Below are 56,189 nucleotides of genomic sequence, written 5' to 3'. Positions count from 1 at the left end.
GACCGGAGTCCGACACGGTGCGGATGGTTCGAGTACGGTCCCGGACTGGTGGTTCATCGTCAGAGTGCCATCACCGCGGCTGCGACGGGTGCCGATCCACCAAGATGTGCATATATCTGTCGCTCGAAGCGGTGAACTCTGCGACGCGAGACCGTATTCGGGCGGCTCGTAGGGAGTAAGGAGTAGCGCCATGCAGCACGGCCCCGCGGTGCGCCGGCGGAAACTGGGCGCCGAACTGCGTGCGCTGCGCGCGAGTGCGGGGCTCACCAGCGGTGAGGCCGCCCGGCTCGTGGGCTGGCACCAGTCGAAGGTGAGCCGCATCGAGACCGGTGCCAGCGGGGTGAAACCGGCCGATGTGCGGTTACTTCTCGACGCCTACCGCGTCGGGGACGCGAATCTGCGGGAGCTGCTGATGGTATTGGCGGGCTCCGAGGAGAGCGGCGGCCGGCACCACTGGTGGCACGCGTACCGGGGTGTCCTGCCGCCGACGTACCGGGACTTCATCAGTCTGGAGGCCCAGGCGAGCGCGATGCGCACGCTGGAGACCTCGGTCGTGCCCGGGCTGCTGCAGACGCCCGAGTACGCCCGCGCGGTGACCCGGGCCGCGGTCGACGGCCTCGACGACGAACGTCTCGACGCACTGGTCAAGGTACGGCTGGCCCGGCAGGACATCCTTCGCGCCCAGCCGCCTCTGGAGTTGAGCGCCGTCCTGGACGAGGCGGTGCTGCGGCGGGAGGTGGGCGGCCCCGAGGTGATGGCCCGGCAGCTGAGGAGACTTCTGGAGGCGGCGCGGCTGCCCCAAGTGCGGCTGCAGGTACTGCCGTTCACTGCCGGGGCGCATGTGGGTATCACCGGGCCTTTCGTAATCTTCTCATTTTCGCGCACTTCTGATCTGGACGTGGTTGTTCTCGACCACTTGACGAGTAGCCTCTACCTCGAACGGAAAGAAGACCTCCAGGCCTACACCGAGGCCTTCAACACCCTTCAGGCCCACGCCCTTTCGCCCGAGGAGTCGTTGGATTACCTCGCCGGGATGGGTGACGGCGCGTAAGGAGGCACCATGTCCGCACTGCCTCGGAACGTAACCACCGCTACGGAACTGCCCGAAGTGCGCTGGCTGCGCAGCAGCTACAGCACCGGGGCGAACAACTGCGTCGAGACGGCGAGGCCGTCGGCCGGGCCCTGTGCCGGGCTGCTCGCCGTACGCGACTCCAAGAATCCGGAGGGACCCGCGCTGCTCTTCTCCCCCGAGAGCTGGGCGGGCTTCACAGCCGCGTTCTGACCGTCGGTCCACCGGGAGCACGGCCGTGTCACGCCGACTCATGGTCGTGTTTCACCGATCACCCGCACAGCGCGTTCGATCTGCTCCTCGGAGAGGTCCGCGCGGGCGGTCAGCCTGAGCCGTGAGATGCCGTCGGGCACGGACGGGGGCCGGAAGCAGCCCACGAAGAGCCCGGCGGCACGGCAGTCGGCCGCCCACTGAACGGCCTCCTCCGGGGAGGGCGCGCGCACCGAGACCACCGCGGCGTCCGGAGGTACCGCTTCCAGACCCGCGGCGGTCAGGCGTGCGTGCAGTCCGGTCGCCACCTCGCGCGCGCGTGCGGCCCGCTCGGGCTCACGGCCGAGCAGCCGCAGGGCAGCGAGGGCGGCTCCCGCCGACGCGGGTGCCAGACCGGTGTCGAAGATGAACGTCCGTGCCGCGTTGACCAGGTGTGCGACGACCCGTGCGGGGCCGAGGACGGCACCACCCTGGCTGCCGAGCGACTTGGACAGCGTGACCGTGACGACCACGTCGTCGGCGCCCGCGAGTCCCGCCGCCTGCGGGGCGCCGCGGCCGCCGGTACCGAGCACACCCAGGCCGTGGGCGTCGTCGACGACCAGGCCCGCGCCGTGCTCCCGGCATGCCTCGGCGAGGCCGGCCAGGGGCGCCGCGTCGCCGTCCACCGAGAAGACCGTGTCGGACACGGCGATGGCCGGGCCGTCGTGCGTGCCGAGCGCCTTGCGCACCGCGTCCGGGTCGGCGTGCGCGACGACCTGGGCCGTGCCGCGGGCCAGCCGGCAGCCGTCGATGAGCGAGGCGTGGTTGCCCGCGTCGGAGACGATCAGCGAGCCGTGCGGCGCGAGCGCGGTGACGGCGGCCAGGTTCGCGGCGTATCCGGAGGAGAAGACGAGCGCGGCCTCGAAGCCGCAGAATTCGGCCAGTTCGCGCTCGAGTTCGGTGTGCAGCTCGGTGGTTCCGGTGACGAGCCGGGATCCGGTGGCGCCACCGCCCCAGGTCCGCGCGGCCGCCCCGGCCCCTTCCACGACCTCGGGATGGCGGGCCAGGCCCAGGTAGTCGTTGCTCGCGAGATCCAGCAACGGCGAGTCGGCCGGACGCGGCCGCAGGGTCCGTACGAGTCCGGCCCGCCGGCGCGCCGCCGCCTGCTCGTCGATCCAGCCGAACGCCATGGGTCCTCCGGGGCTTTTGTAGACAACGGACAGACCCTAGCGGCAGGAAACGCTACCTACGGTGTGGCAATACCCACACGTCACAGCGGGTGTGTTGTGCGATCCCTACCTTGGCCCGGAGCGGGTTCGTAGGACAGGATCGGCTCTCATGGACCTGCTGAACACGCTGGTGGACAAGGGGCTTCGGCGCGAGCTGCCGACCCGCGAGGAGGCGCTGGCCGTGCTGGCCACCTCCGACGACGACCTGCTCGACGTGGTGGCCGCGGCCGGAAAGGTGCGCCGGCACTGGTTCGGGCGCCGGGTGAAACTCAACTATCTCGTCAACCTGAAGTCCGGGCTGTGCCCCGAGGACTGCTCGTACTGCTCGCAGCGGCTCGGCTCCGAGGCCGGCATCCTGAAGTACACCTGGCTGAAGCCGGAGCAGGCCTCCCAGGCCGCGGCGGCCGGTCTGGCGGGCGGTGCCAAGCGGGTCTGCCTGGTGGCCTCCGGGCGCGGTCCGACCGACCGTGACGTGGACCGGGTCGCGGGCACCATCAAGGCGATCAAGGACCAGAACGAGGGCGTCGAGGTGTGCGCCTGCCTGGGTCTGCTCTCCGACGGCCAGGCCGAGCGGCTGCGCGAGGCCGGCGCGGACGCCTACAACCACAACCTCAACACCTCCGAGTCGACCTACGGCGACATCACGACCACGCACACCTACGCCGACCGGGTCGACACCGTGAACAAGGCGCACGCGGCCGGGCTCTCCGCCTGCTCGGGCCTGATCGCCGGCATGGGCGAGAGCGACGAGGACCTGGTCGACGTCGTCTACTCGCTGCGCGAGCTGGACCCCGACTCCGTTCCGGTGAACTTCCTGATCCCGGTCGAGGGCACCCCGCTGGCCAAGGAGTGGAACCTCACCCCGCAGCGCTGCCTGCGCATTCTGGCGATGGTCCGCTTCGTCTGCCCGGACGTCGAGGTCCGCATCGCCGGCGGCCGTGAGGTCCATCTGCGCACGATGCAGCCCCTCGCCCTCAACCTCGCCAACTCGATCTTCCTGGGCGACTACCTCACCACCGAGGGCCAGGCCGGCAAGGCCGACCTGGAGATGATCGCGGACGCCGGGTTCGAGGTGGAGGGCGCGGGCGAGGTGACGCTGCCGGAGCACCGGGTGAACGGCGGTTGCCAGGAGAGCGCGGACTGCGGGTCGCACGAGAGCGCCGGCTGCGGGTCGCACGCGGGCGGCGGGGCCTGCGGTACGGCCGCCTCGGCCGCGCCGACGGTGAGCGAACCCCGTACGGATCTGGTCGCCGTACGCCGCCGAGGTGCCGGAACGGATCTCGCGCCCAATGCCTGATCTGCCCGGTCTGCCGGTGCCGGAACTGCTGGCGCTCGACCGGCGGCACGTGTGGCATCCGTACGGTCCGATGCCCGGCCGGGTCGACCCGCTCGTCGTGGAGTCGGCGAGCGGGGTGCGGCTGAAGCTCGCCGAGGGCCCGGAGCTGGTCGACGGGATGTCCTCCTGGTGGTCGGCGATCCACGGCTACAACCACCCGGTGCTGAACGAGGCCGCGCGCGAGCAGCTCGGGCGGATGAGCCATGTGATGTTCGGCGGGCTCACCCACGAGCCCGCCGTCCGGCTCGCGAAGCTCCTTGTCGACATGTCTCCCGACGGCCTCGAGCATGTCTTCCTCACCGACTCGGGGTCGGTGTCGGTCGAGGTCGCGGTGAAGATGTGTCTGCAGTACTGGCGCTCGCTGGGCCGTCCGGGCAAGCGGCGTCTGCTGACCTGGCGCGGCGGCTACCACGGCGACACCTGGCAGCCCATGTCGGTGTGCGACCCCGAGGGCGGGATGCACGAGCTGTGGTCCGGGGTGCTGCCCCGCCAGGTGTTCGTGGACTCACCTCCGGTCGAGTACGAGGAGTCGTACGCCGACGAGCTGCGCGCGGCGGTCGAGCGGCACGCGGACGAGCTGGCCGCGGTGATCGTGGAGCCGGTGGTGCAGGGTGCGGGCGGGATGCGGTTCCACTCACCCGCGTATCTGCGGGTGCTGCGCGAGGCGTGCGACGCGCACGACGTGCTGCTGGTGTTCGACGAGATCGCCACCGGGTTCGGCCGTACGGGCGCCCTGTTCGCCGCGGATCACGCCGCGGTCACGCCGGACGTGATGTGCGTGGGCAAGGCGCTGACCGGCGGTTACCTCACGATGGCGGCGACCCTGTGCACGCCTCGCGTGGCCGACGGCATCTCGCGGGGCGAGGTCCCGGTGCTCGCGCACGGCCCCACCTTCATGGGCAACCCGCTGGCCGCGTCGGTGGCCTGCGCGTCGATCGGGCTGCTGCTCGGGCAGGACTGGCTCGCCGAGGTCAAGCGGATCGAGGCGGGGTTGCGGGAGGGGCTGGCGCCGGCTCGTGAGCTGCCGGGTGTGAAGGACGTACGGGTTCTCGGCGCCATCGGGGTCGTACAGCTGGACCACGAGGTCGACATGAAGGCCGCGACGGAGGCCGCCGTGCGCGAGGGCGTATGGCTGCGGCCGTTCCGCGACCTCGTCTACACGATGCCGCCGTACGTCACGGGTGACGAGGACGTGGCACGGATCGCGCGTGCGGTGTGTGCCGCCGCGCTGGAGGGATGACATGCCGGTACTGGTGATCACGGGCACGGGCACGGAGGTCGGCAAGACCGTCACCACGGCCGCGGTGGCCGCCGCCGCGCTCGCCGCCGGACGGACGGTCGCCGTCCTGAAGGCCGCGCAGACGGGCGTACGGCCGGACGAGCCCGGGGACGCCGAGGAGGTGGCGCGGCTCGCGGGTGCCGTGACGAAGGCCGAAGTCGCCCGCTATCCCGAGCCGTTGGCGCCGGCGACGGCCGCGCGGCGGGCCGCTCTCGAGCCGGTGCGCCCGCATCAGGTCGCCGAGGCCGCCGCCAAGCTGGCCGTCGAGCACGACCTGGTCCTGGTGGAGGGGGCGGGCGGGCTGCTCGTCCGCTTCGACGACGAGGGCGGGACGCTGGCCGACGCGGCGGAGCTCCTGCGGGCACCGGTCCTGGTGGTGGCGGCGGCGGGCCTGGGCACGCTCAACACCACGGAGTTGACGGCCCGTGAACTTGGGCGCCGCCGACTGGAGTTGGCGGGTGTGGTGATCGGCAGCTGGCCGGACTCCCCCGATCTCGCCTCGCGCTGCAACCTCGCGGATCTGCCGGACGTGTCCGGGGCTCCGCTGCTCGGGGCGCTGCCGGCCGGGGCAGGTGGGCTGGCGCCCGCCGACTTCCGTGCCGCGGCGCCGGGTTGGCTGGCACCGCGGCTGGACGGGACGTGGGACGCGGCGGCGTTCGGGGTGCCCGACTTCGCCCGGTGAGCCTCAGCAGGGGTGCGACGGGGTCCCGCGGGGGACAATGGCGGTGAGGTCAGTCCTGTCCTGCGAGGGAGGCTGCCATGGCGCCGCGGCTCGCCGGTTCCGGCAAGGTGTCCCGGGACCCCGTCCACCATCCGCTGTTCGCCCGGTACTACGCCCGGGTCAGTGTCACCGCCGAGAGCAGATGGGGCATGGCCGGGGTGCGTGAGCGGCTGCTCGCCGGGCTGTCGGGGCGGGTGATCGAGATCGGCGCGGGCAACGGCCTGAACTTCTCGCACTATCCCGGCGCGGTCTCCGAGGTGGTGGCAATCGAACCGGAGCGCCGGCTGCGGCGGTTGGCGGTGAAGGCCGCCCTGCGCGCGGAGGTGCCGGTCGACGTGGTGCCCGGGGCCGCGGAGGCGCTGCCCGTCAAGAGCGAGGCCTTCGACGCCGTGGTGATCTCGCTGGTGTTGTGCAGTGTGCGCGATGTCCGGCGGGCGCTCGGCGAGGTGCGCCGGGTGCTGCGGCCCGGCGGGGTGGTGCGGTTCTTCGAGCACGGCAGGGGTGGCGGCCCGGCGATGCGCTTCACCCAGCGCGCCCTGGACCGCACGGTGTGGCCCCCGCTCAACGGCGGCTGTCATCTGGCCCGCGACCCGGTCGCGGCCCTGCGGGAGGCCGGCTTCGAACTCGGCCCGTACCGGCGGGTGTTGATGCCGGAGAAGGGGCCGACGATGCCTACGTCCTTCTGTGTGCTGGGCACCGCCTGGCGGCCGCCGCTTGAAGAGCCCTGATCACAGGGTCCACCTGCGCAGCTCGCGCGCGATGTCGTGCACCGAGGCGTCGCCCTTCTTGGCCACCTTGGCGAGGTCCCGGACGAGTTCGGGCGAGGTGACGACCCGCAGTCCGCTCGCGACGAGATAGGCGTACCCGACCGCGCAGGCGAACAGCACGTTGGTGCGCTCCAACGCCGGGACGTGGATGAGGAGTTGCAGCAGTGCGGCGGCGCGCAGATGCGGGCTGTCGTAGACGGGGATGTCGAAGATCTCGGCCTGGTGGCGTGCCACGGCGGCGACCAGGGCGCCCCAGTCGGCGACCTGGGGATCGCCCGGGGTCTTCTGCTCGGCGAGCATCAGGAGCCAGGCGAGATCGATGTGCAGATCGCTCAACGAGTCTCGTGGTCCTTGCCGAACTCCTCCGCGAACACGGATTCGTACTGCTTCATGAAGTCGGCCGCGGCCTCCACGAAGGCCTGGCCCGCCTCGCCGGTGTCCTTCATGACCAGTTCCTCGATGTAGCGGTTGACGCTCACGCCGCGGGCGAGGGCACGTTCTCGGGCGGCGCGGGCGGTGCCCTCGTCCACCCGCACGTTCAACTGAGTCTTCGCCATACCTCGAAGCTAGCGCCGAAGTGCTAGCAACGGCAAGGGGTGCCCGCGACGGGTGGAGAATGTCCCTTACATCGATATCGGGGGCCCGACCTGCGGTGGAGACCGCCTCGGCCCCACGGGGGATATCCGGTGTGGGGTGGGTCACATTACCCTCGGCCGGATAGGGACCGCCCGGTCCGCGAGCGACGTCACGAGCGAGGAGAGAGTCTTGTCCACAGCTGCTGCGGAGCACGCCCCGGCCGACACGATCGCGGCCCGCGCCCGCGGTCTGACGAAGGCCTACGGCTCGGGCGAGACGGCCGTGCTCGCCCTGGACTCGGTGGACGTCGACATCGCGCGGGGCCGCTTCACCGCGGTCATGGGGCCCTCGGGCTCCGGGAAGTCGACCCTGATGCACTGTCTGGCGGGACTCGACACCGTCTCGGCCGGCCAGGTGTGGCTCGGCGACACCGAGATCACGGGACTCAAGGAGCGTGAGCTGACCCGGCTGCGCCGGGACCGGATCGGGTTCATGTTCCAGTCGTTCAACCTGATCCCGACGCTGAACGCGGCCGAGAACATCACCCTGCCCATGGACATCGCCGGCAAGAAGCCCGACGAGAAGTGGCTGGACCAGGTCATCGACACGCTGGGCCTGCGGGATCGCCTCAAGCACCGGCCCTCGCAGCTCTCGGGCGGTCAGCAGCAGCGCGTCGCCTGCGCCCGTGCGCTCGCCTCCCGGCCCGAGCTGATCTTCGCGGACGAACCGACCGGCAACCTCGACTCACGGGCGGGCCTTGAGGTCCTCGGGTTCCTGCGCGAGGCCGTCGACCAGCTCGGGCAGACCGTCGTCATGGTCACCCACGACCCGGGCGCCGCCACCCACTCCGACCTGGTGCTCTTCCTCGGGGACGGACGGATCGTGGACCGGATGGAGCGGCCCACCGCGGAGGCCGTGCTGGAACGCATGAAGCGGTTCGACGTGATCCGCGGCCAGTACGACGGCGACCGCGACACCGAGCCCGGGCCCAAGGCCGGTCCCGACGCCGGTCCCGACACCGGTCCCGACGAGGGATGACCCCGTGCTGAAGGCGACCCTCCGCAGTTTCCTCGCCCACAAGGGACGGCTGCTGCTCTCCGCGCTGGCCGTGGTCCTGTCCGTGGCGTTCGTCTCGGGCAGCCTGATCTTCTCCGACACCCTGAGCCACACCTTCGACCGGCTCTTCGCCTCGACCGCGCCCGACCTCACGATCAGCCCGAAGAAAGATCTGAAGGAGGCCATCCCGTCGGGCACGACGGCCACCCTGCCGGCCTCGCTCGCGGACCGGGTCGCCCGCGTCGACGGGGTCGGCGCCGCACGCTTCGACGCGGAGGACGACGGGATCACCGTCGCCGACTCCGAGAACGAGTCGGTGGGCTCGACCACCGGCGCCCCCACCATCGGCACCGACTGGAACCCGACCTCGCGCAGCCCGGTCAAGCTCACCTCCGGCCATGCCCCGCACGGCCCGTCCGAGGCACTGCTCGACTCGGAGACCGCCGACCGCAAGGACCTGCGCATCGGCGACCCGCTGACCGTGATCGCGGGGCCCGGCTCGTTCAAGGTGCGGATCGTCGGGATCGTCACCTTCACCACCACCAACCCCGGCGCCACACTGCTCTACCTCGACCCGCCGACCGCGCAGGCGAAGCTGCTCGGCTCCTCCGAGGCCGCCACCAGCATCTCGGTCGACGCCGCCGAGGGCGTGACCAACGACCGGCTCAAGCAGCGCGTGGCCGCCGCGCTCGGCACGGGCACCTACGAGTACCGGACCGCCGAGGAGCAGGCGAAGTCGGACGTCGACCAACTGGGCGGATTCCTCGACGTCATCAAGTACGTCATGCTCGGCTTCGCGGGTATCGCCGTCCTGGTCGGCATCTTCCTGATCGTCAACACCTTCTCCATGCTGATCGCCCAGCGCACCCGTGAACTGGGCCTGTTGCGCGCGCTCGGCGCCGACCGGCGCCAGGTCCGCCGCTCGGTGCTCACCGAGGCCACGCTGCTCGGCCTGGTCGGCTCCACGGTCGGGCTGGGCACGGGCATCGGGCTCGCCGTCGGTCTCATCGCGCTGATGAACGCCTTCGGCATGAACATCCGGACGAGCGAGATGGTCATCGGCTGGGCCACCCCCGTGGCGGCGTACGTCGTCGGCGTGGGCGTCACCTTCGTCGCGGCCTATCTCCCGGCCCGCCGCGCGGCGGGCGTCTCCCCCATGGCGGCCCTCTCGGACGCCGAGATCGCCGGGATCGGACGGCCGCTCAAGGTCCGCGCCATCGTGGGCGGCCTGGTGGGCGCGGCGGGCACGGCCGCGCTCGTCGGCTGCACCCTGTCGTCCAGGACCGCCTCCGCGGCCTCCCTCCTCGGCCTCGGCGTCGTCCTGACACTCCTGGCCACCGTCATCGCCGGGCCACTGCTGGTGCGTCCCGTGATCCGGGTGCTGGGCGGCGCCTTCCCGGCCCTCTTCGGCCCGGTCGGGCGGATGAGCCAGCGCAACGCCCTGCGCAACCCCCGCCGCACCGGCGCCACCGCGGCCGCCCTGATGGTCGGCCTCGCCCTGGTCGGCGGAATGTCCGTGGCCAGCGCCTCCATGTCCAAGTCCTTCGACGACCAGATCGACAAGACCCTGGGCGCCGACTTCGTCGTGCAGAACGGCAACTTCCTGCCGTTCCCGCAGGAGGTCACGGACGCGGTGCGCAGGACCGACGGGGCCGGGCTCGTCGTACGGTCGAGGTTCGCACCCATCGCCGTACGGCTGCCCGACGGCAAGCGCGTCGAGACCACCGCCGCCGGGTACGACCCGCAGCTCGACGAGGTCGCCCACATCACCTACGCGCAGGGCGACACCGCGGCCGCGCTCGCCTCCGGACACCTGGCCATGGACCTGGACTTCGCGCGCGACCACGACGTGAGGGTCGGCAGCAGGGTTCCCGTCGAGTTCCAGGGCGGGCGCCGGACCGAGCTGACCGTGGGCGCCCTCACCGACCAGGACTCGGCCGACGGGTTCGGGACGCAGGGCGGCATCTACTTCGGCCTGGACACGCTGGAGCGGTTCACGCCGGGCGGCCAGGACTCCGCGCTGTACGTCAACGCCGCCTCCGGCACCGGCAGCGACCGGCTGCGCGCGGGCCTGGAGAAGACCCTCGACCCGTATCCGCAGGTCCAGGTGCGCGACCTCGCCGACTACAAGGACCTGGTCCACGACCAGATCGCGGTCCTGCTCTATCTCGTGTACGCGCTGCTCGGGCTCGCGATCGTCATCGCGGTGCTCGGCGTGGTCAACACCCTCGCCCTGTCGGTCGTGGAGCGCACCCGGGAGATCGGGCTGCTGCGTGCCATCGGGCTCGCCCGGCGGCAGCTTCGGCGGATGATCCGGCTCGAGTCGGTGGTCATCGCGGTGTTCGGCGCGGTCCTGGGGCTCGCGCTCGGGCTGGTGTGGGGGGTGTGCACCCAGCAGGTGCTGGCCCTGCAGGGCCTCAACGCGCTGGCGATCCCCTGGGGCACGATCGTCGCGGTCGTCGTCGGCTCGGCGGTGGTGGGCATCGTGGCGGCGCTGCTGCCTGCGTTGCGTGCATCGCGCATGAACGTACTGGCGGCGATCGCGCACGAGTGATGCAATCGCGGGGCAGACAACTCAAGTCGCTTGTCGCTGAGGAGAGTTCATGCCCCGCCCCGATCAGCCCCGCCCCTTTCGCTTCGCCGTCAACCTGACCGCCGCCGCCACCGACGCCGACTGGCGTGCCAAGTGCCGACGGGCCGAGGAACTCGGTTACGACGTGATCCTGGTCCCCGACCATCTCGGCAAGGTCGCGCCCTTCCCCGCGCTGGTCGCTGCGGCGGCGGTCACCGAGCGGCCGCGGCTCGGCACGTTCGTCCTCAACGCGGGGTTCTGGAACCCGGCACTGCTCGCCCGTGAGGTGGCCACGGTGGACGCCCTGACCGGCGGCCGCCTCGAACTGGGCCTGGGCACCGGCTATGTGCAGTCCGAGCACGACAGGGCGGGGCTGCCCTTCGGCTCGCCCGGTGAGCGGGTGGACCATCTGCGGCGCACGGTCGAGGAGTTGGAGCGGTTGCTGTCCTCGCCGGACCATGTGCCGCAGCCGGTGCAGCGGCCCCGGGTGCCCCTGCTGATCGGCGGCACAGGCAACCGGATGCTGGAGCTGTCCGCCGAGCACGCCGACATCGCGGCCTTCACCGGGGCGACCCTGGTGCCGGGGAACACGACCGGCAAGCTGGCCCCGACCACCGCCGGGCAACTCGACGAGCGTGTCGCGCGCTATCGGCGACTGGCCGAGGGACGCAAGGAACCGGCCGAACTGAACCTGCTCATCCAGACGGTGGTCGTCACCGACGACCGCGAGGCCGTCGCCACCCCGTTCCTGCACCGGCTGCCGGACCTGACCCTCCAGGAGGCGCTGGAGCTGCCCATCATGCTGATCGGCACGGTCGAGGAGATCGTCGCGCAGGTGCGGGCACAGCGCGAGCGGTACGGCTTCACCTATCTGACGGTGCTGGAGGCGTCCATGGAGGCGTTCGCACCGGTGATGGCGGAGCTGCGCGGCGGCCGGTAGCCGTCCGCATCGTGGAATTTCCCGTCCGGTGGGAAACGGGGGTGATGGGATCGCCCTATGACCGATCTGCGGATACGGGCCGCGACGCCCGACGACCTCGACACCCTGCTGGCCTTCTGGAAGCGGGCCGCCGAGGGCACGAGCATCAGTGACGACCGGGACGGTGTGGAGCGGCTGGTCACGCGGGACCCCGAGGCGCTGATCCTCGCCGAACTCGACGGCGAACTCGTCGGCACGGTGATCGCCGGCTTCGACGGCTGGCGGTGCCATCTGTACCGGCTCGCGGTGCACCCGGAGCGCCGGCGGCGCGGGATCGGGACTGCACTGCTCGCGGCCGCGGAGGAGCGGTTCGTACGGCTCGGGGGGCGGCGCGGGGACGCGATGGTGCTGGTGCGCAACGAGACGGCACAGCACGCATGGCGTGCGGCGGGGTATGCGCCCGAGGAGAAGTGGCGGCGCTGGGTGAAACCCCTCGCCGGGTAGGACGGGCGATCCTGGGGACCCTGTCCGATCATGGGACGGAGGTGACCCGATGACCGAAGTGCTCCTCCTGCTGCTGGCGATCCTGCTCTCGCTGGCCTGCGGTGCCTTCGTGGCGGCGGAGTTCTCGCTGACCACGGTGGAGCGCGGACAGCTGGAACGCGCGGCGGAGCGGGGTGAGCGGGGCGCGTCCGGCGCCCTGAAGGCCGTACGGAATCTGACGTTCCAGCTGTCCGGGGCGCAGCTCGGGATCACCGTGACCAACCTGGTCGTCGGTATGCTCGCGGAACCGTCGATCGCCGCGCTGATCGCGGGGCCCCTGGAGTCGCTCGGGATCTCGCCGTCCACGTCCCGGTCGCTGGCCCTGGTACTGGGCACCGCGCTGTCGACCGTCTTCCTGATGGTCGTCGGCGAGCTGGTGCCCAAGAACTGGGCGATCTCCTCGCCGTTGGCCATGGCCAAGCGGGTGGGCACCGCGCAGAGCTGGTTCAGCGCGGCCTTCCGTCCCTTCATCACGCACCTCAACAACATGGCCAACCGGGTGGTGCGCCGCTTCGGGCTGGAGCCCGCCGAGGAGCTGGCCTCGGCGCGCGGTCCGCAGGAGCTGGCCGCGCTGGCCCGGCACTCGGCCCGGGCAGGCGCGCTGGAGGCGGACACCGCCGAGCTGTTCGTGCGGACGCTCAACCTCGCCGACCTCACCGCGGAGAACGTGATGACCCCGCGGGTGCAGGTGATCGCCCTGGACGTCCAGGCGACCTGCGAGGACGTGGCGAACGCGACGCGCGCGACCGGGCTGTCGCGGTTCCCCGTCTACCGCGGCAGCCTCGACTCGGTCGTGGGCATCGCACACATCAAGGACATCCTGGCGGTACCGGCCGAACGCCGGCCCCGCGCCTCGGTCGCCGAGCTGCTGCGCGAGCCGCTGCTGGTGCCCGAGTCGCTCACCGTGGACCGGCTCCTGGACCGGCTCTCCGGCAAGCGCACGATGGCGGTCGTCATCGACGAGTACGGCGGTACGGCGGGCGTGGCCACGCTGGAGGACATCGTCGAGGAGGTCGTCGGCGAGGTGCGCGACGAGCACGACCCGCACGAGACGCCCGACCTGGACCCCGCGGGCACCGACGAGGAGGGCAGGGAGCTCTTCCGGGCCGACGGCTCGCTGCGTGTGGACCAGCTGGCGCGCGTGGGCCTGCGGACCCCCGAGGGACCGTACGAAACGCTGGCCGGGCTCCTGGCGACGGAACTCGGCCGGATCCCGGCCGTCGGCGACTCGGTGGAGGTCACCGGCTGGCAACTCGACGTCCTGGACGCACAGGGCCGCCGCGCGGCACGAGTACTGCTGCACGCGCCGTTGTCCGCGGAAGGGGCCGAGTGATGACGGCCGTCCGGTCGACACGGGCGCCGACACGGACGGTGGCACCCCACACAAAGCTCGCCGTCCAGGCACCCCAAGAGGAGGCACGAGCCGAACCCGCCGCCCCGGCACCGCAAGAGACGCCCCAAGCCAGAACCACCGCCCCGCCGCCTCACCAGAGAAGGATTCAGCGATGACCGCCGTCCAGTTGCTCATCGGTCTGGCGACGCTTGTCGTGAATGCCTTCTTCGTGGGGGCCGAGTTCGCGCTGATCTCCGTGCGGCGCAGTCAGATCGAGCCCTATGCCGATCAGGGGGACCGGCGTGCGAAGGGCGTGCTGTGGGGGCTGGAGCACGTGTCCGCGCTGATGGCGGCCGCGCAGCTCGGGATCACGTTGTGCACGCTGGTGCTGGGTGTGGTCGCGGAGCCCGCGATCGCGCATCTGCTGGAGCCGGTGTTCCACGCGGTGGGCGTGCCGGAGGGCGCGGGGCACGCCGTGTCCTTCGTCATCGCGCTGACCCTGGCGACCTATCTGCACATGCTGCTCGGTGAGATGGTCCCGAAGAACATCGCGCTCGCGGAGCCGGTGCGCAGTGCCCTGCTGCTCGGGCCCCCGCTGGTCGCCCTGGCGCGCGGACTGCGCCCGGTGATCTTCGCGGTCAACGCCTTCGCGAACGCCCTGCTGAAGCTGCTGCGCGTGGAGACCAAGGACGAGGTCACGGCCACCTTCTCGGACGCCGAGCTGGCACGGATCGTGCGGGACTCCGGCGAGGCGGGACTGATCGACGAGCGCGCGCGGGAGCGGCTGCACGACGCGCTGGAGCTCGGCCGGCGGCCGGTACGGGACGTGGTGCTGCCCCTGGAAGGGGTGGTCTACGCGCGCGTGGGCGTCACCCCCGAGCAGTTGGAGGCACTCTCGAACGAGTCCGGGTTCTCACGGTTCCCCGTGGTCGACGAGGGGCGCCGGATCGTCGGCTACCTCCACGTCAAGGACGCCCTGGACGCCTCACCGCGGGATCTGCCGTTCCCGGTGCGGGACATGCGGCCGATCGCACGGATCCGGGAGAGCACACCGCTGGACGACGTGCTGACGGCGATGCGGCGCAGCCGGACGCATCTGGCCGCGGTGCTCGGCGCCGACGGCCGGCTGGCCGGACTGGTGACGATGGAGGACGTGCTGCGGGAGCTGTTCGGGCGGCAGTCGTGACAACCCGAACCCACCGACCGGCAGGTATGTGACCGCGATACCATTTCTTCCGCCATGCAGACGAATCCCACTTACTCCAGCCTGGTCGCGGTCGGCGACTCCTTCACCGAGGGCATGTCGGACCTGCTTCCGGACGGCTCCTACCGGGGCTGGGCCGACCTCCTGGCCGGCCGGATGGCCGCCGTGACGCCCGGTTTCCGGTACGCCAACCTCGCCGTGCGCGGCAAGCTGATCCAGCAGATCGTCGACGAGCAGGTCGACGTGGCGGCGGCGATGCAGGCGGACGTGATCACGCTGGTGGGTGGCCTCAACGACACCCTGCGGCCCAAGTGCGACATGGTCCGGGTGCGCGACCTGCTGACGGAGGCCGTGGAGCGGCTGGCCCCCTCCTGCAAGCAGCTCGTCCTGATGCGCAGTCCCGGCCGCCAGGGGCCGGTTCTGGAGCGCTTCCGGCCGCGCATGGAGGAACTGTTCACGGTCGTCGACGAGCTCGGCGCCCGGCACGGCGCGGTGGTCGTCGACCTGTACGGCGCTCCCTCGCTCTCCGACCCGCGCCTGTGGGACGTGGACCGGCTGCACCTGTCGGCCGAGGGCCACCGCCGCGTCGCCGAGGCCGTGTGGCAGACCCTCGGCTACGACCCCGAGGACACGGAGTGGCGTACGCCGATCCCGGCAACGGTCCCCCCGAGGTGGCTCGCCCGGCGCATCGCGGACGCGCGCTTCGCCCGGCAGCATCTGCTGCCGTGGATCGGACGGCGCCTGACGGGCCGCTCCTCGGGTGACGGCCTGCCGCCGAAGCGGCCCGACCTGCTGCCGTACGAGCACTAGTACGGGCACTGGGACGTCGTGCACACGCGCGTGGTCAACGTCAGGGGCCGTATCCACGAGTACGGCCGGCGCCTCGAACACGCGCCCGCCGACCTCGTCTACGTCGGCCGCCGCTGGACCATGGGCGGCTGGGACCTGCCGAAGCACCCGCTGTACAACCCCTTCGCCTACGACACCCCCACGCGCCGCAGGGACGGCACGCGGGCCGAGGTGATGGCGAAGTACCGGGCGTATCTGCTGGAGCGGCCGGATCTGCTCGCTCTGCTGCCCGGTCTTCGCGGCAGGGCCCTGGCCTGCTGGTGCGCGCCCGAACCGTGCCATGCCGAGGTCCTGGCGGAGCTCGCGGAAGCGCTCTCGTAGGTTCCGACGAACGGGGCCCGGGCGCTGACCTGCACGAATCGCCAGTAGAATCCGCAGGCGGATTCTACTGATCAATCCGAATGCCCAGGTCGGAGGGTCTTTACTGCTCCCTGCGGGGGCTCGCGTCTCACATTCCTGTCACCGTTCGACGGCTCGATGGCAGGAGCGTTGTTGCCCGGTGCGTTCGGCAATTAGCCAGTGGTCCTCCCCATGGCCACCCTCTGGTGACACAGGCCGCGATGAACGTCGTCATGGACTTCGAGGACACCGGCTGCCGGGCACGGTTCCTCATCCGGGACCGCGACGGCAAGTTCCCCGCCCTGTTCGACACGGTCCTCAAGGGCGCGCGGATCGACGTCGTGCTGACCGGCGTCCGGATGCCGCGCATGAACGCGCTCACGGAACGCCGGGTACAAACCTGCCGGCACGAGCTGCTGGACCGCACCCTGATCTGGAACCAGCACCATCTGCTTCACGTCCTGCGCGAGTTCGAGCAGCACGACAACTCCCACCGGCCCCACCAAGGCATCGCAGACGCCCGCCCGCTGCACCCCCTGCCTCCGCCGATCACCGACTCGGACGCCTTCACCCACTTGACGTACGACGGCGCGACCGCCTCGGCGGCACCCTCCACGAGTACCAGCATGCGGCCTGACCTGCACAGACGAGATTCTCGGACGGGACAGGGAACAGTTCACCGAACGCGACCGCACCGGGCAGCGGGCACGGAGCTCGAACTGCGTGAGGATCAGGCGGCCTTGAGGCGCGCCGCGATCGTCAGTGCGCGCTGCGCCGGCCAGCGGTCATGGCCCGTTCCAGGTCGCATGCCGTCGTGGGCAGGGCCAAGAAAGTCCCGTGACTGACGCGGGCGTTGCCCTTTCACCTTGTCCTTGGCGTTCCCAGGCCTCGCCTGCGCCGTTCAGGCTGATGCAGGTGCCGGGAAGTGCGTTCGCGGAACTCGGCGAGGGTCTGCTCCACACCGGCGATGGTCAGACGCCAGAAATCCCAGCCGTCGATCTTGTTGCTGCCGGTCGCGGCCCTGGCGGCGGTGGTCGGGGTGCGCCAGGGGCGGCCCCGGACGTTGATCTGGCCCTCGCGGTTCAGGACCGCCTGTGGACCTTCTGCCCGTGAGGGTGATGCCGGCCTTCAGGTCGTCCGGGTCCAGATGTTCCAGCAGGTCTTGCAGGTCGACTCGGGAGCATGCCGGGTCGACGGCGGGTGTGGGCGTCGCTGCGGCTGTGGTGGGCACGACGGCGGGCCGGTCGCAGGCGCGCTGCAGGGCCAGGGCGGCTGCCGAGCTGTACGGCGCCTTGGGCCCCACCTTGTCGTCGATCAGAGGCTGGATGGCGGGATCGTCCCCGTAGCGGGCGCGCATGCCGACACCTCCCGCACGAGGCGGCTGCGGAGAACAAGGTCGTAAAGATTGCTGGATATTTGGCGCGTTCATGTGGAGATACGGCGTGGGCGGGTGGTTGATGCGAGGGAGGCAGAGGCGGGTTTCGCTGCTGTCGTAGGGTCGGTGGTCGAGGACTGGGCGCTGGGACCGGTTCCGTCGCGAAGGACAGGAGCTGAGCGATGGCAGGTGTCCCTGAGGCTTCGCCGGGTGAGCCGCGGCTGAGGCGGGTGCCGCCGGACTGGGTGGAGGCGGCGCGGATGGAGGCGGTGCGCCGCTACGACATCCTCGACACCCCGCCCGACGGGGCGTTCGACCGGGTCGCGGCGATGGCCGCCCGCCTGTTCGATGTCCCGGTGGCCAGCGTGACGATCGTCGATGCCGATCGGATCTGGTTCAAGGCCGTCCACGGCCTGGAAGGGGTCGCGGAGATCGGCCGGGACCCGGGATTGTGCGGGTCGGCGATCCTGCGCGATGACGCGCTGGTGATCCCCGACACCCTCACCGATCCGACCGCCTGCACCAATCCGCTGGTCACGGGCCCTCTGGGGGTGCGGTTCTACGCGGCGGCGCCGATCATCACCGCCGACGGCCACCGGCTGGGCACGGTCAACGTCCTGGACACCAAACCGCGTCTGATCACCGAGGCCGACACCGAAACCCTGGCCGACCTGGCCGCGGTGGTCCTGGACGCCATGGAGCTGCGACTGTCGGGTCTGCGGCTGCTGCGCGAGGAACAGGAACGCCGCAAGACGCAGGAGGAGGCGCGCACGCGTGCCGAGCGGGACACGGAGGCGATCACCGCGTTCGCCACCACCCTCCAGCGCACCCTGTTGCCTCCCGTGCTGCCGCCGATTCCGGGGCTGGAGCTGGCTTGCCATTATCAGACCGACTCGCCCCGGGACGTCGGCGGTGACTTCTACGACGTCTTCTCCCTGGGCGGACAGCGGTGGGCGTTCTTCCTCGGGGACGTGTGCGGCAAGGGCGCCGAAGCCGCCGCAGTGACCTCGCTGACCCGCTACACGCTGCGCGCAGCCGCCCAGCACCACGACGACCCCACCGAAGTCCTCGACGCCCTCAACAGCGCCCTGCTGCTCGATCCCTCGATGGGCAGCCGGTTCTGCACCTGTGTCTTCGGCACCCTGCAACCCGCCCGGGGCGGCGGTTTCACCGTGAGCGTGGCCACGGGAGGTCATCCCCCCGCCCTCCACATACAGCACGGCGATGACGGCGCGATGGTGGTGAACGGGGTACGCCCCAAGGGCGGCATGCTCGTGGGCGCACTGGAAGGCGCCCGGTTCGCCTCCCACACCTTCCACCTCGCCCCGGGCGAGGGCCTGCTGCTCTACACCGACGGGCTCACCGAGGGCCGCCTGCCGGACGGGACCATGCTGGGTGAGGAAGGCGTGGCCGCCTTCCTCACCACCCGCACCACCCCGGACGCCGGCCGCCTGATCGAGGACACCATCGCCCTCATCGCCGGCCTGCCCACCGGTCCCGGTGACGACGTCGCCCTGCTCGCGCTGTCCGTACCCCTGGCACCGGCCACTGAGCAGACGGCCGCCGTATCGACGGCCGGTACTCTGGCCACGCCCGTCGCCGGCGCCGCCCGCGCCGACCAGGAGCGCTGACCCGTGACCGACGACCTCACCCTCACCACCACCCACACCGACGGACACCTGGCGGCCCTCTGCGTCGGCGGAGCCATCGACACACAGACCGCTCCCGCCTTGCGCAAAGAAGCACTGGACCTCATCGCCCAAGGACACCCGCACCTGATCCTGGACCTGACCGGGACCACCTTCTGCGACTCCTCCGGCTTCAACGCCCTGATCGGCATCATGCGCTGCGCGATGGCCGCAAACGGCTCGCTGACCCTGGCCGCAGTCCCCGACCGCCTGTCCCGAATGCTCGATCTCACCGGCCTGAGCACCCTCATGCCGTCCTACCCCAGCACCGAGGCCGCGATGAACGCCCGCCTCCCCACCACGCCCGAGCCCGCCTGACCCGTCCAATCCAGCCGCCCGATCCAACTTCGCTGACAAACCGTCCACGTTCAACGGCAGAGGACAGCCGCGCAGAGCTCGGAGACGATCTCGAAAGAGGTGTAACGGACCAGGTCAAGGTTGTGGCCAGGGTTTGCGGTTGACCGTTGACCACTTCCTCAGCCGCGCCGGACTGAGCCGGGGCCTGCCCACACTCGGTCTGCGTCTGCGCCGCCTCGACGTCGCGAGACCCCTGAGCGACGCCCCTTCAGCTTTGTGACCCATGCCACATGCCCTTCCTGTCAGCAATCGGGGCGCTGTTCCGCTCAAGTCACCGAGAGCAGCGAACAGACAGGAGCGACACATGAAGCACCGCATCGTCGTCCTCGGTGCCGGTTATGCCGGGGCCTACGTGGCCGGGACCCTGGCCCGCCGGCTGTCCCCGCAGGACGCCGGGATCACCGTGGTCAACGCCGAGCCGGACTTCGTCCAGCGGCTGCGGCTGCACCAACTCGCAGCCGGCCAGGCGATCGACGCTCCGGAACTCGCCGACGTCTTCGCGGGCACGGGGATACGGCTGCGCTTGGCCCGTGTCACCGCCGTCGACCCCGAGCGCCAGGTCGTCGCCGTGGCCGACGCCGACGGCGGCGGCGAACTCGGCTACGACACGCTCCTCTACGCGCTCGGCAGCCACGCCGCCGACCACGGTGTTCCCGGAGTGGCCGAGCACGCCTTCGACGTCAGCAGTCGTCCGGCGGCGCTGCGCCTGCGCGAGCGCCTGGACAGCCTGAGCAGGAGGGACGAGGACGGGAGTGTGCTGGTCGTCGGCGACGGGTTGACCGGCATCGAGACCGCCGCCGAGATCGCCGAATCCAGGCCCGGTCTGTCGGTAGCGCTGATCGCGCGCGGCGAGCTGGGCGCCCCGCTCTCCGCCGGAGCCCGCAGCCACCTGCGCCGGGCCTGCGACCGGCTGGGCATCACCGTCCTGGAGCACATCAGCGTCGAAACCGTCGAAGCGACGCGGGTGCTGTGCTCCGACGGCATGGCCCTGGCGTCCGACGCGACCGTGTGGACGGCCGGGTTCGCGGTCAGCCCCATCGCCGCCGCCGGCGGGCTGGTGGTCACCGAGAACGGTCGGATCGTCGTCGATCGCACCATGCGGTCGGTCTCGCACCCGAACGTCTACGCCGTCGGCGACAGTGCCTACGCCATCGGCGACAACGGCCGCCCGCTGCCGATGTCCTGCGCCTCGGCCGGCTACACCGGCATGCAGGCCACGGCCGCGATCGTGGGGCGCTTGACCGGCCGCAAGATCCCGGACACCAAGCTGGAGTACTTGGGCAACCACATCAGCCTCGGGCGGCGGGACGGGATCCTGCAGATGGTCGATGACCAAGGGCAGGCGAAGCCGAAGTATGTGGGCGGCCGGAAGGCCGCGCGGATCAAGGCGGGCATCCTCAAGATGTCGCTGTGGACCACCTCGCACCCGACCTTCGGCCTGCCCAAGCGCAAGCACCACCTGGCCGCCGTACCGGATGCATCAGCCGAGAGGATGGTCGCGTAGCCGCCTGATGAGGATGGTCCGCGTGGACAGCACCGCCACTGATCGCTTTGACACCAGCCGGTTCGAGGCCAGCCGGAACCGGCTGGCCTCGCTGGCGTACCGGCTGCTGGGCTCCGCCGCCGATGCCGAAGACGCCGTGCAGGACGCGTTCTTGCACTGGCAGGCCGCCGACCGGCAGCTGATCAAAGTGCCGGAAGCATGGCTGACCAAGGTCGTCACCAACTTGTGCCTCGACCGGCTCCGCTCGGCACAGGCCCGCCGCGAACGCACCGTCGGCGCCTGGCTGCCCGAACCGCTCCTGGACGGCGACCCGATGCTCGGGCCGGCCGACACTTTCGAGCAGCGCGAATCGGTCTCCCTGGCCGTGCTGACTCTCATGGAACGCTTGTCACCGCTTGAGCGGGCCGTCTACGTCCTCCGCGAAGCGTTCTCCCACCGCCACGCCGAGATCGCCGAGATCCTCGACATCACCGAGTCCGCGAGCCAGCAGCACCTCCACCGGGCCCGGCACCGCATCACTGCCGGGCGCCCCAGCGGCGGCGAAGCCGACCCGGCATCCGCCCGCAGGATCGTCGAGGAATTCCTCGCCGCTGCCTCCTCGGGCCGCACCGAACGCCTGGTGGCGCTGCTCACCGCCGACGCGACCGCGATCGCCGACTCCAACGCCGCCGGCCCGGCCAAGACGCTGCTGCAGTACGACACTCCGCAGCGCATCGCCGCCATCGCACGAGCCGGTTTCAGACCCACACCCGCGAAACGGCGACTCGCCGGCGGCACGCCCGCCGTCCACTACGCGCTCGTCAACGGCGGGCCCGCCATCCTCTTCGTGCTCGGCGATCAGGTCATAGGCGCCGTGACGTTCGACGTCACCGACGGCAGGATCTCAATCGTGCGCGGCATCGCCGCCCCCACCCGCCTCGTCCGCCTGACCGAAGTCTGGCGGCACCGCGGACCGGACATCCCACTCATCACCCAGTGGTGACCCAACACCGACCGCGGCCAGGCACAGTGCCCAGGTTTCCTAGGTGGTCACTGACCCCCTGTAGACAAGGGTGCGAGTAGTTGCGGTACAGAAGGTGCCGCCGCGATTGATCTTGCTGGAGCCGGCCCACCTCATCGGCGCTTCGAACTGACGGGGCACGGCACCAGCGCGCAGCTCGCGCAGGTCCGGGATGTGGTTGTAGAGGGTGCCCGGCGCGACGCCCAGCAGCTTGGCGACCGAGGTGATCGAGCGGCTGGGGTCGGACAGTAGATCGCATGCGGCGCGGATGACTTCCTCGGCGGCGACGCTCGGGCGCCCGCCGACCCGGCCGCACTCGCGGGCGGCCGCCAGGCCCTCGTTGGTGCCGACGACGATGAGCTCGCGGATGAACTCGGCGAGGGCTGCGAAGACGTGGAACTGGGTTTCTGTGACCCGCCCGCCGCGGTCCCGGGCTCCGAGGTGGTCGGCCATACCGCGGTTCCCCCGGCCTGGGCGGAGTGGGTGGAGCGGTGGCACGCCACCACGACCATGACCGTGTGCAGGAGCAGGGTCTGGCTGGGTGACACGATGTTGTCGGCGCTGCCCTGCGCCAGCATGAAGGCGGGATCCGCGCTGTCAATATAAGTGACCGGATTGGCGGCCTTGGCGGCGGCAGGGTCGTCGGCGATGGTCTTGCCGCTGTTCTTGCCGTTGACGAACTGTGCCTCGGTGATCGTGGCGGTCCGGTGCTCCTTCTGGGCCGCCTCGTCGAAGTCGGCGGCGACCTTGGGTAGGTCGGACAGGCCGTACTCGTCGACGACAGCTTGCACGTCACTGCTCTGGTCGAGGTCGGCACCCTTGTCGAACTCCTTCACCCCGTTGGTGGTGCCGACCATCGCCGCGAGCCAGCGTCCGGCGGACTGACCCCCACGGCTACGTTCGCGGCGTCGTAGCCGTACGCGTGTGCGCGCAGGAACCGGATCGCGGACTTGGCGTCGACGACCGCGTCGGAACAGATGCCGTCCTCCAGGCCCCGATAGACGATGCTCGCCACCGCGTACCCCTGCTGCGCGAGGTACGTCTGCACGCCGGTCGCGCCGCCGCCCTTCATGGGGGTGTGGAAGCCGCCGCCGGGAATGTTAACGACCAGCGGCTTGTCGCCGCTGCCCTGCGGGATCAGCAGGTCGACGGGGTCACTCCTTGGCGGATGTTCCACACCCTGCGCCATCAGGACCCGGTCTCCGCCGACTTCCCCATCAACGTCCACGCCCGTCTCACAGACCCCACGGAAGAGCGCAGGTCGGAGTGCATCCGACCTGCGCTCTCCGGACTCTATGGACGTTTCAGAGCCCCCACGGACGGCAGGTAAACTCCGTACACGTGACTTCCGCTCCCGCCAAGCCCCGCATCCCCAACGTCCTCGCCGGACGCTACGCCTCCGCCGAGCTCGCCACGCTCTGGTCGCCCGAGCAGAAGGTGAAGCTCGAGCGTCAGCTCTGGCTCGCCGTGCTGCGGGCCCAGAAGGACCTCGGGATCGAGGTGCCCGAGGAGGCCCTCGCCGACTACGAGCGGGTCCTGGACACCGTCGACCTGGCCTCCATCGCCGAGCGCGAGAAGGTCACGCGGCACGACGTGAAGGCGCGGATCGAGGAGTTCAACGACCTCGCCGGGCACGAGCAGGTCCACAAGGGCATGACCTCCCGGGACCTCACGGAGAACGTCGAGCAGCTCCAGATCCGGCTCTCCCTGGAACTGATCCGCGACCGCAGCGTGGCCGTCCTGGCGCGCCTGGGCAAGCTGGCCGGCGAGTACGGCGAGCTGGTCATGGCCGGCCGCTCCCACAACGTGGCCGCGCAGGCCACCACCCTCGGCAAGCGTTTCGCGACCGCGGCGGACGAGCTGTTCGTGGCGTACGGCCGGGTCGAGGAGCTACTGGCCCGCTACCCGCTGCGCGGCATCAAGGGCCCGGTCGGCACCGCGCAGGACATGCTGGACCTGCTGGGCGGGGACGCGTCGAAGCTGGCGGAGCTGGAGCAGCGCATCGCCTCTCACCTGGGCTTCTCGCAGGCGTTCACCTCGGTCGGCCAGGTCTACCCGCGCTCGCTGGACTACGAGGTCGTCACCGCGCTGGTGCAGGTGGCCGCGGCCCCGTCCTCGCTGGCGAAGACGATCCGGCTGATGGCCGGGCACGAGCTGGTGACCGAGGGGTTCAAGCCGGGCCAGGTCGGCTCCTCCGCGATGCCGCACAAGATGAACACGCGGTCCTGTGAGCGCGTCAACGGCCTGATGGTCATCCTGCGCGGCTACGCCTCGATGACCGGCGAGCTGGCGGGCGACCAGTGGAACGAGGGCGACGTGTCCTGCTCGGTGGTGCGCCGGGTCGCGCTGCCGGACGCGTTCTTCGCGCTCGACGGTCTCCTGGAGACCTTCCTCACCGTGCTCGACGAGTTCGGCGCGTTCCCGGCCGTCGTCGCGCGCGAGCTGGACCGCTACCTGCCCTTCCTCGCCACCACCAAGGTGCTGATGGGCGCGGTGCGCGCGGGCGTCGGCCGTGAGGTCGCGCACGAGGCGATCAAGGAGAACGCCGTGGCCTCCGCTCTCGCGATGCGCGAGCAGGGCGCCGAGCGCAACGAACTCCTCGACAAGCTGGCCGCGGACGAGCGCATTCCGCTCGACCGGGCCGGACTGGATGCGCTGATGGCCGACAAGCTGTCCTTCACGGGCGCCGCGGCCGACCAGGTCGCCGTCGTCGTGGGCCGGATCGAGGAGATCGTCAAGCAGCACCCGGCGGCCGCGGGCTACGCGCCGGGGGCGATCCTCTGACCCGGTTCACCCCGGCGGACCTGGAGGCCGCCCGCGACCGGCTCGTGCCGGATGTCGTCGCGGACGGCCTCCGCGTGCTGTTCTGCGGCATCAACCCCGGGCTGATGACGGCGGCGACGGGCCATCACTTCGCCCGCCCCGGCAACCGGTTCTGGCCGGTGCTCCATCTGTCCGGCTTCACGCCGAGGCTCCTGAAGCCGTCGGAGCAGCAGGAGTTGCTGTCGTACGGGCTCGGGATCACCAATGTCGTGGCCCGGGCGTCCGCGCGGGCGGACGAGCTGAGCGCCGAGGAGTACCGCGAGGGCGGGCGGCTGCTGGCGGAGAAGGTGGCGCGGCTCGGGCCCCGCTGGCTGGCCGTGGTGGGAGTCACCGCCTACCGCGCGGCCTTCGACGACAGGAAGGCCCAGGTCGGCCCGCAGGAGCGGACGATCGGGAACTCGCGTGTATGGGTGCTGCCCAATCCGAGCGGACTCAACGCGCACTGGACCGCGGCGACGATGGCGGAGGAGTTCGCCCGGCTGCGGGTGGCGGCGGAGCGCGGCTAGCGGGTCACACCGGGTCGATGTCCGAGGCCACGGCGAGGACGTGGACCTCGTCGGTCTCGTCCCGGTAGCCCACGGCGAGGGCGATCCAGCGGTCCGAGCCGGGGGGCTGCCACAGGTCCAGGTCGTCCGCCACGGAACTCGTCGTGGCCCAGGGTTCGGGTATCTCGTCGCCGCGCTCGCCGTGCACCCGGAGCGTGCCCATCCCCCAGAGCGGCTGCTGCCTCCCCCAGCGGTCGTCCAACTGCTGCGCTATGGCGCTCTTCAGGGCGTAGAAGTCCGCCACGGCCGCCATGCGCCGCGCCGCGTCACCGGTCCGGGTCTCGTGGCTCACCGCTAACGACTCGATGCGGTAGCCGGGTCCCGCCCCGTAGGGAACCGGCTCGCCGTCCGCCGCGGTCAGGTCGCGGGCGCACAGCGAGTCGATCGCGGCGAGGTACTTCGCACTGTCCATGTGATCCAGTAAACCGGCCGCCACTGACAATTGGCGGGGCGTCAGGCGACTTGGGGTCAGGCGTCCCGGTGTCGCACGCTCCAGGCGCGCGCGGCCAGGGCGGCGAGGGGCCAGGCGGCGGTCACGGCGAGTCCCGTCCACGGTCCCAGCGGACCCTCGTGCGTCTCGTACAGGATGATCTGTCCCGCCCGGTCCGGCATGAAGCCGGTGGCGCCACCGGCCCCATCGCCGATCACGAACGAGACGACCAGAACGAACGGGATCAGGAGCGAGAGCGCCGCCACCCCACTGCGCAGCGCTGCCGCGAGACCGGCCGCCGGCAGTGCCATCGGGGTGAGGTAGATCCCGCAGCCGACTACGAGGCGCTGTGGGCCGGTGCCGACGGGTTTCTGCTGAAGCGGGCCCGGCCGGCCGAGATCGTGCACGCCGTGCGGCTGGTCACCGAGGGCGAGTCGCTGCTGTTCCTTGCCTCGGTACGGCAGCCGGCCGCCCAGTACGGCGACAAGGCGGCAACCGGTCGGCCCGGGCCGCGATGGAGCGGGCCCGGCTGACCGAGCGGGAGGCCGAGGTGCTGCGGCTGATGGTGCGCGGTCTGTCCGGCGCGGAGATCGCCGCGCGGCTGGTCGTCGGCACCGAGACCGTGAAGTCGCACGTCAGCGCCGTCCTGGCGAAGCTGGGGGCGCGGGACCGCACCCAGGCGGTGATCGCGGCGTACGAGTCGGGGTTCGTGGCGCCGGGCTGAGCCGAGCGGCCCGCCTGGGCGTGTGACGTATCTCCCGGCCCGGCACTGCCGACGGGGCGTTCGGCCGAGTACGATCCGCCCAACACGCGCACGAGCTGGGAGGACGGACGTTGGGGCGACTGACCGGCGGGGACCCCTCGCTCCTGCGAAGGATCAATTCCGCGGTGGTGCTGCATGCCCTGCGTGCCACGGACTGCGCGACGCTGACCGAGATCACCCGGGTGACGGGCCTGTCCCGGCCGACGGTCGAGGGGGTCGTCGAGGGGCTCATCGAGGGCGGCCTGGTGGTCGAGAAGGCGGCGGACGAGAGCGTCGCCCGACGACAGGGGCGGCCCGCGCGACGGTTCCGGTTCCGGGCCGAGGCCGGGCATCTGCTGGGCCTCGACATCGGGCCGCACCGGGTCGCCGCGCTCCTGTCCGACCTCGACGGCCGGGTGCTCGGCGCCGTCGCCAAGGACGTCGACGAGACGGCCCCTGCCGACGAGCGCCTGGAGCGGCTGCGCACCGCGGTCGCCGAACTGCTGCGCCGGGCCGGCGTCGCGCGCGACTCCCTGTGGGCCGTGGGCGTCGCCTCGCCGGGCATCGTGGAGGCGGACGGCACCATACGGCTGTGCGCGGCGCTGCCCGGCTGGACGGGGCTGCGGCTCGGCGAGCGGCTCAGCCGTTCCTTCAAGTGCCCGGTGCTGGTCGAGAACGACGCCAACGCGGCCGCCGTGGCCGAGCACTGGAAGGGCTCCGCCACCGAGTCCGACGACGTGGTGTTCGTGCTGGCCGGGCTGAGCCCGGGGGCGGGTTCACTGATCGGCGGGCGGCTGCACCGGGGGTACGGCGGGGCGGCCGGGGAGATCGGCGCGCTGCATCTGCTGGGCAGCGAGGTCAGCCCGGAGACGCTGCTGTCCACCACCGACGAGCCCTTGCACCCGCTCGACGAGCAGGCCGTCGCCGAGGTCTTCGCGCAGGCACGCGAGGGCGACCAGCGGGCCCGGGCGGCCGTCGACCGTTTCATCCAGCGACTCGTCCACGACGTGGCCGCGCTCGTCCTGGCCCTCGACCCGGAACTCGTCGTGGTCGGCGGCTGGGCTGCCGGTCTGGACGGCGTACTGGAGCCGCTGCGGCGCGAGTTGGCCCGCTACTGTCTGCGTCCGCCGAAGGTCGCCCTGTCGCTGCTCGGCGAGGCGGCCGTGGCGACGGGTGCGCTGCGGCTGGCCCTGGACCATGTGGAGGAGCAGTTGTTCGCCGTGGAGGGCACGGTCACGGCACGGCGCTGAGCGGTCCGGTGCCGGCGTCGCGGTGCCCCGGACACACGTCCGGGACACCGCCGTATCGCTCAGGAGGCCTGGCGTTCGGGGTTCTCGTGGATCTCCACCGCGCCGGAGTCCCCGAAGGTCAGCCGGCAGGTGTCCGCGCGGTAGGTGGCCACCGAGACCGCGGCGGTGCGGCCCCCGGCCAGGTAGCGGGTGGTCACGACGAGCACCGGGGCGCCGGGCAGTCGGTCCAGTTCCTTCGCGTCGTCCGCGCGGGCCGAGCCGAGTTCGACGGCGTTCTCCCGGCTCTCCAGCTCCAGGCGCTGCAGTTCGCGCAGCACCGCACGCGCGCGTGCCGCGCCCGACGGCGCGTCTATGGCGGAGAGCTCCGGCACCGACGCCTCGGGGATGTACAGCAGTTCGGCCGCGACGGGCTGGCCGTGGGTCATCCGGGAGCGGCGCACGGTGTGCACCGGCTGCTCGCGGTCGGTCCCGAGTGCGTCCGCGACGGACGCGGGCGGCACCGCGGCGGCACAGTCGACGGTCTGCCAGTCGTCGCCGGCCGCACCGGGCCAGGCGTGCTGCTCGGAACCGACGGCCACGCCCACCCGCGGCGGCGCGACGGTCGTCCCGACACCGCGGCGGCGCTGCAGCCTGCCTTCCAGCTCCAGCTGCTCCAGGGCCTGGCGGAGCGTGGCGCGGGCGACACCGAAACGGGCGGCGAGATCGCGCTCGTTGGGCAGGATCTCGCCCACGGAGAATTCGGAGTCCAATGCCTCACTGAGCACGGTCTTGAGATGCCAGTACTTCGGTTCCGGCACCGATTCGAGCTGCGTGGTCCCCACCCTTGCCTCCGCAATCGCCGTGGTCCGGCGGCGTTTTAGCGCCCTTGTTTATTAAAGGTTGTTGCACTTCTCTGCGACCATAGGGCGGCACCCCCCCTTGGTCAAGACCAATCCTCGATCCCCTGCAGGCCGCGCGGACGTGATGCCACACAGCGTTCATGAGGCTGTCAGACAACGGACAGGGCGCGCAGCTTGTCCGGGTTGCGGATGATGTAGACGGACTGGATACGGCCGTCCAGGATGTCCAGCTGGAAGACGGAGTCGGGCTTTCCGCCCGACAGGACGAGCACCGCCGGCCCGCCGTTGAGCTCCAGGAAGCGCCAACCGAAGTCCGGGACACCCCTGTTGGCGACGCCGACGATGAAGCGGCCCACGTGGTCGGCCGATTCCAGGACCCGCAGCGGCGCCTTGGCCTTGCCGCCGCTGTCGCCGACGAGCCGGACGTCCGGGGCGAGCAGCGACATCAGCCCCTCCAGGTCGCCTCCGCCCGCGGCGGCGAGGAAACGCTCCGTCAGAGCGCGGCGCCGCGCCGGGTCCACGTCGTAGCGCGGCCGTCGTTCGTCGACGTGCCTGCGGGCCCGCCCCGCGAGCTGCCGTACGGCGGGTTCGGCACGGTCGAGCATGGCGGCGATGTCGGCGTAGGGGTACCCGAAGGCCTCCCTGAGGACGAACACCGCCCGCTCCAGCGGTGACAGCGACTCCATGACGACCAGGACCGCGAGGGAGACCGAGTCGGCGAGGACGGCCTGCTCGGCGGTGTCCGGGACGGTGTCCCCGAAGTCGGTCACGTACGGCTCGGGCAGCCAGGGGCCGACGTACGTCTCGCCGCGTGCCTTGACCTGGCGCAGCCGGTCGATCGCCAGGCGCGTGGTGACGCGGACCAGGTAGGCGCGCGGTTCGCGCACCTCGCTCCGGTCGGCCGCCGACCAGCGCAGCCAGGCTTCCTGCACCACGTCCTCGGCGTCGGCGACGCGCCCGAGCATGCGGTAGGCGACGCCCAGGAGGACGGGACGGTGCTCTTCGAAGACATCGGTCTCGGTGTCAGTGGCCACGGGTTCATCCCAACGCAGACGCCGGGTGGTGTCCAGGCGGTTATGAGCGCGTGGCGGACCCGTGGACCGGCAGGGTCTACCCGCCAGTAGCAATTGCTGACAAGCTGTCTACGGCGCGGCCGCCGCGCGTCATCGCCCCAGCCCCCGTGAGTCGCCGTCAAGGAGCCCTCATGTCCGCCACCGTCTCCTTCAAAGTCCCCTCCCCCGAGGGGCCGCAGCCCGTGACCGTCTCCTACGCGCGCGTGGGCCGCGGTGAGCCGCTGCTCCTGCTGCACGGCATCGGACACCACCGGCAGGCCTGGGACCCGGTGGTGGACATCCTGGCGACCGAGCGCGACGTGATCGCCGTGGACCTGCCCGGGTTCGGGGCGTCGCCGGGGCTGCCCGAGGGGCTGTCGTACGACCTGGCCACCACGACGTCCGTGTTCAAGGCGTTGTGCGAGGCCCTCGAACTCGACCGCCCGCACGTGGCGGGCAACTCCCTGGGCGGGCTGCTGGCCCTGGAGCTCGGCCGCGCACAGCTCGTGCGGTCCGTCACCGCGCTGGCTCCCGCGGGGTTCTGGTCGCAGGCCGAGCGGCGCTACGCGTTCGGGGTGCTGCTCGCGATGCGGCGCATCTCGCGGCGGCTGCCGCTGCCGCTGGTCGAGCGGCTGTCGCGCAGCGCGACCGGCCGCACGCTGCTCACGAGCACCATCTACGCCCGCCCGGGCCGGCGTTCACCCGAGGCCGTGGTCGCCGAGACGCTCGCCCTGGCGCAGGCCACCGGGTTCGACGAGACGCTCCGGGCCGGTACCGCCGTCCAGTTCGGCGACGACGTCCCGGGGTTGCCGGTCACGGTCGCCTGGGGCACCAGGGACAGGGTGCTCGTGCGCCGGCAGGGTGTGCGGGCCAAGCAGATCATTCCCCGGGCCCGGCTCGTGCGTCTGCCCGGCTGCGGCCACTGCCCGATGAACGACGACCCGGCCCTGGTCGCGCGGGTCATCCTCGACGGCAGCCGCTGAGCCGTTCGGCCCGCGGCTCAACGCCCCTGATCCGAGGGCGACTCCGGCGCCGACCAGGGCGCTGCCCACGGCCTGGGCGGTGCCGTAGGAGCCGGTGCCGACGAGGGGCGCGGTGGCGGCGGCCGCGACCGGGATGAGGCCGGAGAACAGCGTGGCGCGCTCGGCGCCGATCCGCTGCATGCCCATGTACCAGCACACGAAGCCGACGACGGTGACGACCGCCGCCTGCCACAGCAGCGCGGCGGTCTCGGTGGTGTCGGGGCGGCGCAGCCACGCGGTGCCGTCCAGGAGCACTCCGGCCGCCGCGGCCTCGACGGCGGCGACCGCGCAGACGGTGGCGGACAGCAGCCGTGGCCCCAGGGGCCGCAGCACCGGTACGGCGAGCACCGCGAAACCGACCTCGCCGGCCAGCGCGCACACCGAGAAGGCGAGACCCGCGCCGTCGGTACGGCCCCAGCCCTGGACGGCGAAGGCGCCGACGGCCACGAACAACGCGCCCCGCAGGACACGGCGTCGGGGCCGGCGTCCCTCCAGCAGCGGGACGAGAACGGCCACCAGGACGGGGGCGCAGCCCACGAGGACGCCGGGGACGGCCGGTTCCGCGGTGCGTTCGGCGGCGATGACGGCGAGGTTGAAGCCCACCATGCCCACGGCGGCGAGCAGCGCGAGACGCGTCCACTGGCGGGACGTGAGGGCGCGCAGCCGTGCCGCGGCCCCGCTCGCGGCCAGGGGGACCAGCAACAGCGCGGCGAGGCCGTAGCGCAGGGCCTGGCCGCCCGCGTACGGGTAGTCGCCGAGGAGGCTGTTGGCGGTGAAGGACCCTCCGACGAGGACGCAGGCGAGCGCGGCGAGGAGTGAGCCGCGCGTGGTGGTGGCGTTCATGGGGACGACGCTAGAGAGCGCCGCGGCCCGGTTTAAGGTCCAGTGGCATGACGTCATCGGGGACCAATCCGCAGCAAGGGCCGCAGGACGACCGCGTCGGCTCGGCCGCCTGGGAGCTGCTCCTGCCCGCCGTCTCCGCGCCGGCACGCACGCGTGGCCGTTCCCTTCAGGCGGCGCTGAGGGAGGCGGTTCGGTCCGGGCGGCTCGTGCGGGGGACCCGGCTGCCGTCGAGCCGGGACCTGGCCGCCGACCTCGGGGTGTCGCGCGGGCTGGTCACCGAGGCGTACGAACAGCTGACGGCGGAGGGCTATCTGCGCAGCGGCCGCGGGGCCGGCACCTGGGTCGGCGGTGCCGTGCGGGCCACCCGGCCACGCGCGCGTGACCTGGCCCCGCGCACCGCGGGCACCCGCGCGGACTTCGTCGCGGGGACGCCCGACCTGTCGTTGTTCCCGCGCACCGCCTGGGCCACCGCCCACCGGAGCGTGCTGGCGGAGCTGCCGCACCAGGACCTCGGCTATCCCGATCCGCGCGGGCTGCCCCGGCTGCGCGCCGCGCTGGCCGAGCTGCTGACACGCCGCAGGGGTGTGGTCGCCGATCCGGAGCGGATCGTGGTCGTCTCCGGCGTGGCCCAGGCGACGACGCTGCTCGGATTCGCGCTCCACGCGCGCGGATTGCGGACGGTCGGCGTGGAGGATCCCGGGAGCCCCCAGCACGACTCCCTGTACGCGGCGGCGGGTGTCACCACCGTTCCCGTACCGCTGGACGAGGACGGGATCTGCGTCGGGTCCCTGCGGGATTCGGGCGTGCGCGCCGTCGTCACGACGCCCTCCCACCAGTTCCCCACCGGTATCGCCTACTACGCGCGGCGGCGCACGGAACTGCTCGACTGGGCGCGCTCCGTCGACGGCTTCGTGGTGGAGGACGACTACGACGGCGACTTCCGTTACGACCGGGCGCCCGTGGGGGCGCTCCAGGGACTCGATCCGGACCGTGTCGCCTACGCGGGATCGGTGAGCAAGTCCCTCGCTCCCGGGCTGCGGCTCGGCTGGCTGCTGGTGCCGCAGACGCTGGCCGACGAGGTCGTCGAGCGCAAGCGGACCATGGATCTCGGCCATCCCACGCTCGACCAGGCGCTGTTCGCCCGGTTCGTGGAGCGCGGCGACTACGACCGCCAACTGCGCCGCTGCCAGCGCGCCTACCGGGAGCGGCGCGACACGCTGGTCTCCGCGCTGGACGAACACCTGCCCGGCACGGAGGTGTCCGGGATCGCAGCGGGGCTGCATGTCATCGCCGCGCTGCCACACCGGTACGGCCCCCAGGGGACGTTCCTCGCCCGCCTCGGCGCGGCGGGCGTGGCCGTCCGTCCGCTGACGGACTACGCACACGCGCGTGCCGAGCCCGACGACGAGAAAGGCGTGCGGCTGGTCCTGGGATACGCGCACCTGCCCCCGACGCGCATCCGGGACGGCGTACGACTGATGGCCGAGGCCGCCCGCGGCTGAGCCGCGCCCTCGGGCACACGGGTTCCCCTGTTCCCGCGGCCGGTTGTTCACCTGGGGTTCGCGTGTGCGCCGCGATGGCCCCGTAGTTGTGGCAGCGCACACCGGCCGGATCCCGTCCCTGGAGGCGCCTCCATGTCACACCGTCCGTTCCCCGGCCGCCGCGGCGTGCTGCGCGGCTCCCTGGCCGCGTCGGCCGCCCTCACCCTGCCCGCGATGTCCGCAGCCGCACCTGCCTTCGCCCTCTCCGGGCGCCCCGGGGCGGGCTGGGGAGTGCAGACGGGAGACGTGACCTCCGACTCCGGTCTGGTGTGGGTGCGTTCCGACCGTCCGGCCCGGATGATCGTGGAGACCTCCGCGACGGAGTCGTTCCGCAACCCCCGCAGATGGCACGGCCCGCTGCTCGGCGCGGACACCGACTTCACCGGTACGACCCGGCTGCGCGGTCTGCCGTCGGGCGAGCAGATCCACTACCGCGTGCTGCTGGCCGACCCGGACGACCCGCGCCGCACCGGCGAGCCGGTCGCCGGCACCTTCCGCACGGTCTCCCCCAAGCGCCGGGACGGGGTGCGGTTCCTGTGGTCCGGCGACCTCGCCGGGCAGGGCTGGGGCATCAACCCCGACTTCGGCGGCTACACGATCTACCGGGCGATGGCCGAGCTCGACCCGGACTTCTTCCTGTGCAGCGGCGACAACATCTACGCCGACGGCCCGATCGCGGCGACCGCCGCCCTGCCCGACGGCAGCACCTGGCGGAACATCACCACCGAGGAGAAGTCCAAGGTCGCCGAGACCCTGGCCGAGTTCCGCGGCAACTTCCGCTACAACCTGCTCGACCACCACCTCCGGACCTTCAACGCCCAGGTGCCGTCCGTCATCCAGTGGGACGACCACGAGGTGCGCAACAACTGGTACCCGGGCCAGACGATCCTCGACTCCGACGCCCGCTACACCGTGAAGAGCGTCGACGTGCTCGCGGGCCGGGCCCGGCGCGCGTTCAGCGAGTACTTCCCGGTCTCCACACTGCGGCCGGGTGCCCGGGAGGGCCGGGTGTACCGGGTGCTGCGGCAGGGGCCGCTGCTCGACGTGTTCGTGCTGGACATGCGGACGTACCGCAACGCCAACTCGCCCGACGACCAGACCGTGGACCCGCAGGGCATCCTCGGCCGGGAGCAGCTGGAGTGGCTCGAGCGGGAGCTGTCGCGCTCGCGCGCGGTGTGGAAGGTGATCGCCTCCGACATGCCGCTCGGCCTGGTCGTGCCCGACGCCACGGAGGGCAGGGCGAACATCGAGGCGGTGGCGCAGGGCGATCCGGGCGCCCCGCTCGGACGTGAGCTGCAGATCGCCGAGCTGCTGCGGTACATCAAGCACCGGCGGATCACCGGCACGGTGTGGCTGACCGCCGACGTCCACCACACCTCGGCCCAGCACTACCAGCCGTCGCGGGCCGCGTTCACCGACTTCGAGCCGTTCTGGGAGTTCGTGTCGGGGCCGCTGAACGCGGGTGCCTTCCCGGCCAGTGCGCTCGACGGCACCTTCGGCCCCGAGCGGGTGTTCGTGAAGGCCCCGACCGCCTCGAACGTCTCCCCCGCGGGCGGCTACCAGTTCTTCGGCGAGGTCGACATCGACGGCCACAGCGGTGAGCTGACGGTACGTCTGCGCGAGCAGGACGGCACGGTGCTGTTCACGCGGGTGCTCCAGCCCGGCCGGGTGGGCCAGTGACCTCTCGCCGACATCGCTCACGACTGAACCATTGAAAATGGTACAAAAAAGCGCAGAACCACGCTTAACCGATCAGTCACAAGGCGTTCGTGATCACGCAACACCGTTCCTCCACAGTGGCTGTATGACTCGAGACATGTCTGATGTGACCCGTGCGAAACACGGTCGCCCCGTGCACCACTGGCGGCGCGACGTCATCGAACTCGCCGCCCTGTTCACGGCCGTCGCGGTGGCCGACACCGTGGCGAACCTGATCGGGCACGGCCCCGACGGCACTGCCCTGCTGGTGATCTCGGCGGTGGCCCTGGCCGCCACGGCGGGCTTCCACACCTGGTGGGCACGCCGCCACGGTCACGCACCCCCGACGGGTGATACCGGCGCCGGGCCGCTGCCCGAGGGGGAGCGGGCCGGGCCTGCCGACCGGCCGCCGGTGACCTCGGACCCGGTGGTCACGGAGAGCACGCTGTGGCGGATGCGCACCACGGTCAAGGACGAACCGGGCTCCCTGGCCGCCCTGTGCACGGTCCTCGCCGGGCAGCGGATCGACATCCTCAGCCTGCAGACCCACCCGCTGGCGACGGGCACGGTCGACGAGTTCCTGCTGCGCGCCCCCGGCACGCTGGAGGGCTCCGAGATCACCCGGGCCGTCGCGCGGGCCGGCGGCTCGGACACCTGGATCGAGCGGGCCGACACGCACGATCTGGTGGACGCCCCGACCCGGGTGCTCGGCCTCGCCACCCGCACCGCGCTGGACGCGGCGGAACTCCCGCTCGCGCTCAGGCAGTTGCTGGGCCGCAGCACGATCCGGTCCCTGCCGGCCACTTCGACGGGAGGGGCTCAGGGAGTGCCCGTGGAAGGGGTTCTGGAGGACACCGTGATGCGGTTGCGGGCGCCGGAGGGCGGAGTGATCACCGTGGAGCGGCCGCATCTGCCGTTCACACCGACGGAGTTCGCCCGGGCCCGGGCCCTGGTCGAGCTGGACGCCCGGCTCGGTCCGCGGGTGCCGCGCAGCCAGGACGTGATGACGCTGCCGGAGGGCCGGGACATCACCGTCCGGCGTGCCGACACCGGTGACCTGGAGGCGGCCCGGGCGATGCACGAGCGGTGCTCGTCGCGGACGCTCACCATGCGGTACCACGGGCCCGTCCGGGACGCCGACCGGTATCTCAACCACCTGCTCAGTCCTCGTTTCGGCCGCACCCTCGCCGTGCAGACCGCGTCGGGGCGGATCGTGGGACTCGGGCATCTGCTGTGGGACGGCGACGAGACCGAGGTGGCCCTGCTCGTCGAGGACGCGTGGCAGCGGCGGGGCATCGGGAGCGAGCTGCTGGAGCGGTTGGTCGCGCTGGCTGTCGAGGCCGGGTGCGAGAGTGTGTACGCCGTGACCCAGTCGTCCAACACCGGGATGGTCGCGGCGATGCGGGGGCTGGGACTCCCCCTCGACTACCAGATCGAGGAGGGGACCCTGGTGATCACCGCGCGTATCGCCCGGCAGCAGGAGGCAGAGCCTGCTATCGGAGTCGCCGAGCCGCAGGCCGACACAGCTCGGCGTCCCTGACCGGGCGCTCCAGTGCTGCGTCCAGATCCGCCCACAGGTCCTCGACGTCCTCCAGCCCCACCGACAGCCGGAGCAGTCGATCGCCCACGCCCGCGCCCCTGCGGTCGTGAGCGTCCACGACGCGGTGGCTGATGGAAGCCGGATGCTGGATGAGGCTGTCCACACTGCCCAGGCTCACCGCCGGGGTGATCAGGCGAACCCGGCTGATCACCTCGTGCGGATCGCCGTCCACCTCGAAGGCGATCATCGCGCCGCCGATGCGCGGGTAGTGGACCCGGGCGACACGCGGGTCGGCCGCCAGGCGGCGGGCGAGTTCGGCGGCGTTCGCGGACGCCGCCCGCACCCGTACCGGAAGAGTGGCGAGACCTCGCAGCAGGAGGTAGCCGGCCAGCGGATGCAGGACGCCCCCCGTGGCGAAACGGACCTGCCGCAGGTGCCCGGCGAACTGCTCGTCGCACGCCACCACCCCGGCCATCACGTCCCCGTGGCCGCCGAGATACTTGGTGGCGCTGTGCAGCACGAGGTGGGCGCCGAGCTCCGCGGGACGCTGGAGCACCGGTGTGGCGAAGGTGTTGTCCGCGAGGAGGGGCACGGAGCCGCAGGAGTGCGCCAGGGCCCGCAGGTCGATCTCGGCGAGGGTGGGGTTGGCCGGGGACTCGACCAGGACCAGGCCGGTGTCCGGGCGCAGCGCGTCGGCGACTCCCGCCGGGTCGGTCCAGGTGACCTCGGTGCCGAGGAGTCCAGCGCTCAGGAGGTGGTCGCTGCAGCCGTACAGGGGACGTACGGCCACCACATGGCGCAGGCCCAGGGAGGCCCGTACGAGGAGGACCGCCGTGAGCGCGGCCATGCCGCTGGCGAAGGCGACCGCGGCCTCGGTGTTCTCCAGGCGGGCCAGGGCGGTCTCGAAGCGGGCGACGGTCGGGTTGCCGAGGCGTCCGTACACCGGCGGGCCCTCCGGCTCGGCGCCGGTGGCGGCGAAGGCGTCGATGCGGGCGGCCTCGCCGCGGCTGTCGTAGGACGGGTAGGTCGTCGACAGGTCGATGGGCGGGGCGTGCAGTCCCTGGCGGGCGAGGTCGTCGCGGCCGGCGTGGACGGCCTCGGTGGCCAGTGCTCTGACCGGCGTACGAGAGGCGGTGGAGGTGCGCGCTGAGTCCATGCCCGCAAGGGTGAACACCAACCGGCTTCTACGGGGAGAAGCCCGTGCTACGTTCGACCGATGGCCGAATCTGTCGTACTGGACCCGGTGGACCTGCATCTGCTGCGGCTGCTGCAGAACGACGCCCGGACCACCTACCGCGATCTCGCCGCCCAGATCGGTGTCGCGCCGTCGACCTGCCTGGACCGGGTGACCCGGCTGCGCCGCTCGGGCGTCATCCTCGGACATCAGCTGCGGCTGGATCCGGCCAAGCTGGGCCGGGGTCTGGAGGCGCTCCTTTCGGTGCAGGTGAGGCCGCACCGGCGGGAGCTGGTCGGGCCGTTCGTGGAGCGGATCAGGGCGCTGCCGGAGTCGCGGAGCGTCTTCCATCTGACCGGCCCCGACGACTATCTCGTGCACGTGGCCGTGGCGGACATGGCGGATCTGCAGCGGCTGGTGCTGGACGGGTTCACCTCCCGGCGCGAGGTGGCCCGGGTGGAGACCCGGCTGATCTTCCAGCAGTGGGACTGCGGGCCGCTCCTTCCGCCGGCCACGCCGACAGCGGAATCGGGGTGACGCCCGCGAGGTCCGCGTATGAGGATGGACCGCATGTCTGAGACTCAGAGCCCGCTGCCCCGTCAGGTCGCCGACGCCTACGTCGACGAGCTCATCGCCCTCGATCCGATCACCGGTACCTACCTGGGTGTGAAGGAGAGTTCGAGCAAGCTGCCCGACACCTCACCGGCGGGCCAGGAGGCGCTCGCGGAGCTTCGGCGGACCACGCTCGTCAGGCTCGACGAGGCCGAGCGGCAGCCCGGCGCGGACAGCGACATCGAGCGCCGGTGCGGCCGACTGCTGCGGGAGCGGCTGACGGCCGAACTCGCCGTGCACGAGGCCGACGAGGGGCTGCGCGCGGTCGGCAACATGGCCACGCCCGCGCACGAGATCCGTGAGGTCTTCACCGTCACCCCGATGGAGACGGAGGAGGACTGGGCGGCGATCGCCGAGCGGCTGCGATCGGTGCCGACGGCGTACGCGGGCTACCGCGAGTCCCTCCAACTCGGCCTGGACCGCAAGCTGTACGCGGCGCCGCGTCCGACCGCCACCTTCGTCGAGCAGCTCACCGAGTGGGCGGACACCGACGGCAACGGCCGTGGCTGGTTCGAGGACTTCGTCTCGGCGGGACCCGAGTCGCTGCGCGCCGAGCTGGACGAGGCCGCCCGCGCCGCGACCGCCTCCGTGGTGGAGCTGCGCGACTGGATGCGGGACGTGTACACGCCGACGATCGAGGGTGCCCCGAACACCGTGGGCCGGGAGCGGTACGCCCGCTGGGCCCGCTACTTCAACGGCACGGACCTCGATCTGGACGAGGCGTACGCGTACGGCTGGTCCGAGTACCACCGGCTGCTCGGCGAGATGAAGCAGGAGGCCGAGAAGATCCTGCCGGGCGCCGAGACGCCGTGGGTGGCGCTGGCCCACCTCGACGAGCACGGCACGCACATCGACGGCGTCGACGAGGTCCGCGACTGGCTCCAGGGCCTGATGGACCAGGCGATCGACTCGCTGGACGGCACCCACTTCGAACTCGCCGAGCGGGTGCGGAGGGTGGAGTCGTGCATCGCCCCGCCCGGCGGCGCGGCCGCCCCGTACTACACGCCCCCCTCGGAGGACTTCTCGCGCCCCGGCCGCACCTGGCTGCCGACCATGGGGCAGACCCGCTTCCCGGTCTACGACCTCGTCTCGACCTGGTACCACGAGGGCGTGCCGGGCCATCACCTCCAGCTCGCCCAGTGGGCCCATGTCGCGGAGAACCTTTCCCGCTACCAGGCGGCGGTGGGCGGGGTCAGCGCCAACGCCGAGGGCTGGGCGCTGTACGCGGAGCGGCTGATGGACGAGCTCGGCTTCCTCACGGACGCGGAGCAGCGGCTCGGCTATCTCGACGCGCAGATGATGCGGGCCGCCCGGGTCATCGTCGACATCGGCATGCATCTGGAACTGGAGATCCCGGCGGACTCGCCCTTCCACCCGGGTGAGCGGTGGACCCCCGAGCTGGCGCAGGAGTTCTTCGGCGCGCACAGCAGCCGGCCGGCGGACTTCGTGGAGAGCGAGCTGACCCGCTACCTCACGATCCCCGGCCAGGCGATCGGCTACAAGCTCGGCGAGCGGGCCTGGCTGCTGGGCCGGGAGAAGGCCCGCGAGCGGCACGGCGACGCCTTCGACCTCAAGGCCTGGCACATGGCGGCGCTGTCGCAGGGCTCGTTGGGACTCGACGACCTGGTGGACGAACTGGCGCAGCTCTGACGCTCGGGTGCAGGTGACCGACTCGGACCCGTGATCCGGGTCGGTCACCGACCGCAGCCGTCAGTCCGACAGCCGCCGCAACTGAACCAGCCCCAGCCAGGTCTCCGGCCCGGGCCGCACATTTGCGGCGCGTACCGCGTACCGGCCGGGGGCGAGCGAGACCTTCAAGTGGTCGCTGTCGACCGACTCCTTGCCGGGCCAGGCCGCGTCGAAGAGGACGACCGGGCCGGGCACCGTCCAGCTCACCTCGTCCTCCCAGACGGCGGTGGCGAGGGCGGCGGGGACCGCGGCGAGGAGTTCGTCCTCGGAGTCGGCGGCGCCCCACCGTACGAAGGTGTCGTGGTCGGCGAGGTAGGAGGTGGAGGCGGGCTCGTCCCCGAGGACCAGTGCGGCGGAGTCGCCGACCGGCAACAGGCCCACCAGGCGGTCGACTTCGCAGGCCCGGTCGTAGTCCGAGACCGTCTCGTCGCCGTCGGCACCCGCCCAGAAGGGCAGCACCGTCTCCGGCACCGCTATGAGCGGGCCGCCGCCCGACTCCACCCACTCCACCGCGCCCGGCTCCGCGTATCGCACCATGGGCCAGAACCTACACGCACCGGAACCCCACGGTTGCACCTGCACAGGAACCCCACGTCGGTCTCCGGAACTCAGCAGCCGCAGTCCTGCGAGTCGGCCGGCGCGGTCAACGTGTCGGCGGCGCGCCGCTCGCGGCCCTGCCAGGTCTCGAACGCGAAGCCCTCGCGCACCCAGTACTCGAAGCCGCCGAGCATCTCCTTGACCCGGTAGCCGAGTTCGGCGAGGGCGAGTGCGGCACGGGTGGCGCCGTTGCAGCCCGGACCCCAGCAGTACGTCACCACGGGGACGGACCTGTCGAGGAGTTGTTCGGCCTGCTCGGGGACGAGGGCGGTGGGCAGGTGGACCGCGCCCGGGATGTGGCCCTGGTCCCAGGCGGCGGTGGAGCGGGAGTCGAGGACCACGAAGCCGGGGTCTCCGTCGGCGGCGAGCGCGGCGGCGACGTCGGACACGTCGGCGTGGAAGGCGAGGCCGGCGCGGAAGTGGGCGGCGGCCTCGGCCGGGGCGGCGGGGGCGACGCGCAGGACGGGGTTCACGGTGAGCGAGGCGGTTGTCGTCATGCCGGAAATCTACGGTCGCCGATCACCGACCTGAAGGGGGATTCCACGGCGTGCACCTTGCCCGGCCGGGGATTGCCCTGCTATCCCTCGGACATGACCGTGTATTCCCCGGACGCCACCGACTGGCGCATTCTCGATGTCCTCCAGCGGGAGGGCCGGGCCAGTTTCGCCGAGCTCGCCCGTGCCGTGTCGATGTCCGCGAGCGCGGTCACCGAGCGGGTGCGGCGGCTGGAGGAGGCGGGCGTCATCCAGGGGTACGCCGCCGTCGTGGACCCCGACCGGCTGGGCCTGCCGATCCTGGCCTTCGTCCGTCTCCGGTACCCCAACGGCAACTACAAGCCCTTCCACGATCTGGTCGCCGTGACGCCCGAGATCCTGGAGGCGCACCACGTGACAGGCGACGACTGCTTCGTCATCAAGGTCGCCGCCCGCTCGATGCGGCACCTGGAGGAGGTGTCGGGAAAGATCGGCACGCTGGGCTCGGTGACCACGAGCGTCGTGTACTCCTCCCCGCTCCCCCGGCGGCCCCTGGGGCGCTGACGTCAGTCTCCGCCGGTCTCAGCTTCCGCCCCGCTGTTTCAGCACCGACCCGGAGCGCCCCTTCACGACCTCCAGCTGAGCGTGGATCCGCCGGCGCAGGTCGGCCACGTGGCTCACGATGCCTACGCTGCGGTCGCGTTCCCGCAGTGCGTCCAGGACGTCGAGGACCTCGTCCAGGGTCTGGTCGTCGAGGCTGCCGAAGCCCTCGTCGATGAAGAGGGTGTCGAGCCGGACCCCGCCGGCCTCGTCGGTGACGACGTCCGCGAGGCCGAGGGCCAGGGCGAGCGAGGCGAAGAAGGTCTCGCCGCCCGACAGGGTGGCCGTGTCCCGCTCGCGTCCGGTCCAGGCGTCGACGACGTGCAGTCCGAGTCCGCTGCGGCCGCGGCCGCTGCGGTCGTCGGAGTGGACGAGGGTGTAGCGGCCGGACGACATCCGTTGCAGACGCGCCGTCGCGGCGGCCGCCACCTGCTCCAGGCGAGCCGCGAGTACATAGGACTCCAGACGCATCTTGCGTTCGTTGTCCGCGGAGGTGCCGGCGGCGAGCGCGGACAGGCGGGCCACCCGGTCGTACTCCTCGCGCAGCGGTGCCAGCCGTTCGAGGCCGGTGGCCGAGCGGGCGGAGAGCCGGTCGAGTTCGGCGCAGCGCCGGGCGGCCGCGTCCCGCGCGGAGGCGGCCTCGCGGACCCGGCGGCCCGCGTCGGCGGCGGCCCGCTCCGCCCGCGCCACGTCGGCGGGCGGCTGCTGGGCGGCGTCGGAGGTATCGGTCTCGGCGAGTACGGCCCGTACGGCGGCCTCCTCGGCCTGCCAGGCGTCCAGCCGGTGCTGGAGGTCGCGGTGGGCCGCCTCGTCGAGGAGGGCGGCGGCCGCGGCCTGCGGGGTGTCGAAGCCGGCCCGGAAGGCGGCGTCGGCGAGCCGGGCGTCGGCGTCCTTGAGCCGCTGGGCGGTGTCCTCGGCGACGCGCGCGGTGTCGGCGGCGTCGGTGAGCAGCGCGGCCTGCCGCTCCAGCTGGGCGGCGCGGGCGGCCACACTGTCGGCGGCACCGCGCGCCTGGGTCAACTCCGCTTGCAGGGTGGTGCGTTCCCGGTCCAGGGCGTCCCGGCGGGCGCCGCGGGAGGCGGTGCGCACGGCGGCCTCCTGCTGGGCGGTCAGCCGCTGTTCGCGCTCCCGCTCGGCCTGCCGCAGCTGTTCCGTCGCGGTGTGCAGCGCCGAGGCGGCGGTGCGGACCTGGGCGTACTCGCGCTCCAAGTCCTCCGCCTGGACGGTGAGTTCCTCGGTGGAGGTGTCGCCGGCCTCGCCCTGGGCGGCGGCCAGCGCCCGCTGGACGAAGGCGAGTCGCCGCTCGGCCTCGGCCCGCTGTTCGTCGGCGTGCTGCGAGGTGGCGAGCGCGCGCTCCTCGGTCTCCCGGTCGACGTGTCCGGCGTCCTTGCGGGCGGGGGCGGGGTGCTCGGTCGCGCCGCAGACCGCGCAGGGCTCGCCGTCGGTGAGCTGTGCGGCCAGCTCGGCTGCGATGCCGTTCAGCCGCCGCTCCTTGACGTCCAGCCAGTCGGCGCGGGCCTTCAGCGCCCGGTCCGTCGCCTCGACGACGTGCTGCTGGGCGTCGTCGGTGTCCCGGGCGAACTGGTCGCGCTGGCGTGCGGCGGCGAGTCGCCTGCGGGCGGGCTCCCGCTGCACGGCCAGCTGTTCGGCGCGGGTGGCCGCTTCCTGGGCCGACTCGACGGCGTGCTGAAGACCCGCGCGAGTCTCTTCCCACCCGGCCAGCCATGCCTCGGCCTCCTGGAGGATGTCCTCGTCGGAGCGCTCCTGGCGGTCCAGGCCGGCACGCTCGTCGTCGAGTTCGGCGAGCCGCTGCTCGGCGCGCCGGGCCGCGTCCAGGCCGCCCAGCTCCTCGGCCGCCCGGCGTGCGGCGGTGGCGAGTCCGGGGGCGCCCGCCCCCGCGTAGGTCTCCGGCAGCAGTCCACGCGCGTGTGTCTCGGCCGCGACCGCCCGCCGGTGCTCGGCCTCGGCCGCTTCCCGCAGTTCCAGTGCGGGCGCCACCGCCTCCGCCTTGCGGGCCCGCTCCATCCGGGCCTGCGCCTGGTGGTAGCCGTCGGCCCGCTCCTTGAGCAGCGCGGCCCGCTCGCGTGCCTCGGCGAACCGGCGTTGCAACCGGTCGACTTCGCGTACCTCGGCCAGGTCGCGCTCGGCGGCGACCTGGGCGGACTCGGCGGCACCGAGCCGGCAGTGGGCGATCGTCAGCTGTTCGCGGGCGGTGCTGCGGGCGACGGCGGCCGCGCTCAGGACGGCCTCGGCCAGCCCCGGCTCGCCGGGCGCCAGCTCGGGCAGCTCCATCGCGTCACCGGCGGCCTGCTGCATGCGGTGCGCGTCGGCCAGCAGCGCGGCGTCGCCCTCGCGCACCTGCGCCTCGGCGGCGCGGCGCCGCTCGGCCAGCCGCTTCTCGACCTCGGCGAACCGGTGGGTGTCGAAGAGCCGTCCCAGCAGCTTGCCGCGCGCCTCGGCGTCGGCCCGCAGGAAGCGCGCGAAGTCGCCCTGGGGCAACAGCACGACCTGGCAGAACTGCTCGCGGCTCATGCCGAGCAACTGGGTGATCTCCTCACCGATCTCCTGGTGGGACCGGCTCATGTCCTTCCAGGACCCGGCGACCGCGTCGTACTCGCGCAGCCAGCTCTGTGCCTTGTCGAGCGTCGTGCCGGTACCGCGCTTCTTGGGGCGCTCCCAGGGCGGCTGGCGGGTGACCTCCAACCGGCGGCCGGCGACGGTGAGTTCGAGGCGGATCTCGGTGCGGTTGCCCGGGGCGGCGTGATCACTGCGCAGCGCCGTCCCCTGGCCGCTCTGCCGGGCGCCCGGCACCGAGCCGTACAGCGCGTAGCAGACGGCGTCGAGCACGGAGGTCTTTCCGGCGCCCGTCGGCCCGTGCAGCAGGAACAGCCCGGCCGCCGACAACTCGTCGAAGTCGACCGTCTGGGAACCGCCGAACGGTCCGAAGGCGGTGATGTCGAGCCGGTGCAGCCTCACCGCGCCACCTCCCGCACGGCCGCGTCCGCGCGCACGGTGTCGAACGCGTCCCGCAGCACGGCCTGTTCACGCTCGTCCGGACCCGCGCCGCGCACATGGGCCACGAAGTCCTCGGCGATCTCCTGGTCGCTGCGGCCGGCCAGCCGCCGGGCGTACGACACCTCGGGGTCGTCCGGCGCCCGCTCGGGATCGAACACGAGGCTGAGCGTGTGCGGGAAGCGCTCACAGAGCCGGGCCATGGGTTCCGCCGGGCGGACCGGGTCGGTGAGGGTCGCCTCCACCCAGGCCTCCTCCTGCGGCACGAGCCGCGGATCGGCGAGCAACTCCTCCAGCGTCCCCCGGATCCGGGCCAGCGCCCGCGGCACCGGGCAGTCGACGCGCTCGGCGGTGACCGCGCCCTCGGCGCCCAGGTCGACCAGCCACATGCTCTTGCGGTGGTCGGTCTCCGAGAAGGAGTACGGCAGCGGGGAGCCGGAGTAGCGCACGCGCTCGGTGATGGTCTGGCTGCCGTGCAGATGCCCGAGGGCCGCGTAGTCGACCCCGTCGAAGACCCCGGCGGGTACGGCGGCCACTCCGCCGACAGTGATGTCCCGCTCACTGTCGCTGGCCTCGCCGCCGGTGACGAAGGCATGGGCGAGGACGACGGACCGCGTCCCCCGCGCGCGTGTCGCGAGGTCGGCGCGGACCCGGTCCATGGCGGCGGCGAGCACGGCCTCGTGGCCCGCCTTCTTCACCCCGAACTCGTCCTTCACCAGGGCGGGTTCGAGATAGGGCAGGCCGTAGAAGGCGACGTCACCGTGGGGGTCGGAGAGGACCACGGGGGTCCCGCAGGCTGCCGGCTCGGTCCGCAGATGGATGCCGGCGCGCCCGATGAGTCCCGCGCCGACGCCCAGGCGGCGGGCGGAGTCGTGGTTCCCGGAGATCATCACGGTCGGCACGCCGAGGTCGGCGAGCCGGTGCAGGGCGTCGTCGAACAGCTCGACCGCGGCGAGCGGCGGCACCGCGCGGTCGTACACGTCTCCCGACACGAGCACCGCGTCCACCCCGTGCTCCCGCACGGTCGTGACGAGGTGACCGATGAACTCGGCCTGGGCCCCGAGCATGTTGACCCGATGGAACGCCCGGCCGAGATGCCAGTCGGAAGTGTGCACAATTCTCATGACATACCCCCGTCCAGCAAGATTGCCCCCTATTGCACCTCTAGGACCAGTACGAACCAGCACGGGGTCCGCCGTCAACGCTCGCCACGCTAACGCATGTCACCCCTGATCCCTCACTCACCTCAGATCACCGCAATTGTGGTTCGGTTCAAAGAGCGAGCGTCACTGACGGCCGCTGGACGGGAATCTTGCTGCGGGGGCTCACGAGGCCGTTCCACCGGTACACGCGGCTCCCGGCTCCGGAGTCTGCCCACCCTGGACGTACTTGGTGAGGAATTCGGTCACCCGCGGGTCGGATTCCCTCTCCACATCGAGTTGGTGGCCCCACGCCGTCAGTGAAATGGGCGACGACTGGCCTGGATACGGACTCATCAGCGTGTAAGGCGTCCTGGACACCTTGGCGGCAAGTGCCTTGAGGTCCGTTCCGGTGGCCTTGGCGTTGTAGGTGACCCAGACCGCGCCGTGCTCCAACGAGTGGACGGCGTTCTCGTTCCGGATCGGCTGACTGTAGACGTCGCCGTCACAGTTCTGCCAGACAGGTGCATGATTGCCGCCCGCAGGCGGGGTCATGGGATAGTCGACCTTCGTGTCGACATGGGTACGACCCAGCTTCGACCACGTCTTCTCACCCAGGACAGGCGCCTCGTCAGCCTTGTCCTTGTCGCGGGCGGCATCGACGAGATACCAGCCGCCGCCTGTGACTGCGGCGAGGATCACAGCGGACATGGTGACGGTGACGACGCGCGCACGATGCTCGCGGGCCTTTTCGGCTCGGCGCCTCTCCTCTATTCGAGCACGACGGGCCGCGGCCCTGTTCCTGGCATTGGCAGTACTCATGGTGAAGTTCCTTTGCCGACAGCGGAGTCCTGGGGATCGCGGCATTTGTCGCCCGCCGGAGTGCTGGGTACCTCCGGCGGCCGACAGACGAGCCTCACGCCCCTAAGGGGTCAGCCTTCGTCGAGCACGCTCTCGGCGTAGGGACGCAGCGGCGGTTCCGCCGTGGTGCGGGGTCCGCCGAGACCTCGTGTATAGGGCGTCATCACGTACATGAAGTAGTTTTTCTCGAAGGACTTCATGTCGATGCCAGGTATCACGAAGCCGGGCATCCCTTCCCGGTCGCACACGGATGCCGGGACACGTTCGGGTACGGCCGCACCGCGATGCTTGATCGCATCCTGCACGAGTGCGTACACGACCGAGTCTGCCGACAGCATGTGGTGCTCCATCATCCGGCCGGGGCACACGCTCTGCAGACCGATGTTGGCCGCGCCTGCCAGATTCGTCGCCACGCCGGCGGGCTGCACGAGCTGGTCGGCCTCACCGTAGATCACAGTGTAGGACGGCCCCTCGGGAAGCGGCTTCTTGTGCAGGGCCCGGAGGAAGCGGGAGCCCTCGCCGTTCTGCCAGAGAGCCGGCTGGCAGCTCGGCTGAGCCATGCAGAGTCCCTTGTTCAGCAAGGTGCCCTGGAACGGTGTGCCCATGCTGATCACGTCGTCGACCTTGCCGGCCATGTCGGGCCAGAAATGCAGGGCCCAGATCGGCAGCACACCGCCGATGCTGTGCGAGAGCGTCGTGACCTTTGAGTGGTGGCGTGCCGCCATGGTGCGAATACCGTGGATCACGTACTCGACGTTGGTCTGTTCGTCTCCGTGCTGGTACTCCGGGAAGTCGATCATGCAGACGGGATGCCCCTGAGCGGGCAGGAGCTTCCAGTAGCTCCAGGAGAAGTCCTCTCGGGGGTCGGTACCGAAGCCGGTGATCAACAGGACGGGCCGCTGCGTGACCCGCTTAGGCGTTCGACAGACGAGTGACTTGTCCAGTTCCTTCGTCGACGTGACAAGCGCGGGGCCACCGGACTCGCCGACCGTGCCGGACGCCGCCTGACGGGCGGACACCGGTTCGTGGGAGGACTGGGCCGAGGCTGAGGGTTGGATGAGGACGAACAGCAAGGACAGGAAGGCGGTCAGGGCACTACCCAGCCGCAAGGCACTGCGCCATTGGGGTCTCACGGTCTTCTCCTCCGGTCGGAAGGTGATGGCGATGGGGGCGATTCGGGTGTCTCAGGGGCGTCAGTCAGGCGCGGTGCCGGTTGCCCGTGGTCATCAGCGGTCGAGGTCTCGTGCGGTCCACTGGGCGAAGGACTCGGACTCGTCCTTGCGGTCTGTGAGATAACGCCGGACCAAGTCCTCCACGAAGGTCGGGAGTTCGGCTGCGGGTGTCTTCAGCCCTCGGGGTTTTCTGCCGAACTCACTGCTCTGGCCCTGTGCCAGGGCCAGGCCGCCACCGAGATGGACCTGGAAGCCCTCGGTCTGCCTACCCGACGCGTCGGTGACGAGCTGACCCTTGAGACCGATGTCGGCGACCTGGGTGCGGGCGCAGGCATTCGGACACCCGTTCACGTGGATGCTCATGTCGACCGGCGCGTCGGGCAGGCGCCGTTCCAGTTCCTCGATGAGCTGGGCGGCCCGCTGCTTGGTCTCGACGATGGCCAGCTTGCAGAACTCGATGCCGGTACAGGCCATGGTGTTGCGCCGCCACGGTGACGGGTGGGCCTCGAGCCCCAGGCCGTGGAGGTCGCGTACCAACCTGTCCGGCTCCGCCACGTCGAGAACCAGGAGTTTCTGATAGGGCGTGAGTCTGATCCGGTTCGTTTTGTGCGCCTCCATGAGATCGGCGAGTGCTGCCAGACGGGTGCCGGACAGTCGGCCGACCACGGGCGCGGCGCCTACGTAGTACAGATCGTCCTTCTGCCGGTGAACTCCGATGTGGTCGATGGGCGTGCCCGGCAACTGCGGGGCCGGTCCATCGACCAGAGCGCGCCCGAGGTACTCCTGCTCCAGTACCTCGCGGAACCGCTGCACCCCCCAGTCACCGACGAGATGCTTCAGGCGTGCCCGGTTGCGCAGCCTGCGGTAGCCGTAGTCCCGGAACAGCCGGGTCACCGCGAGCCAGGTTTCCGGCACCTCCGCCAGTGGCACCCACGCACCGACCCGGTCGGCGAGCCGTGGCGCCGTGGACAGACCACCGCCCACCCACAGGTCGAACCCGGGGCCCAGCTCGGGATGGGTGGCCCCGAGGAAGGCGATGTCGTTGGTCTCATAGGGGACATCCGGCAGCCAGGAGATCACCGACTTGAACTTACGCGGCAGGTTCGACAACGTCGGGTCGCCGACGTAGGAGTCGACGATCGAGCGGATCGCCGGCGTGGGGTCCAGCACCTCGTCCCGGGAGACGCCCGCCACCGGACTGCCCAGCACGACCCGCGGGCAGTCTCCGCATGCCTCGGTGGTGGAGAGGCCGACGGCTTCCAGCCGCCGCCATATCTCCGGCATGTCCTCGATGCGCACCCAGTGGAATTGGATGTTCTGCCGGTCGGTCAGATCGGCGGTGTCCCGGGCGAAGGCCTTCGACAGCTCCGCGACCGTCCGGAGCTGCTGAAGATCCAGTTGGCCGCCGTCGATGCGGACGCGGAGCATGAAGTACTCGTCGTCGAGCTCCTCAGGGGGCAGTACCGCGGTGCGCCCGCCGTCGATGCCTGGACGGCGCTGGGTGTAGAGGCCCCACCACCGGAACCTGCCCCGCAGATCGTCCGGGTCGATTCCGGCGAATCCCGTGCGGGCATAGACGTGCTCGATCCGTTCGCGCACTCGAAGGGGATCCTCGTCCTTTTTCATCCGCTCGTTGGCGTTGAGCGGGGTCCGGGAGCCCTTGGCCCACTGCCCTTCGTCACGAGGCTGTGTCGCACGGCTGCCCGGGACACGGCCTTCCGCCGCAGATGTCATCGCTCGTCCTCTCTCGGTCCGCGCGCATGCCGACGCGGGTACGGGCGGTGCGTCACGACGCCCTCAGAACCCCGGAGACCGGCGTGATCAGCCCTTCCGGCAACCAGTCCGCGCGGGCCGTGCCGTGATGTCCGCCGGTGCCGCTGCTCCCGGGAATGCGCGCCACCGACGCGGCGTACAGGAGAACCGGGGACCGGTGCGTGGTCTCGTCGCGCGCACGCAGCCAGGACTCGTAGCCGGCCGACGTGGGAGCGGCGTTCGGCCAGAGGCGCGCCAGATCCGCGACGTATCGCATCGGCTGGTCCGAGCGCGGTGCGTACCGCAGTGGAAGAACCTGTCCGGCCGCGGGCTGAAGGAGCGGCGTGGTCAGCAGCCACGGCGCCAGATAGGCGCCACGCGCCTTGTAGCGCCCCGAGGCCACATCCCGGAGCGCCGGGTCCGCGCCCTGCCAGCCCGAGACGATCACCAGCGGATGTCCGGCCCGGCGGGTGGCGGAGACGGCGATGCCCTCCTGGTCGGCCGCGGCACGAACCACCGCGGCGGCCGCGGTGCCTCGCGGCGACTCGTCCGCGACCAACGCGAGAGCGTGCTCCCCACGCTCGGCCACGAACTTCACCGTCGCGCGCAGGGCCTCGGTGTCCGCGGTCGAGAGCCGATCCGCGGGGCATGCCGTGAGAGGTCGGGCCACACCGGCTGCAAGGGTCCCCAGGGCGCTGCTCGCGCACTCGGGGCCGTCCGCGCCGCGCAACGCGGGCAGCGCTCTGCCCGTGTCGTCGCCCGTGTCCAGCGCCAGCGAGCCCGAGAGCCCGTCCGCGGAGATCCACAGACTGCTGCGGCCCGCGGGCAGCGTGACACCGACCCAGGTCTGTGTGCTGCCCGGCCTTCGCTCGCCCGGCGTGAGCCGGTCGCGCGCGGTGCCGGCCGACACCTCGTCGGCGTCCACTGCCACCAAGTTGAAGCCGGGGCGGTTCGGCACCACCAGGACCGGAACCTGGCGGGCGCCGAGCTGCACCGAACCCCGCACCGGCACTCCGGCCTCAGCCATGTCCTTCGCAGAGCCGCCAGGGCGGACTGCCATGCCCGCGAGCGCTGCGCAGACCAGAACGGTGACGAAGAAGACCGCGCTCGTCGACCTGCGCCGCAGCCGTCCGTTGCGCAGCAGCATCACGCCGGCGAACAGGCCGGCCACCAGGACCAGCGTGCCGAGCAGCACGCCGGCCACCGGTACGCCGTACGATGCTGCCGTGCTCACCGCAGGACTTTGTCACTGACGACGAACAGGACCCCGTGCGCCCGAGCGTTTCCGTATGAACCGTGCGGCCAGGACTGCCGGTTGAGATTGACGCAGGGCTGTCGCGTCACCTCGTCACGGAACGTGCGGTCCAGCTCGGGTTTTCCGTTCTCGGCGAGCGTGAACATGCACACCCGGTGGTCACCGCCGCCGCCGAACGAACCAGCGATGAAGTAGTTGGACGTCGCGAACCGCTTGACGGACTTGGTCTCGCGGTACCTGCCCTGCGCGTCCCGCGCGAAGTTGTCCATCGCCCCCCAGTGCGGACCGCCGTCCGTGGTGTCCCGGATGGGCACCGCGCCGGCGAGCTCCGGGCAGTCCTTCTCGGCACCGCCCGCGGTGACCTCTCTCAGCTCGTCGACGGAACAGCGCACCTTCGTCCCGGCCTTGAGGAGCTTTCGGATGTCGAGCACGTAGACCATGCCCGTCGTCTTGTCGAGGGGCGTGCCGTACGGCGTCGACTGCCCCATGACGGTGTGGAACAGGTAACGGTCGTCCGGGCTGACCGCCAGCCAACTGGAGTTGTCACCGCCGCCCGTGACCGATTCGTCGGAGGTGAACGTACGGTAGGCGGTGGTGTCGTCGAAGACCTCACGCCACTGCGGCTTCGGCGCGGTGATGTCGGGCGTGTAGAACACCGCCCCGCCGGACATGGAGGAGACGAAGGCGCCGCGTTGGTGGTGTCCGTTGGTCATGGCGGTCTCCATGAGGACACGCGACTCGCCAAATGCGGGATGGTCCTCCTGCGCGGCACGCGGCCCGTCGTGCACCTTGCTGACGGAGAGTAGCTTCGGATCGTCACGGTCACTGATGTCGAAGACGCGCACACTCTGCCGGGCGACCTTCTCACCGCCCTCGGGCAATGGCTCGCCGGGCGGCGGGACACTGCGTGACTCCGTGAAGTCACTGGCCACCAGGATGTCGAGGTCCTCGCGCAGGGCAAGACCGTGCGGGTTCGCACACGTCGCCTTGGAGATCACCGGGCTGTTGGCGCACTGTTCCGGATCCTCGGCCTCCTTGTTGGCGGCCGGAATCTCGGCAATGGTCCGGCCGTCGGTGCCGATCCGGACGATCTCCCCCGGAGATCCAGCAGCACCGTTGCCCTCGCGCACCTCGCCATTGGTGTAGGTGCACGGGCCCGCCACGTTGGGACCGCCGAGCATGGTGGCGTAGGCCGTTCCGTCGCCGAGGACCTGATAGGCGTCCGGCAGAGTCCCGCACGGAGTGTCGGTGGGGGCGTTGACACCGCTCAGCCGGATGGCCGGCAACGCGCTCGTGTCGAAGACGAAGGTGGTGTCGGACATGATTCCGCTGGCGTAGAGCCGATCACCCTTGTGCCAGGTGTACTGCATGTGGTGCGGTTCGTTGCCCTTGCCGGGCCCCATGGTCACCGTGTTGACGACCTCGCCGTAATGGCGGGAACCCGGTGTAGCGTCGATGACCGCGAGGAAGTCGGGCGCCGAGGGGTCATCAGGACCGCTCCAGGCGAGCAGCCACTCGCGGCCCGCGCCTCCGGCCGCCTTGGTCAGGTGGTTGGTCGCGGTGTAGGTGATGCCGTCGGACGCGGTGAACCGTGACGTGCTGGTGGTGACCCGTCCGTCGGTGGTCCTCTCGTCGTCGGCCTGACCGGCTCCGGTCATGAGACCTGTGGTCAGTCCGGCTGCTGCGAGACAGACCGTCAATCGCCCGACGGGCCTCCCGCGCCGGGATCCGATAGCTCTCATGCGTGCACATGCCCCTCTCGTGGACCTGCTCGGAACTGCTTGATCGGCCTGTCAGGGATGAAGGCGTACAGGGGTGGATCACATTGCTTCCGCACCGTCCCAGACAGCGCTGACTGGGGACTGATGATCGGCTTGCGGAGTGCTGACGGCCGCTCCGTAGCGCTCCAGTAGCACCCGGGCCACCTCGGGCGCGGGTCCCAGCACCTCGGCCAGGACGTCCGCCTGTGCCGCGCCGCGCGCGATGCGGTCGGGCAGGAACCCGGGGGCGAGGACGTACGGCGCCACGGCCACCGTCGCGCAGCCGAGAGCCCGCAGTTCGCGTACCGCGTCCTCGGTGCGGGGCAGGGCCGCGGAGGCGAACGCAGGCCGCACGGCGCACCAACCGGTGTGCCGCCACTCCCGCGCGATGTCAGCGATCACTGCGATCGCCTCCGGGTCGGTGGACCCCGCCGAGGCCAGCACGACCCCGGTCGAGGACTTGTCGGCGGGCGTCAACCCCGCCTCGTACAGCCGTCGTTCGAGCGCGGACAGGAGAAGCGGGGACGGGCCCAGCGCCTCCGCCTGCCGGATGCGCAACCGCGACGGCGCGTCCCTGAGGACCTCGGGGATGTCCGCCTTCGCATGGAACGCGCGCGTCAACAGCAGCGGCAGCGCCACGACGTCACGGACGCCCTCCGCCGCCAGGGACTCCAACACCCCCTGCACGGAAGGGATGTTGAAGTCCAGGAAGCCTGTCTCCACCCGTACGTCCGGGCGCAGCGAGCGCACCCGGCGGACGAGAGCGTGCACCGTCGCGGCGTGCCGCGCATCGCGGCTGCCGTGGGCGATGACCAGAAACACCATGGATGCGAGGGACTCACTCGTGCAGGAGCAGGCCGCGGGTACGCAGCATCCAGCGTTCCAACGGACAGAAGATCACCAGATCGATGGTCACCCCCACCAGCAGGATGAGCAGGACGGCGAGGAACACCATGGACATACTGCTGTTGGTGCGTCCCGCCTCCAGTAGCTGCCCCAGCCCCAAGCCGAGTTCGGGTGAGGAGGCAATGATCTCGGCTGCCATCAGGGAGCGCCAGGAGAACGCCCAGCCCTGCTTGAGGCCCGCCAGATAGCCGGGCAGCGCGGCCGGCAGGACTATGTGCCAGGTGCCGCGCAGGCCCGTCGCGCCAAGGGTGCGTCCCGCGCGCAGGAACAAGGGCGGCACCTGGTCGACGCCCGACATCAGACCGTTGGCGATGGACGGGACCGCGCCGAGCAGGATCACCGCGTACATCATCTTGTTGTTCAGGCCCAGCCAGATGACGGCCGGCGGCACCCACGCCACCGACGGCAGCGACTGCAGCCCCGAGAGCACAGGCCTAACGGCGGCGCGCAGATATCTCACCCGGGCGACCAGAAGGCCCAGCGGGGTGCCGATCACCAACGCGAGTGCGAAGCCCAGCAGACCGCGCGAGACGCTGGTCCAGATGTAGCCGAGGAGCGTGCCCCGCAGCCAGGCTGCGCGGATCTCGCCCCCCACGTCGGAGGGGGCGGGCAGTTTGTAGGGGTCGGTGACCTGCGCCCAGACCAGGAGCTGCCACACCGCCAGCACCAGGAGCGCGGCAGTGAGAGGGGGCGCGGCCCTGCGTGCCAGCCGACCGAGCAGGGGCGCCTTGACCGCAGAACCGACCTCCAGGGCGTCGAGCCCCGCTTCCAGACCGGCGAGGTCGCTGTCGTCGTTGCTGGTGGTTTCAGTACTGGCCATGGCGACGGATCTCCCCACGCAGTGCTTCGGTGATCTCCGCGGACAGGTCCGCCACGGCGGCGTCCTCCAGACGGCGCGGCTGCGGAATGCCGACCCGCCACTGCCGGATCACGCGGCCTGGGCGCGAGCCGAGCAGGATGACACGCTCGGCGAGGCGCACCGCTTCCCGGACGTTGTGGGTGACGAACAGCACCGACAGCCGGGTCTCGCGCCAGATGCGGGTCAGTTCATCGTGCAGCACGTCGCGGGTGATGGCGTCGAGGGCCGCGAACGGCTCGTCCATCAGCAGCAGGCTGCTCTCCTGGGCGAGCGCGCGGGCCAGCGCCACCCGCTGGCGCATACCGCCCGACAGCTCGTGCACCCGCTTGCCGTACGCGCCCTTCAGACGGACCAGCTCGAGCAGCTCCTCGGCTTTGCCGCGCCGGTCGGGCTTGGGAACTCCCCTGAGCTTCAGGGCGAGTTCGATGTTCTTGCCCGCGGTCAGCCACGGGAAGAGGGCGTGCTCCTGGAACATCAGGGCGGGACGGCCGTCCCTGGTGATGGCACCCGTGCTGGGCCGGTCCAGCCCCGCCACCAGGTTAAGCAGCGTGGACTTGCCGCAGCCCGAGGCCCCCAGGAGGGTGACGAACTCGCCCGGCGCGACATCGATGCTGACGTCATCCAGGACGAGGTGCCGTCCGACAGTTGTGGTGAAGGACTTCGAGACATTGGTCAGGCGCGCGGCATACCCTGTCGACACATCGGTGTGTGGGGCCTGAGTGGGGGCGGTTGCCATCGTCGAGTGCTCCTGAGGGCTGGCGGGGGCTACGGGACGGGGGCTCACTGCACACCGAGGCCGGCATCGTCGACTGGACTCCTGCCCATGGCGTGGAGGATCTTGTTCAGCGGCGCCAGATCGTAGAGGCCGGTGAGCTCGGGTTCCTCCAGGAGCCCGACGCGTACGGCGTGCTCGGTCTGCGCGGCAAGCGTCCCGGACAGCGGGTCGTCGGTGAAACGCAGCGATGACCATGCGGCCGCGATCACCCCACCGGGCAGCGGCTTGCCGGTCAGGGTGGCGAGCTTCGCGTTGGCGACGGCCTTCGCCGCCGCCGGGTGCGAGTTGATCCACTCATTGGTTCCGATCGAAGCGCGCAGCACGGCCTCCACGACGTCCGGATGCCGGTCGAGGAACGGCTGCGACACGATGATGTTCGTGACGGCGAACTTCTTGGCCGGCCACAGCGACGACTCGTCGAGCAGCACCTTGGCACCCTCGGCGACCAGCTTCGACGCGGTCGGCTCCGGCACCCACGCGCCGTCGATGGAACCGGATCTGTAGGCGTCCGGCGTCACCTTGTTGTCCGTACGGAACACCGAGACGTCGCCTTTGCCACTCAGCGCGTCGACCTTCCAGCCCTGGTCGGCGATCCAGTTGAGGAACGCCACGTCCTGCGTGTTGCCGAGCTGCGGCGTCGCGATCTTCTTGCCCTTGACGTCCTTCAGGGACTTGATCTTGTCCGGATCGACCACGAGCTTCACGCCGCCGGAGACCGAGCCGCCGACGATGCGCAAGCTCTTGCCGCCGGACTTGATGTAGCCGTTGACCGCCGGGGACGGGCCGATCCAGCCGATGTCGATCGATTCGGAGTTGAGGGCCTCGATCTCGGACGGGCCGGCGTTGAACGTGGAGAACCGCACCTCTGTGCCGCCAAGTTCATTCCGGAAGAAGCCCTTTGCGTCACCGACGAGCACGGTGGCGTGCGTGAGGTTGGGAAAGAAACCGATGCGGACGGACTGCGCGGACAGGCGCGCGCCCTTGGCGGCCACGTTGCCGGTTCCGTTGCCCGGCGCCTGCGAGCCGTATCCGCAGGCCGTGGCGACCGATGCCAGGACCAGTACGGTCGTGAGCAGTCGTCGTACCGCACGGGGCACGACATCGACGTCACGTCGCGTGAGCATGTATCTCTCCGGCTGGTCCGATGACGGATTCCGCCATGCCCGCGGTGAGGGTGGTGCCGTCGTTCGGGTCGATGAGGATGAACGAACCGGTGCGCCGCGAGTCGGAGTAGGAGTCGACGGGCAGCGGCTCGGCGGTACGGATCTTCACCCGGCCGATGTCGTTGGCGACGAGCTGTCCCGGGTGCGGGTGCAGGGACAG

At 71.3% G+C, this 56,189-nt stretch carries 50 protein-coding genes and 5 pseudogenes; 30 read left to right on the top strand and 25 right to left on the bottom strand.

The features are described 5' to 3' along the window. Window positions 1-190 precede the first annotated feature (190 nt). Together ACGFWE_RS21200 and ACGFWE_RS21195 are read left to right on the top strand one after the other, a co-directional pair. Complete coding sequence (locus tag ACGFWE_RS21200; RefSeq protein ID WP_352386993.1) at window positions 191-1,051, top strand: helix-turn-helix transcriptional regulator; 861 nt, start codon at window positions 191-193, stop codon at window positions 1,049-1,051. A gap of 9 nt (window positions 1,052-1,060) precedes the next feature. Next, the gene (locus ACGFWE_RS21195; protein ID WP_352386995.1) at window positions 1,061-1,282 is read left to right on the top strand and encodes a DUF397 domain-containing protein; all 222 of its coding nucleotides are present in this window, start codon (window positions 1,061-1,063) and stop codon (window positions 1,280-1,282) included. Between the two features lie 38 nt (window positions 1,283-1,320). On the opposite strand, the gene ACGFWE_RS21190 is transcribed toward ACGFWE_RS21195, so the two are convergent. Next, window positions 1,321-2,448 (bottom strand): 8-amino-7-oxononanoate synthase, encoded by a 1,128-nt coding sequence (locus ACGFWE_RS21190; RefSeq protein ID WP_393600898.1) that lies wholly within the window; start codon window positions 2,446-2,448, stop codon window positions 1,321-1,323. Between the two features lie 148 nt (window positions 2,449-2,596). Between ACGFWE_RS21190 and bioB the strand changes: the two genes are divergently transcribed. The 4 genes from bioB (at window position 2,597) to ACGFWE_RS21170 (ending at window position 6,551) form a co-directional block, all read left to right on the top strand. After that, complete coding sequence (gene bioB, locus ACGFWE_RS21185) at window positions 2,597-3,784, top strand: biotin synthase BioB (RefSeq protein ID WP_352386999.1); 1,188 nt, start codon at window positions 2,597-2,599, stop codon at window positions 3,782-3,784. After that, on the top strand, window positions 3,777-5,063 hold the full coding sequence (locus ACGFWE_RS21180; RefSeq protein ID WP_393600896.1) for an adenosylmethionine--8-amino-7-oxononanoate transaminase: 1,287 nt from the start codon (window positions 3,777-3,779) through the stop codon (window positions 5,061-5,063). The genes bioB and ACGFWE_RS21180 overlap by 8 nt, the downstream gene beginning before the upstream one ends. Before the next feature lies 1 nt (window position 5,064). Next, window positions 5,065-5,784, top strand: coding sequence for a dethiobiotin synthase (bioD, locus tag ACGFWE_RS21175; protein ID WP_393600894.1), 720 nt, complete (start codon window positions 5,065-5,067; stop codon window positions 5,782-5,784). A 77-nt stretch (window positions 5,785-5,861) separates the two neighbouring features. Further along, entirely contained in the window at window positions 5,862-6,551 is a 690-nt protein-coding gene (locus ACGFWE_RS21170; RefSeq protein WP_393600892.1) for a class I SAM-dependent methyltransferase, read from the top strand. On the opposite strand, the gene ACGFWE_RS21165 is transcribed toward ACGFWE_RS21170, so the two are convergent. Both ACGFWE_RS21165 and ACGFWE_RS21160 read right to left on the bottom strand, forming a co-directional pair. Next, the gene (locus ACGFWE_RS21165) at window positions 6,552-6,926 is read right to left on the bottom strand and encodes a hypothetical protein (RefSeq protein ID WP_031040326.1); all 375 of its coding nucleotides are present in this window, start codon (window positions 6,924-6,926) and stop codon (window positions 6,552-6,554) included. Next, a complete protein-coding gene (locus ACGFWE_RS21160; RefSeq protein ID WP_007380443.1) occupies window positions 6,923-7,147 on the bottom strand; it encodes a hypothetical protein in 225 nt (74 codons plus the stop codon). The genes ACGFWE_RS21165 and ACGFWE_RS21160 overlap by 4 nt, the downstream gene beginning before the upstream one ends. A 208-nt stretch (window positions 7,148-7,355) precedes the next feature. On the opposite strand from ACGFWE_RS21160, the gene ACGFWE_RS21155 reads away from it, so the two are divergent. The 13 genes from ACGFWE_RS21155 to ACGFWE_RS21095 all read left to right on the top strand — a co-directional run bounded on the left by ACGFWE_RS21155 (window position 7,356) and on the right by ACGFWE_RS21095 (window position 21,887). Next, complete coding sequence (locus ACGFWE_RS21155; RefSeq protein WP_393600890.1) at window positions 7,356-8,204, top strand: ABC transporter ATP-binding protein; 849 nt, start codon at window positions 7,356-7,358, stop codon at window positions 8,202-8,204. 4 nt (window positions 8,205-8,208) lie between these two features. After that, window positions 8,209-10,776: an FtsX-like permease family protein gene (locus tag ACGFWE_RS21150; protein WP_352387009.1), complete on the top strand. Its 2,568-nt coding sequence runs from the start codon at window positions 8,209-8,211 to the stop codon at window positions 10,774-10,776. 49 nt (window positions 10,777-10,825) lie between these two features. Beyond that, complete coding sequence (locus tag ACGFWE_RS21145) at window positions 10,826-11,734, top strand: LLM class F420-dependent oxidoreductase (RefSeq protein ID WP_352387011.1); 909 nt, start codon at window positions 10,826-10,828, stop codon at window positions 11,732-11,734. Window positions 11,735-11,791: 57 nt separating this feature from the next. Continuing rightward, a complete protein-coding gene (locus ACGFWE_RS21140; protein ID WP_393600887.1) occupies window positions 11,792-12,217 on the top strand; it encodes a GNAT family N-acetyltransferase in 426 nt (141 codons plus the stop codon). A gap of 49 nt (window positions 12,218-12,266) precedes the next feature. Next, the gene (locus ACGFWE_RS21135) at window positions 12,267-13,589 is read left to right on the top strand and encodes a hemolysin family protein (protein WP_352387015.1); all 1,323 of its coding nucleotides are present in this window, start codon (window positions 12,267-12,269) and stop codon (window positions 13,587-13,589) included. A 172-nt stretch (window positions 13,590-13,761) separates the two neighbouring features. Further along, entirely contained in the window at window positions 13,762-14,775 is a 1,014-nt protein-coding gene (locus ACGFWE_RS21130) for a hemolysin family protein (RefSeq protein WP_352387017.1), read from the top strand. A gap of 54 nt (window positions 14,776-14,829) precedes the next feature. Continuing rightward, window positions 14,830-15,603, top strand: a complete 774-nt coding sequence (locus tag ACGFWE_RS21125; RefSeq protein ID WP_393600885.1) for an SGNH/GDSL hydrolase family protein — start codon at window positions 14,830-14,832, stop codon at window positions 15,601-15,603. Between the two features lie 18 nt (window positions 15,604-15,621). Continuing rightward, complete coding sequence (locus ACGFWE_RS21120) at window positions 15,622-15,963, top strand: DUF4326 domain-containing protein (RefSeq protein ID WP_393600883.1); 342 nt, start codon at window positions 15,622-15,624, stop codon at window positions 15,961-15,963. Window positions 15,964-16,202: 239 nt separating this feature from the next. Further along, window positions 16,203-16,826: an integrase core domain-containing protein gene (locus ACGFWE_RS21115; RefSeq protein WP_393600881.1), complete on the top strand. Its 624-nt coding sequence runs from the start codon at window positions 16,203-16,205 to the stop codon at window positions 16,824-16,826. Window positions 16,827-17,538: 712 nt separating this feature from the next. Then, complete coding sequence (locus tag ACGFWE_RS21110; RefSeq protein ID WP_393600879.1) at window positions 17,539-18,987, top strand: PP2C family protein-serine/threonine phosphatase; 1,449 nt, start codon at window positions 17,539-17,541, stop codon at window positions 18,985-18,987. A 3-nt stretch (window positions 18,988-18,990) separates the two neighbouring features. After that, complete coding sequence (locus ACGFWE_RS21105; protein WP_393600877.1) at window positions 18,991-19,362, top strand: STAS domain-containing protein; 372 nt, start codon at window positions 18,991-18,993, stop codon at window positions 19,360-19,362. 343 nt (window positions 19,363-19,705) lie between these two features. Further along, window positions 19,706-20,905, top strand: a complete 1,200-nt coding sequence (locus ACGFWE_RS21100) for an NAD(P)/FAD-dependent oxidoreductase (protein ID WP_393600875.1) — start codon at window positions 19,706-19,708, stop codon at window positions 20,903-20,905. Between the two features lie 13 nt (window positions 20,906-20,918). Continuing rightward, window positions 20,919-21,887 carry a sigma-70 family RNA polymerase sigma factor gene (locus ACGFWE_RS21095; RefSeq protein WP_393601945.1) on the top strand — a complete coding sequence of 323 codons (969 nt, stop codon included), beginning with the start codon at window positions 20,919-20,921 and terminating at the stop codon, window positions 21,885-21,887. Between the two features lie 39 nt (window positions 21,888-21,926). On the opposite strand, the gene ACGFWE_RS21090 is transcribed toward ACGFWE_RS21095, so the two are convergent. Next, window positions 21,927-22,358 (bottom strand): hypothetical protein, encoded by a 432-nt coding sequence (locus ACGFWE_RS21090; RefSeq protein WP_393601997.1) that lies wholly within the window; start codon window positions 22,356-22,358, stop codon window positions 21,927-21,929. A gap of 122 nt (window positions 22,359-22,480) precedes the next feature. After that, window positions 22,481-23,094: pseudogene (locus ACGFWE_RS21085) on the bottom strand (alpha/beta hydrolase); the annotation flags it as partial. 152 nt (window positions 23,095-23,246) lie between these two features. On the opposite strand from ACGFWE_RS21085, the gene purB reads away from it, so the two are divergent. Continuing rightward, on the top strand, window positions 23,247-24,689 hold the full coding sequence (gene purB, locus ACGFWE_RS21080; protein WP_393600873.1) for an adenylosuccinate lyase: 1,443 nt from the start codon (window positions 23,247-23,249) through the stop codon (window positions 24,687-24,689). After that, entirely contained in the window at window positions 24,686-25,234 is a 549-nt protein-coding gene (gene mug, locus ACGFWE_RS21075) for a G/U mismatch-specific DNA glycosylase (RefSeq protein WP_352387146.1), read from the top strand. The genes purB and mug overlap by 4 nt, the downstream gene beginning before the upstream one ends. A gap of 4 nt (window positions 25,235-25,238) precedes the next feature. Here the strand turns inward: mug and ACGFWE_RS21070 are convergent, their stop codons facing one another. Both ACGFWE_RS21070 and ACGFWE_RS21065 read right to left on the bottom strand, forming a co-directional pair. Next, a complete protein-coding gene (locus ACGFWE_RS21070) occupies window positions 25,239-25,685 on the bottom strand; it encodes a hypothetical protein (protein ID WP_352387023.1) in 447 nt (148 codons plus the stop codon). Window positions 25,686-25,741: 56 nt separating this feature from the next. Further along, window positions 25,742-26,068 (bottom strand): annotated as a pseudogene (locus ACGFWE_RS21065) (ABC transporter permease); the annotation flags it as partial. Here ACGFWE_RS21065 and ACGFWE_RS21060 point away from each other — a divergent pair. Beyond that, window positions 26,042-26,427: pseudogene (locus ACGFWE_RS21060) on the top strand (DNA-binding response regulator); the annotation flags it as partial. The pseudogenes ACGFWE_RS21065 and ACGFWE_RS21060 sit on opposite strands and share 27 nt — an antisense overlap. Window positions 26,428-26,537: 110 nt before the next feature. Next, complete coding sequence (locus tag ACGFWE_RS21055; protein WP_352387025.1) at window positions 26,538-27,695, top strand: ROK family transcriptional regulator; 1,158 nt, start codon at window positions 26,538-26,540, stop codon at window positions 27,693-27,695. A 59-nt stretch (window positions 27,696-27,754) separates the two neighbouring features. Here ACGFWE_RS21055 and ACGFWE_RS21050 read toward each other — a convergent pair whose 3' ends face one another. Both ACGFWE_RS21050 and ACGFWE_RS21045 read right to left on the bottom strand, forming a co-directional pair. Next, window positions 27,755-28,516, bottom strand: coding sequence for a GntR family transcriptional regulator (locus tag ACGFWE_RS21050; protein WP_393600871.1), 762 nt, complete (start codon window positions 28,514-28,516; stop codon window positions 27,755-27,757). A 167-nt stretch (window positions 28,517-28,683) separates the two neighbouring features. Continuing rightward, window positions 28,684-29,568: an RNA polymerase sigma-70 factor gene (locus tag ACGFWE_RS21045; protein WP_352387029.1), complete on the bottom strand. Its 885-nt coding sequence runs from the start codon at window positions 29,566-29,568 to the stop codon at window positions 28,684-28,686. Window positions 29,569-29,738: 170 nt separating this feature from the next. Here ACGFWE_RS21045 and ACGFWE_RS21040 point away from each other — a divergent pair, with 170 nt between their 5' ends. Further along, window positions 29,739-30,569: an alpha/beta fold hydrolase gene (locus ACGFWE_RS21040; protein WP_352387030.1), complete on the top strand. Its 831-nt coding sequence runs from the start codon at window positions 29,739-29,741 to the stop codon at window positions 30,567-30,569. Between the two features lie 93 nt (window positions 30,570-30,662). Here ACGFWE_RS21040 and ACGFWE_RS21035 read toward each other — a convergent pair. Continuing rightward, window positions 30,663-31,451: pseudogene (locus tag ACGFWE_RS21035) on the bottom strand (EamA family transporter); the annotation flags it as partial. Window positions 31,452-31,498: 47 nt separating this feature from the next. Here ACGFWE_RS21035 and ACGFWE_RS21030 point away from each other — a divergent pair. The 3 genes from ACGFWE_RS21030 to ACGFWE_RS21020 all read left to right on the top strand — a co-directional run bounded on the left by ACGFWE_RS21030 (window position 31,499) and on the right by ACGFWE_RS21020 (window position 36,230). Further along, window positions 31,499-32,953, top strand: coding sequence for a PLP-dependent aminotransferase family protein (locus tag ACGFWE_RS21030; RefSeq protein ID WP_393600868.1), 1,455 nt, complete (start codon window positions 31,499-31,501; stop codon window positions 32,951-32,953). A 132-nt stretch (window positions 32,954-33,085) separates the two neighbouring features. Continuing rightward, a complete protein-coding gene (locus ACGFWE_RS21025; protein ID WP_393600866.1) occupies window positions 33,086-34,672 on the top strand; it encodes an alkaline phosphatase D family protein in 1,587 nt (528 codons plus the stop codon). Window positions 34,673-34,808: 136 nt separating this feature from the next. After that, a complete protein-coding gene (locus ACGFWE_RS21020) occupies window positions 34,809-36,230 on the top strand; it encodes a GNAT family N-acetyltransferase (RefSeq protein ID WP_393600864.1) in 1,422 nt (473 codons plus the stop codon). On the opposite strand, the gene ACGFWE_RS21015 is transcribed toward ACGFWE_RS21020, so the two are convergent. Then, window positions 36,184-37,386: a trans-sulfuration enzyme family protein gene (locus ACGFWE_RS21015; RefSeq protein ID WP_393600862.1), complete on the bottom strand. Its 1,203-nt coding sequence runs from the start codon at window positions 37,384-37,386 to the stop codon at window positions 36,184-36,186. The genes ACGFWE_RS21020 and ACGFWE_RS21015 overlap by 47 nt on opposite strands. Window positions 37,387-37,446: 60 nt before the next feature. Between ACGFWE_RS21015 and ACGFWE_RS21010 the strand changes: the two genes are divergently transcribed. Then, on the top strand, window positions 37,447-37,941 hold the full coding sequence (locus tag ACGFWE_RS21010; protein ID WP_352387040.1) for an Lrp/AsnC family transcriptional regulator: 495 nt from the start codon (window positions 37,447-37,449) through the stop codon (window positions 37,939-37,941). Between the two features lie 33 nt (window positions 37,942-37,974). Further along, a complete protein-coding gene (locus tag ACGFWE_RS21005; protein ID WP_393600860.1) occupies window positions 37,975-39,666 on the top strand; it encodes a DUF885 domain-containing protein in 1,692 nt (563 codons plus the stop codon). Between the two features lie 60 nt (window positions 39,667-39,726). Here ACGFWE_RS21005 and ACGFWE_RS21000 read toward each other — a convergent pair whose 3' ends face one another. Continuing rightward, entirely contained in the window at window positions 39,727-40,242 is a 516-nt protein-coding gene (locus ACGFWE_RS21000) for an immunity 21 family protein (protein ID WP_352387044.1), read from the bottom strand. 71 nt (window positions 40,243-40,313) lie between these two features. Beyond that, the gene (locus ACGFWE_RS20995; protein ID WP_352387046.1) at window positions 40,314-40,799 is read right to left on the bottom strand and encodes a rhodanese-like domain-containing protein; all 486 of its coding nucleotides are present in this window, start codon (window positions 40,797-40,799) and stop codon (window positions 40,314-40,316) included. A gap of 93 nt (window positions 40,800-40,892) precedes the next feature. Here ACGFWE_RS20995 and ACGFWE_RS20990 point away from each other — a divergent pair, with 93 nt between their 5' ends. Beyond that, window positions 40,893-41,339 (top strand): Lrp/AsnC family transcriptional regulator, encoded by a 447-nt coding sequence (locus ACGFWE_RS20990; RefSeq protein WP_352387048.1) that lies wholly within the window; start codon window positions 40,893-40,895, stop codon window positions 41,337-41,339. An 18-nt stretch (window positions 41,340-41,357) separates the two neighbouring features. On the opposite strand, the gene ACGFWE_RS20985 is transcribed toward ACGFWE_RS20990, so the two are convergent. The 12 genes and pseudogenes from ACGFWE_RS20985 to ACGFWE_RS20930 all read right to left on the bottom strand — a co-directional run. Further along, the gene (locus ACGFWE_RS20985; RefSeq protein ID WP_393600857.1) at window positions 41,358-44,351 is read right to left on the bottom strand and encodes an AAA family ATPase; all 2,994 of its coding nucleotides are present in this window, start codon (window positions 44,349-44,351) and stop codon (window positions 41,358-41,360) included. Beyond that, on the bottom strand, window positions 44,348-45,511 hold the full coding sequence (locus tag ACGFWE_RS20980) for an exonuclease SbcCD subunit D (RefSeq protein WP_393600855.1): 1,164 nt from the start codon (window positions 45,509-45,511) through the stop codon (window positions 44,348-44,350). Before ACGFWE_RS20980 ends, ACGFWE_RS20985 begins: the two co-directional genes overlap by 4 nt. Before the next feature lie 201 nt (window positions 45,512-45,712). Beyond that, window positions 45,713-46,348, bottom strand: coding sequence for a DUF3105 domain-containing protein (locus tag ACGFWE_RS20975; RefSeq protein WP_393600853.1), 636 nt, complete (start codon window positions 46,346-46,348; stop codon window positions 45,713-45,715). Window positions 46,349-46,458: 110 nt separating this feature from the next. After that, entirely contained in the window at window positions 46,459-47,520 is a 1,062-nt protein-coding gene (locus ACGFWE_RS20970; RefSeq protein ID WP_393600851.1) for an esterase/lipase family protein, read from the bottom strand. Between the two features lie 93 nt (window positions 47,521-47,613). Further along, on the bottom strand, window positions 47,614-49,293 hold the full coding sequence (locus ACGFWE_RS20965) for a nitrite/sulfite reductase (RefSeq protein ID WP_393600849.1): 1,680 nt from the start codon (window positions 49,291-49,293) through the stop codon (window positions 47,614-47,616). 52 nt (window positions 49,294-49,345) lie between these two features. Next, window positions 49,346-50,545, bottom strand: a complete 1,200-nt coding sequence (locus ACGFWE_RS20960; protein ID WP_393600847.1) for a hypothetical protein — start codon at window positions 50,543-50,545, stop codon at window positions 49,346-49,348. Beyond that, on the bottom strand, window positions 50,542-52,224 hold the full coding sequence (locus ACGFWE_RS20955) for a hypothetical protein (protein WP_393600845.1): 1,683 nt from the start codon (window positions 52,222-52,224) through the stop codon (window positions 50,542-50,544). Before ACGFWE_RS20955 ends, ACGFWE_RS20960 begins: the two co-directional genes overlap by 4 nt. 162 nt (window positions 52,225-52,386) lie before the next feature. Then, window positions 52,387-53,151: a sirohydrochlorin chelatase gene (locus tag ACGFWE_RS20950; RefSeq protein ID WP_393600843.1), complete on the bottom strand. Its 765-nt coding sequence runs from the start codon at window positions 53,149-53,151 to the stop codon at window positions 52,387-52,389. A gap of 13 nt (window positions 53,152-53,164) precedes the next feature. After that, on the bottom strand, window positions 53,165-54,052 hold the full coding sequence (locus tag ACGFWE_RS20945; protein ID WP_393600841.1) for an ABC transporter permease: 888 nt from the start codon (window positions 54,050-54,052) through the stop codon (window positions 53,165-53,167). After that, complete coding sequence (locus tag ACGFWE_RS20940) at window positions 54,039-54,827, bottom strand: ABC transporter ATP-binding protein (RefSeq protein WP_393600839.1); 789 nt, start codon at window positions 54,825-54,827, stop codon at window positions 54,039-54,041. The genes ACGFWE_RS20945 and ACGFWE_RS20940 overlap by 14 nt, the downstream gene beginning before the upstream one ends. Before the next feature lie 44 nt (window positions 54,828-54,871). After that, window positions 54,872-55,990, bottom strand: a complete 1,119-nt coding sequence (locus ACGFWE_RS20935; RefSeq protein ID WP_393600837.1) for an ABC transporter substrate-binding protein — start codon at window positions 55,988-55,990, stop codon at window positions 54,872-54,874. Next, window positions 55,974-56,189, bottom strand: a pseudogene (locus tag ACGFWE_RS20930) (hypothetical protein); the annotation flags it as partial. The pseudogene ACGFWE_RS20930 and the gene ACGFWE_RS20935, both read right to left, overlap by 17 nt.

The organism is Streptomyces sp. NPDC048523, from assembly GCF_043199815.1.
In the GTDB taxonomy this organism is placed as follows: domain Bacteria; phylum Actinomycetota; class Actinomycetes; order Streptomycetales; family Streptomycetaceae; genus Streptomyces.
The sequence above is the reverse complement of the archived record's forward strand: the minus strand, read 5'-3'. Positions and strand labels throughout refer to the sequence as shown.

What these genes read in the sequence shown, in the direction of transcription:
- ACGFWE_RS21200 (WP_352386993.1), top strand. Translation starts at nt 191, where the DNA reads ATGCAGCACGGCCCCGCGGTGCGCCGGCGGAAACTGGGCGCCGAACTG.
- ACGFWE_RS21195 (WP_352386995.1), top strand. Translation starts at nt 1,061, where the DNA reads ATGTCCGCACTGCCTCGGAACGTAACCACCGCTACGGAACTGCCCGAA.
- ACGFWE_RS21190 (WP_393600898.1), bottom strand. Translation starts at nt 2,448, where the DNA reads ATGGCGTTCGGCTGGATCGACGAGCAGGCGGCGGCGCGCCGGCGGGCC.
- bioB (WP_352386999.1), top strand. Translation starts at nt 2,597, where the DNA reads ATGGACCTGCTGAACACGCTGGTGGACAAGGGGCTTCGGCGCGAGCTG.
- ACGFWE_RS21180 (WP_393600896.1), top strand. Translation starts at nt 3,777, where the DNA reads ATGCCTGATCTGCCCGGTCTGCCGGTGCCGGAACTGCTGGCGCTCGAC.
- bioD (WP_393600894.1), top strand. Translation starts at nt 5,065, where the DNA reads ATGCCGGTACTGGTGATCACGGGCACGGGCACGGAGGTCGGCAAGACC.
- ACGFWE_RS21170 (WP_393600892.1), top strand. Translation starts at nt 5,862, where the DNA reads ATGGCGCCGCGGCTCGCCGGTTCCGGCAAGGTGTCCCGGGACCCCGTC.
- ACGFWE_RS21160 (WP_007380443.1), bottom strand. Translation starts at nt 7,147, where the DNA reads ATGGCGAAGACTCAGTTGAACGTGCGGGTGGACGAGGGCACCGCCCGC.
- ACGFWE_RS21145 (WP_352387011.1), top strand. Translation starts at nt 10,826, where the DNA reads ATGCCCCGCCCCGATCAGCCCCGCCCCTTTCGCTTCGCCGTCAACCTG.
- ACGFWE_RS21140 (WP_393600887.1), top strand. Translation starts at nt 11,792, where the DNA reads ATGACCGATCTGCGGATACGGGCCGCGACGCCCGACGACCTCGACACC.
- ACGFWE_RS21135 (WP_352387015.1), top strand. Translation starts at nt 12,267, where the DNA reads ATGACCGAAGTGCTCCTCCTGCTGCTGGCGATCCTGCTCTCGCTGGCC.
- ACGFWE_RS21130 (WP_352387017.1), top strand. Translation starts at nt 13,762, where the DNA reads ATGACCGCCGTCCAGTTGCTCATCGGTCTGGCGACGCTTGTCGTGAAT.
- ACGFWE_RS21125 (WP_393600885.1), top strand. Translation starts at nt 14,830, where the DNA reads ATGCAGACGAATCCCACTTACTCCAGCCTGGTCGCGGTCGGCGACTCC.
- ACGFWE_RS21115 (WP_393600881.1), top strand. Translation starts at nt 16,203, where the DNA reads ATGAACGTCGTCATGGACTTCGAGGACACCGGCTGCCGGGCACGGTTC.
- ACGFWE_RS21110 (WP_393600879.1), top strand. Translation starts at nt 17,539, where the DNA reads ATGGCAGGTGTCCCTGAGGCTTCGCCGGGTGAGCCGCGGCTGAGGCGG.
- ACGFWE_RS21100 (WP_393600875.1), top strand. Translation starts at nt 19,706, where the DNA reads ATGAAGCACCGCATCGTCGTCCTCGGTGCCGGTTATGCCGGGGCCTAC.
- ACGFWE_RS21095 (WP_393601945.1), top strand. Translation starts at nt 20,919, where the DNA reads ATGGTCCGCGTGGACAGCACCGCCACTGATCGCTTTGACACCAGCCGG.
- ACGFWE_RS21090 (WP_393601997.1), bottom strand. Translation starts at nt 22,358, where the DNA reads ATGGCCGACCACCTCGGAGCCCGGGACCGCGGCGGGCGGGTCACAGAA.
- ACGFWE_RS21070 (WP_352387023.1), bottom strand. Translation starts at nt 25,685, where the DNA reads ATGGACAGTGCGAAGTACCTCGCCGCGATCGACTCGCTGTGCGCCCGC.
- ACGFWE_RS21040 (WP_352387030.1), top strand. Translation starts at nt 29,739, where the DNA reads ATGTCCGCCACCGTCTCCTTCAAAGTCCCCTCCCCCGAGGGGCCGCAG.
- ACGFWE_RS21030 (WP_393600868.1), top strand. Translation starts at nt 31,499, where the DNA reads ATGACGTCATCGGGGACCAATCCGCAGCAAGGGCCGCAGGACGACCGC.
- ACGFWE_RS21025 (WP_393600866.1), top strand. Translation starts at nt 33,086, where the DNA reads ATGTCACACCGTCCGTTCCCCGGCCGCCGCGGCGTGCTGCGCGGCTCC.
- ACGFWE_RS21020 (WP_393600864.1), top strand. Translation starts at nt 34,809, where the DNA reads ATGTCTGATGTGACCCGTGCGAAACACGGTCGCCCCGTGCACCACTGG.
- ACGFWE_RS21015 (WP_393600862.1), bottom strand. Translation starts at nt 37,386, where the DNA reads ATGGACTCAGCGCGCACCTCCACCGCCTCTCGTACGCCGGTCAGAGCA.
- ACGFWE_RS21010 (WP_352387040.1), top strand. Translation starts at nt 37,447, where the DNA reads ATGGCCGAATCTGTCGTACTGGACCCGGTGGACCTGCATCTGCTGCGG.
- ACGFWE_RS21005 (WP_393600860.1), top strand. Translation starts at nt 37,975, where the DNA reads ATGTCTGAGACTCAGAGCCCGCTGCCCCGTCAGGTCGCCGACGCCTAC.
- ACGFWE_RS21000 (WP_352387044.1), bottom strand. Translation starts at nt 40,242, where the DNA reads ATGGTGCGATACGCGGAGCCGGGCGCGGTGGAGTGGGTGGAGTCGGGC.
- ACGFWE_RS20995 (WP_352387046.1), bottom strand. Translation starts at nt 40,799, where the DNA reads ATGACGACAACCGCCTCGCTCACCGTGAACCCCGTCCTGCGCGTCGCC.
- ACGFWE_RS20990 (WP_352387048.1), top strand. Translation starts at nt 40,893, where the DNA reads ATGACCGTGTATTCCCCGGACGCCACCGACTGGCGCATTCTCGATGTC.
- ACGFWE_RS20980 (WP_393600855.1), bottom strand. Translation starts at nt 45,511, where the DNA reads ATGAGAATTGTGCACACTTCCGACTGGCATCTCGGCCGGGCGTTCCAT.
- ACGFWE_RS20975 (WP_393600853.1), bottom strand. Translation starts at nt 46,348, where the DNA reads ATGAGTACTGCCAATGCCAGGAACAGGGCCGCGGCCCGTCGTGCTCGA.
- ACGFWE_RS20965 (WP_393600849.1), bottom strand. Translation starts at nt 49,293, where the DNA reads ATGACATCTGCGGCGGAAGGCCGTGTCCCGGGCAGCCGTGCGACACAG.
- ACGFWE_RS20955 (WP_393600845.1), bottom strand. Translation starts at nt 52,224, where the DNA reads ATGACCGGAGCCGGTCAGGCCGACGACGAGAGGACCACCGACGGACGG.
- ACGFWE_RS20950 (WP_393600843.1), bottom strand. Translation starts at nt 53,151, where the DNA reads ATGGTGTTTCTGGTCATCGCCCACGGCAGCCGCGATGCGCGGCACGCC.
- ACGFWE_RS20945 (WP_393600841.1), bottom strand. Translation starts at nt 54,052, where the DNA reads ATGGCCAGTACTGAAACCACCAGCAACGACGACAGCGACCTCGCCGGT.
- ACGFWE_RS20940 (WP_393600839.1), bottom strand. Translation starts at nt 54,827, where the DNA reads ATGGCAACCGCCCCCACTCAGGCCCCACACACCGATGTGTCGACAGGG.
- ACGFWE_RS20935 (WP_393600837.1), bottom strand. Translation starts at nt 55,990, where the DNA reads ATGCTCACGCGACGTGACGTCGATGTCGTGCCCCGTGCGGTACGACGA.